This is a genomic window from Nocardioides montaniterrae (assembly GCF_054782655.1).
In genome coordinates this window covers 1-55,879 of record NZ_BAAGSB010000004.1, presented here as the reverse complement: position 1 = coordinate 55,879, position 55,879 = coordinate 1, and the positions used below count along the sequence as shown (strand labels likewise).

Sequence of the window (55,879 nt, the reverse complement as noted above, 5' to 3'; positions counted from 1 at the left end):
CAGGCGCTGCTCCTGATCGTCGCGTGCATCGGGTTGAACCACCTGGGCCTGCGCATCGTCGACTGGCTGTCCCTGCCGATCTACCTCGACATGTTCGGCACCGCGATCGCCGCGATCGCGCTCGGCCCGTGGCGCGGCGCCGCGGTGGGCGTCGCGAGCAATACGCTCGGCGTGCTCAGCAGCGGCTGGGTCGCCCTCCCGTTCGGCCTCGTCAACCTGGTCGGCGGTCTGGTCTGGGGGTACGGCGTACGCCGCTGGGGGTTCGGCCGGTCGCTCCCGCGCTACTTCGTGCTGAACGTCCTGGTCGCGGTCGCGTGCTCGGCGACCGCGGTCCCGATCCTGGTCGCGGTGTACGGCGACCGCCTGCGGGTCGGCCACGACGCGATCACCAACCTGATCCAGGAGCACATCCACCAGTACTGGCTGGCGCTGCCGGTCTCGAACCTGATGACCTCGACCATGGACAAGGTCACCGGCGGGTTCCTGGCCCTCGTGGTGATCACCGCCCTGCCGGCCGCCTTCCGTGCGGCCTTCCCGCTGGCGATGGGCCTGGCGCGGCTGTCGAGCCACGGGGACGGCACGACGCCCTGAAATGCAAGCAGTCCGAGCCTGCAAGGGCTCGGACTGTGCGGAATCTCCGACGAGTTCGTCTTGGATACGGCTGGCTCGGCGCAAGTGAACGTGCGACCTCTGCCGTAGGCCTTATGCAGATGGGCGCGCGCATGTTCAACCCGGTTTCGGCGCTATTCACGAGTATGGATGCAGTGTGGGGAGGAAATAGCACCGCATTTGCCTATCCGCAGGATCCAGTTGGCCACGACGACGTGAGCGGATACGAGGACGAGGAACTTACCGAAAGTTATCCCGCCAGTGGTGGCGGCGGGAGTATGGAATTCGGCGGCGCCGCGGAAGAAGGTGCGGCCGCGGGAGAACTTAGTGAAGACGATGCCCTCGAATACATATATCATGGACCAGCGCCGGAAGGAGCGCCCATACGTGGAGAAGCCGGTGTGCGCGCGGCGCTCAGGACGCTTGAAAAAGGCAACAATAGTTACACCAAGATGGTCGCGAATCGGCGGGCACTGGTGCGTATATTCCAGCGGCTGGGTCATTATGGAATGACGATCGAACGGGGCGGACATTTCGCAGCCTTCGAATTAGACGACGGCACCGTGATCGCGATAAGGCGGCATTCAAAGTGGGGCAACTGGACGGTCGACATCAAATACCCTGACTCTCAACAGAGGTTCTATATTCATATCGATAAATAGCGACATTTTCCGTGGACTTCGCTCGTTTGGAAGGCAATTTTGATGGAGCCTGTGACAGCCCTGTTGGAGCTGTTGATGGATGATTGGACCGAGGCCACCGCGGCATACGGTCTTATCTATGAATATGTGGCTGACGACCCGCGGGGCGTCGATGCCGTCTCGCATGAGCTTATGGCTGCAATGGCGTTCGGAATCGTTGCTCAGGTCCTCCTGAAGGACTGGGCGGTGGCGGGAGAGTGGGGAAAGTCGGGCGCCTTTGTGGCGTGGGACTTGCCGGTAGAACAAGGACTCGCTCGGCTTGGACGTGAATTTCTGCTGCCTGCGACCGTTCGCGCGATGCCCGACGAGTCGGTCCTCGATCTCACAGACGCGGGTGCCCAGGAATACGCACGACGGGTAGCGGAAAGGCCACAGAACTGACGTACGCCCGCCAGATCACTGCGCCCTCGTTGAACCGAATTTGCGACGGTGTGGTTAGCGGCGCGCCATCCGTGCATGGGCCACAGCTCACTCGACGCACCTACTCCGGCGACGTCACCGTACGAAGGCCGGATCTCCTGGTCCCCAACCTTCGACGGCCTCGGCCGCTTCACCAAGGACTGTCTCCCCCGGCGGGGGCGCAGGCAGGTCATTCAGTCCGGAGACTCGCATGAGGTCGCCGTCGAACGCCACGACAGGCGCTGGCGCCTTCGATCAGTCACCGCCACTCTCGCATGGGTGAGATTGCGGTGACAGATCGACTGAGAGTGCGTGGTCGCGGGCCGCGAATCGCTCGGGTCTCCGATACATTGCGCACGGCGCTCGAATGACGAACGGCCCCCGATCAGCGTTTCCGCTGGTCAGGAGCCGGTTCGTGCTGGCGGACCTGGGGGGATTCGAACCCCCGAGGGCTTGCACCCAACACGGATTCCAGCCGTGCGCCATAGGCCACTAGGCGACAGGTCCGTGGTGGACCCTACCGGCGAGGTGACGGGGCGGTGAAATCGCCCCGGAGACGGGTCTCGATACGCCGGTCGCTCCTGCTCGCAAGCTCGCAGGAGCGCGGCTACTCGACCTCCTGCCGTGGTCCACGACTTCGCAAGCTCAGTCGTGGCGGCATGAAAAGGCCCCCCGCGTACCCGACAGAGCTCGCCTACCCTTGCTGCCTTCCGGCCCTGGGGGAGTTCGGTGAGATGCCGCCACGCGGGGGGTTGCCTCGTACTTTAGACGACGCCCGATCGGGAGCAGAATGCGGCCGTGACGTTCGTCGTGCTCGCGGTCATCGCTGCCGCCGCCCTGCTCGGCCCGCTGCTGGCGCTGCCGCGGGCCTGGCACCTGCCGGTCGTGCTCGGTGAGCTGGTCGCGGGCATCGTCCTGGGCCGGACCGGGCTGGGCTACGTCGACGCGGGCAACGAGACGTTCAGCTTCCTGGCCGACATCGGCTTCGCGCTGGTGATGTTCGTGGCGGGCACGCACGTGCCGGTGGGCGATCCCGCGATCCGGCCGGCGCTGCGCTCGGGCCTGCTGCGAGCCCTCGCCGTCGCGGCGGTCGCCGTCGGGCTGGGGGTCGGGATCGCGGCCGTCGCGGGCACCGGCCACGGACCGCTGTACGCCGTCCTGCTCACCTCGTCCTCCGCCGCACTGATCCTGCCGATCGTCGACAGCCTCGGCCTGGGGGGCGAGAAGGTGATCGGCCTGCTGCCGCAGGTCGCGATCGCCGACACCGCCTGCATCGTCGCGCTCCCGCTGGCCATCGACCCGAGCCACGCCGTACGCGCCGCCGGTGGTGCGGCGCTCGTGATCGCTGCCGCGGCGATCGTGTTCGTCGTGCTGCTCAAGCTGGAGCGTGCCGGCGTCCGCGCGCGCGTCCACGACATCAGCGAGGAGCGCAGCTTCGCGCTCGAGCTGCGCATCCAGCTGGCGATCCTGTTCGGGCTGGCGGCGCTCGCCAAGCAGATGCACGTCTCGATCATGCTGGCCGGCTTCGCGTTCGGCCTCGCGGTCGCGGCGGTGGGCGAGCCGCGCCGACTGGCCAAGCAGCTGTTCGCGCTGACCGAGGGCTTCCTCGGCCCGATCTTCTTCGTCTGGCTCGGTGCCGAGCTCAACCTGCGCGAGCTGGGCGCCCATCCCTCGATGATCGCCGTCGGTGCCGCGCTCGGCGTCGGCGCCGCGATCACCCACCTCGTCCCGCTCGTGCTCCGGCAGCCGGTCTCGCTCGACCTGCTCTCGGTCGCCCAGCTCGGCGTACCCGTCGCTGCCGCGACCGTCGGCACCCAGCTGGGCGTGCTCGAGCCCGGGGAGGCGTCGGCCCTGATGCTCGGAGCGCTGATCACCATCGGCCTGGCCGTGCTCGGCGGTGGGCTCGCCGCTCGGGCGGGGCTGGTCTCGGCAGGCCCGACCAGCACCGGCCCGGCCACCGACGCCCAACAGCCCGACACGAGCCCTGAGGTGGCCTGAGATGACGAACGTGAACGACCTGACGGCCGACTACGACCAGTGGCTGGCCGGGCAGATCCCGGTCGTCACCGCCGACGTGGAGCGCAAGCACGCCGAGATGCGGGCCGACCGCTTCCGCTTCCTGCGCGGCAGCTACTACCTCTGGCTCGCGCGGGTGGTCGAGAGGGCACTCGACGTCCTCGGCTCCGCTACGGTGCCGCTCGTCGGCGACCTCCACGTCGAGAACTTCGGTACCTGGCGCGACGCCTCGCAGACCCGCCGCTGGGGCGTCAACGACCTCGACGAGCTGGCCACGGGGCCGTGGCTGCTCGACCTGGTCCGACTCGCGGCCTCGGCGCGGATCGCACCGCACATCGCGCTCGGCGACAAGGCGATCACCGAGACGCTGCTGTCGGCGTACGTCGAGGCGAAGCCCGGCGTCGCCATCGAGCTCGGCGGCAAGCGGGCCGACCACCTCGGGGACCTGGTGCCCGAGTTCGCCGGCGCCAAGAAGTTCTACAAGGAGCTGCAGAAGGGCAAGCCGGTCACCGACGTACCGCCCGAGGTCGTCGCCGCCGCGACCGCCGTCGCCGAGCCGGGCTGGAAACCGGAGTGGTTCGAGCACGACGCCGGCACCGGCTCGCTCGGGCACGTACGCCGGGTCGGGGTCGGTCCCGCTGCCGACGGGACCGTGCATGCCCGGGAGGCCAAGCAGATCGGCCCCGGCACCGCCGCCTGGGCGCACCACCTCGATGCCCGGCTGCCCACACCCGACCCCGCCCTGTTCGCCAAGGTCACCGCATCGCTCAAGGGGCCGGCCGCGGCCGCCCGGGTCGCCGACTGGCACATCCGCGACCTCGCGCCGGACGTGGTCCGCATCGAGCTCTCGGGGCTGCGGAAGTCCGACGCCCGCGCCCTGCTGACCTCGATGGCGCAGGCGGCGGCGGACGTGCACGGGGCCGACGCGTCGGCGTACGACCGCGCCCGGAAGGAGGCCGCCGAGCTCGACCCGAAGGACTTCGAGGGGTACGTCGACACGATGGCCGCCTGCGTCGAGGAGGACTTCGCGGCGTACTCCTGAGCGGCACGCTGGCCTGTCGGCAGCGGAGGCTAGTGTCTGTCCCGATGGATGCCCCGCTCGCGCTCTACCGCCGCTACCGCCCCGAGACCTTCGCCGAGGTCATCGGGCAGGAGCACGTGACCGAGCCGCTGCGTGCCGCGCTGGCGGCCAACCGGGTCAACCACGCCTACCTCTTCTCCGGTCCGCGCGGCTGCGGCAAGACGACGTCCGCGCGGATCCTGGCGCGGGCCCTCAACTGCGAGAAGGCGCCGATCGCCGACCCGTGCGGCGAGTGCGACTCCTGCCGCGACCTGGCGCGGGGCGGCCCCGGCTCGATCGACGTGATCGAGATCGACGCGGCCTCCCACGGCGGTGTCGACGACGCCCGCGACCTGCGGGAGAAGGCGTTCTTCGCGCCGGTCCGCAGCCGCTACAAGATCTACATCATCGACGAGGCCCACATGGTCACGACGCAGGGCTTCAACGCCCTGCTCAAGCTGGTCGAGGAGCCTCCGCCGCACCTGCGCTTCGTCTTCGCGACGACCGAGCCCGAGAAGGTCATCCCGACCATCCGCTCGCGCACCCACCACTACCCGTTCCGGCTGATCCCGCCGCGGCTGCTGTCGGGCCACCTCACCGAGCTGTGCGAGAAGGAGGGCGTGGCGATCGAGCCGGCCGCCCTGCCGCTCGTGGTCCGAGCCGGCGCCGGCTCGGCGCGGGACACGCTCTCCGTGCTCGACCAGCTGCTCGGCGGTGCCGGCCCGGACGGCGTGACCTACCAGCTGGCCAGCGGCCTGCTCGGCTACACGCCCGACACCCTCCTCGACGACGTCGTCGACGCGTTCGCCGCCGGCGACGGGAGCGCCGTCTTCGGCGTGGTCGACCGGGTCATCGAGACCGGCCAGGACCCGCGCCGCTTCACCGAGGACCTGCTGCGTCGCCTGCGCGACCTGGTCATCGTCGCCGCGGTCCCCGACGCTCCTGCCACCGGCCTGATCGACGTCGCCTCCGACCAGGCCGAGCGCCTGGTCGCCCAGGCCGGCCGGTTCGGGCGCGCCGACCTGGTGCGCGCGGCCGACCTCGTCGCGACCGGCCTGACCGACATGCGGGGCGCCACCGCGCCGCGGCTGCTCCTCGAGCTGATCTGCGCGCGAGTGCTGCTGCCCGGCGCCGACCACTCCACCGACGGCGTGATGGCCCGCCTCGACCGCCTGGAGCGACGCGTCTCCATCGGCGGCGGCGCGCCCACCCCGGCGCCGGCGCCCGTCGCCGAGCCGGTGCCCGCCCAGGACCGTCCCGAGCCCGAGCAGCGTTCCGCGCCCGAGCGCGCGCCCGAGCCGGTCGCCGCGGCGCCTGCCGCTCCGGCCGCTGCCGCTCCGGCCGTGAACCCGGAGGTCGTGGAGTCGCCGGCCGTCGCCGAGGAGCGGGTCCGCAAGCGTGACCAGCTCTCCCACGCGATCAGCGGGGTCGCCCACCAGGGCATCGCCGCTGCCCAGACCGGTGTGGCCGCAGCGCGGACCGCGGCGACCACCGTGGCCGCTGCCGCGACCGGTGCCGCCGGCGCCGCCGCGGGTCCTGCGTCCGCGGCCGGGCTCTCCCTGGTCGACGTACGCCGCCTCTGGCCGGAGGTCATCGATCGCGCCAAGTCCGCGCGGCGGCTGACCTGGATCCACCTCAGCCAGAATTCGCAGGTCGTCGGCTTCGACAACGGCACGATCACGCTCGGGTTCACCAACGCCGGAGCCCGCAGCAGCTTCGAGGGCGGCTCGGCCGACATCGTGCGCCAGCTCGTCATCGACGTGATCGGCGCCGAGGTCCGCATCGAGACGGTCGTCGACCCCGGCGCCGACCCGAGCGCGAACAACCCGGCCACCAGCTTCAACGTCACGCAGCCGGCCGTCGGTTTCGATACGCCGCCTCGTTCCTCGGCGGCTACTCAACCAACGAGTCAGGCCCCCCCGGCTCCGGTCGACCAGGCGCCCCCGCCGGCCTCCGAGCCGCCGCCGTGGGCCACCGACGACGAGCCGCCGCCGCCGGCGTTCGACCGGCGTGCGCTCGTGGAGAGCGTCCAGGCCGAGCAGGAGGCTCCGCGGACCGACCCCGACGAGGCGGTCAGCTTCGACGACGCCGAGGTCGACGCCGAGTCCGGCACCGACCTGCTCGCCCGCGAGCTCGGCGCGCAGCTCATCGAAGAGATCCCCCACTCCTGATCCACCACCCCAGACGTTCCCCAGATCCAGAGGTGACCAGATGACCAACAACCCCTTCGATGCGCTCGGCGGTGCCGGCGGCTTCGACATGGGCGCCCTGCTCCAGCAGGCCCAGCAGATGAAGGACGACCTCGCCACCGCGCAGGAGGCGTTGGCCCAGGCCGAGTTCGAGGGCGCGGCCGGCGGCGTGAGCGTCACCGTGACCGGTGTCGGCGAGCTCAAGGCAGTCGTCATCGAGGCCGGCCGGTTCGACGGTTCCGACGCCGACTCGCTCACCGACCTCGGCGACCTGGTCGTCGCCGCGTTCCGCGACGCCAAGGCCAAGGCCGACGCCACCTCGGAGCAGAGCATCGGCATGATCACCGGTGGTCTCTCCCGCGGCATCCCCGGCATGGGTGGCGCGCCGGGCCAGCTCGGCTTCTGAGCCGATGTACGAAGGCGTCGTCCAGGACCTCATCGACGAGCTCGGGCGACTGCCCGGGGTCGGTCCCAAGAGCGCCCAGCGGATCGCGTTCCACCTGCTCCAGGCCGACCCGGTCGACGTACGCCGCCTTGCCGAGGTGCTGATCGAGGTCAAGGACAAGGTCAAGTTCTGCTCGATCTGCTTCAACGTCTCCGAGGACGAGGAGTGCCGGATCTGCCGAGACGCGCGGCGCGACCCGACGCTGCTGTGCGTGGTCGAGGAGTACAAGGACGTCGTCGCCATCGAGCGCACCCGCGAGTTCCGCGGGCGCTACCACGTGCTCGGCGGCGCGATCAGCCCGATCGACGGCATCGGGCCCGAGCAGCTGCACATCCGTGAGCTGCTCACCCGCCTCGGTGCGGGCAACGGCGCGGAGGTCACCGAGATCATCCTGGCGACCGATCCGAACCTCGAGGGCGAGGCCACGGCGACGTACCTCACGCGGATGTTGTCGCCGTTGGGCTTGCGCGTGACGCGATTGGCGAGTGGACTTCCGGTGGGCGGAGATCTCGAGTACGCCGACGAGGTGACCCTCGGACGTGCGTTCGTAGGAAGGCAGGCAGCGCAATGACCACACATAAGGGTGGGGGCCAGCTCCCCGGTCAGGCGGCGCTCGAGGCGCTGCTCGCGGCCGAGACCGAGAACGTGGTGCTCGCGAAGGAGATCGCGGGCAGCGTGGAGAGCTTCCTCGACGGCGTACGCCTCATCTCCGAGCAGGCGCAGGGTGGCCAGGCCATCTCGCTGCTTCTGCTGCAGATCAGCCAGATCTCCCTGGCCGGTGCGCAGCTCGGCGCGATCGCCGACTTCGAGCCGCGCGAGGAGTTCCAGCCCGACGTCGGCCCGGACCCCTCCGCCGAGCTCGACGACCAGCGGATGCGGCTGGCCGAGCTGCTCGGCAACGTCGACACCTACAGCTTCGTGTTCGACCCCTATGCGCCCGAGATCGTGGAGAGCCAGCTCTCCGACGACATCACCAGCGTCGCCGCCGACCTGGAGAACGGACTGCGCCACTTCCGCAACGGTGACATCGCCGAGGCGCTGTGGTGGTGGCAGTACTCCTACGTCAACAACTGGGGCAACCTGGCCGGTGCCGCGCTCAACGCGCTGCTGATGGTGGTCGCCCACGACCGTCTCGACGTCGACGTGATCGACGAGCACGAGCAGCTCGAGGCCGCGGCCGACCTCTGATCGCACTCGCCGGACACGGCCGCCGCCGAGGTCTATCGTCGACGACATGACCAGACGGTTGGCTTCCTGCGCTGCGGCGCTGTTCCTGCTCATCGGTCTCGGGACCTCCGCCGCGTCGGCGCGCTCCAGCGTGCTGATGATCTGGACGAACCCGCACCCGATCGCGAACCTGACGGATGCCAACCACTACCTCGCCGGGACACAGCTCAGCTTCCGGCGGACGATGGCGCACTACGGCCACCGGATCGCGAGCGACACCAGCGTCCCGGGCTCGCACTTCTACGTCGAGCGCTACGACAGCCGTGGCTTCGCCAGCACGCTCGCGTCGTACGGCGACGACTACGGCCCGGTGTGGGCCAAGGTCGCGGGCCGCTGGAAGGCCGTCACCCGCTGGGACCGCGGCCAGAACGTCATGTGCTGGGCGTTGCGCAAGTACGGCGTTCCCGACCAGGTGCTCGACTCGCAGCCGGCGTCCTGCCAGACCACCAGCGGCGACAACGTCGCCTACCACCACGCCTGAGCGCCGTCCCACGTCTCTGCGCGGATTCAAACGCCTCGACGGCCGCCGATAGAATCGACCGCGTTCTTCCCCGGTCGTGAAAGTAGGCCCTCGTGGGCATTGTCGTGCAGAAGTTCGGTGGTTCGTCGGTCGCCGACGCCGCCGGCGTCAAGCGCGTCGCACAGCGCGTCGTGAACACCAAGAAGCAGGGCCACCAGGTGGTCGTGGTGGTGTCCGCCATGGGCGACACGACCGACGAGCTGATCGACCTGGCCAACGAGGTCTCGCCGCTGCCGCCGGCTCGCGAGCTCGACATGCTGCTGACCGCGGGTGAGCGGATCTCGATGGCCGTGCTGGCCATGGCGATCGCCAACCTCGGTCACGAGGCGCGCTCGTTCACCGGCTCCCAGGCCGGCGTGATCACCGACGCCGAGCACGGCAAGGCCAAGATCATCGACGTCTCGCCGAGCCGGATCAGCGCCGCTCTCGCCGAGGGCGCGATCGCGATCGTCGCCGGCTTCCAGGGTGTCTCGCAGACGACCAAGGACATCACCACGCTGGGCCGCGGCGGCTCCGACACGACCGCCGTCGCGCTCGCGGTCGCGCTGGGTGCCGACGTCTGCGAGATCTACTCCGACGTCGACGGCATCTTCACCGCCGACCCGCGCATCGAGCCCCGTGCCCGCAAGGTCCCGCGCATCTCCTACGAGGAGACGCTCGAGATGGCCGCGCAGGGCGCCAAGATCCTGCACCTGCGGTGCGTCGAGTACGCCCGCCGCTACAACATGCCGATCCACGTCCGCTCGTCGTTCTCCGACAAGGAGGGCACGTGGGTGGTTCGCGCCGAAGACGTCTCAGAAGGTTCCGAGGAGAGCACCATGGAAGCTGCCATCATCACCGGCGTCGCGCACGACCGCAGCCAGGCCAAGATCACCGTGGTCGGCGTACCCGACAAGCCGGGCGAGGCCGCCGCGATCTTCCGTGCCGTCGCCGATGCCCAGATCAACCTGGACATGATCGTCCAGAACGTCTCGGCGGCCGCGACCAACCGCACCGACATCACCTTCACGCTGCCGAGCAGCGAGGGCCAGGCCGCGATGACGGCGCTGGACAAGCTCAAGGCGTCGGTGGGCTACGAGAGCCTGCAGTACGACGACAGCGTCGGCAAGGTCTCGATCATCGGCGCCGGCATGAGCTCGGCGCCCGGCATCAGCGCCCGCTTCTTCGAGGCGCTCTCCGAGGCCGGTGTGAACATCGAGCTCATCTCCACCTCGGAGATCCGGGTCTCGGTCGTCGTGTCCGAGACGCAGGTGCAGGACGCCGTCAACGCAGCGCACGCCGCGTTCGACCTGGGCTCCGACGAGATCGAGGCCGTCGTGTACGGCGGAACGGGACGCTGATCCATGGGCATCAAGCTGGGCGTCGTCGGCGCCACCGGTCAGGTCGGCGTCGCCATGCGCCAGATCCTCCTCGAGCGCGGGTTCGCGGTCGACGAGATCCGTTTCTTCGCCTCCGCCCGCTCGGCCGGCAAGACGCTGCCGTTCGGTGACCGCGAGGTCGTCGTCGAGGACCTGGAGACGGCCGACCCGACGGGCCTGGACATCGCGCTGTTCTCCGCCGGTGGCTCGACCTCCAAGGCGCACGCCCCGCGCTTCGCCGCGGCCGGCGTCATCGTCGTCGACAACTCCAGCGCCTTCCGCAAGGACCCCGAGATCCCGCTCGTCGTCTCCGAGGTCAACCCCTCGGCGATGGACGGCGTCATCGCCGCGCGCCGGGGCATCATCGCCAACCCGAACTGCACCACGATGGCCGCGATGCCGGTCCTCAAGGTGCTGCACGACGAGGCCGGTCTCGAGCGACTGATCGTGTCGTCGTACCAGGCCGTCTCCGGTTCGGGCGTCGCCGGCGTCGCCGAGCTCTCCGGTGGCATCGCCGCCGCGGGTGACAAGGCGACCGAGCTGGCGTACGACGGCTCCGCCGTCGACTTCCCCGAGCCTGGCGTCTATGCGAGGACGATCGCCTACAACGTGCTCCCGTTCGCCGGGAACCTCGTCGACGACGGTCTCAACGAGACCGACGAGGAGCAGAAGCTCCGCAACGAGTCGCGCAAGATCCTCGGCATCCCCGAGCTGCGCGTCTCCGGCCTGTGCGTTCGGGTGCCGGTCTTCACCGGTCACTCGCTCGCCGTGAACGCCGAGTTCGCCCGCCCGCTGACGGCGGCGCGCGCTGCCGAGCTGCTCGCCTCGGCCCCGGGGGTCGCGCTCGTCGACATCCCGAACCCGCTCGAGGCGGCCGGCCAGGACCCGTCGTACGTCGGTCGCATCCGCCAGGACCCGGGCGTCGACGGCGACCGCGGCCTCGCGCTGTTCATCAGCAACGACAACCTGCGCAAGGGTGCTGCCCTCAACACGGTGCAGCTCGCGGAGATCATCGCCTCCAAGCTCTGATCGTCCTCCGTAGAGGCGTGAAAAGCGCCTGGATCCGATGGATCCAGGCGCTTTTCACGCCTTTGCCGGCCGTGGGCCGAGCGTGGCGGCTCTACTCGAGGTCGGTCTCGGCGAACGTCTTGGTCACCCACACCGAGGTCAGGAACGCCGCGACCGCCAGCAGCGGGATCACGATGACCATCGGCCAGCTCTGGATCACGTTGATGAGGAACAGCAGCGCGACCACGGCGACCAGGCCGACGGCGAGGAAGCTGGTGCTCCCGGGGTCCGGGACCACGAACGCCTTGAGCAGCGCGGCGCCGAGGTAGACGCAGAGGGCGAAGGTGAGGATCAGCAGGATGAAACCGGGGCCACCGCCGCACGAGGCGGTGCCGCGCACGGCGTTGCAGCCGCGCAGGGAGAGCCAGGTCAGCAGGACCATCGCGCCACCGGTGATCAGACCGGTGATCGCGGCGGCCTTGTACGCCGACATCATCGGCTTGGCGTTCTCGTCGACCTCGACCGGCTTCTTGACCGCCTCGGCGATCCTGCCGAGGACTCCGGCGACCTTCTGACCGCCCGTCGGCTCGGTCTTGGTGGGCACCTTCTCGGCGCCCTTGGCCGGCAGCGGCCGCTTGACCGGCGACGGCGACGGCGTGGTGACCGGCGTGGCGATCTCGCGGGTCGGCTCGGCCTCGACCGGACCGGCCATGCTGGCCTTCATCGCCGGGACGGGCTCGGGCTCAGGCGTCGCGATGGGCTCAGGTGCCGGCTCGGGCTCCGGGATCGGCTCGACGATCGGCTCGGGCTCGGGCTCGGGCTCCGGGTCGGGAGCGGGCTCCGGCTCGGGTACGGCGACCGGGGTGGGCGCGGGCTCCGCGACGACCACCGGCTCAGGTGCTGGCTCCGGCTCCGGCTCCGGGTCGGAGAAGAGGGTGGGCTCCGGCTCGGGCTGCGGGGCCGGCTCCGGCTCGGGCTGCTGCGCGACCTCTTCGACGACCGGCGCGGTGGGCGCCTCGGCAGCGGGCGCAGCCTGCTCGACGACGGGCGCGGGCTCGGGCACCGGGGTCGGCTCCGGCTCCGGGACGGGCGTGGGCTCGGGTGCGGGTGTCGGCGCAGGCGTGGGGATCGGGTCGGGCTCGGGCGTGGGCGGCACGGTGGCCGCCGGCTCCTCGACCCTCTCGGCAGCGTCCTCGACGGGCTCGTCTGCGGGCGCGGCCGGAGCCGGCGCCTCTTCTGCCTCGGCCGACTTCTTCTTGCGGCCGAACAGCTTGGGCGCTTCCAAGCTGACGCGAAGCTTGTCCTGCTCATCCGACATGGGGTGCAGTCTGTCACGCCGACGACGCCGTGCGGGGCAGTAGGCCGATGAACCGCGGCGCGAGATGATGGGCTCGCTCGCCGTGCGCGAACACCCCGGGAGGTCAGGGGTTCGAATCGGCCATCAGCCCGGAGACCGTCAGTGCGCGCCGACGATCCGGAGCGCGATCGCGGCGTACTGCTCGGCGATCTGCTCCGGCGTCCAGCGGAGGTCGTCGCGGTACCACCGCGCGAGGTCGATGCCGAGCGAGAGCAGGGCGGCCGCGGCGATGCGCGGCTCGGGGGAGTCGAAGACCCCGGCCTCGACGCCGCGCGCCACCAGGCGTCGCATCTCGTCCTCGATCTCGTGGCGGATGGCCTGGATCTCGACCAGGTGGTCGGGGGAGAGGGCGGCGAGCTCGTAGTTCACGACGCGCGCGCCGGTGTGGCCACGGGCGTGATGGGCGCTGAAGTCGTGGATGACCCGGCGCAGCTGGCCGACAGGGTCCGCCGTCGTGGCCAGGGCCGTGCGGATGAGCCGCAGCGTGTCCTCGTGGCCCTCCTTGGAGATGAGGTAGAGCAGCTCCTCCTTGGAGCGGTGGTGCACGTAGAGCGCGGCCGGGCTCATGCCTGCGGCGGCGGCGATGTCGCGGGTGGTCGTGCCGTGGAAGCCCTTGTCGGCGAACGCGAGGACGGCGGCCTCCAGCAGGCGTGCGCGGGTCGCGCCCGCGCGGGAGGGATCGGTGATGTCGCTCATCGTGTGTCCATGGTCTCGTGCTCGCTCAGGGGATTGACGGAGCGGGGCTCGAGGAGCAGAGTAGCGCTAAGCAAGCGCTTAGTCACTCACCTGAGGAGCCCGTCATGCCCGAAGCAGTCATCGTCTCGACCGCCCGCTCCCCGATCGGCCGGGCCGTCAAGGGATCGCTCAAGGACATGCGCCCCGACGACCTGTCCGTCCAGATGGTCAAGGCCGCCCTGGCCAAGGTGCCCGAGCTCGACCCGGCCGAGATCACCGACCTGATCCTCGGCGTCGGCCAGCCCGCGGGGGAGTCCGGCAACAACCTCGGCCGCGCGGTCGCCGTGCTGTCCGGCATGGACCGCCTCCCGGGCGTGACCGTCAACCGCTACTGCTCGAGCAGCCTGCAGACCACCCGCATGGCCTTCCACGCGATCAAGGCCGGCGAGGGCGACGCCTACATCTCCGCCGGCGTCGAGACCGTCAGCCGGTTCGCCAACGGCTTCGCCGACAACCCCGAGGGCCAGAACCCGCTCCTCGCCGACGCGCAGGCACTCACCGCCCAGCGCTCCGAGGGCGGCGCCGGCAAGTGGCAGGACCCGCGCGAGCGCGGTGACCTGCCCGACCTCTACATCTCCATGGGCCAGACCGCCGAGAACGTCGCGCAGGTGCTGGGCATGTCCCGCCAGGAGCAGGACGAGTTCGGCGTGCGGTCGCACAACCTCGCCTGCCAGCGGATCGAGGAGGGCTTCTGGGAGCGCGAGATCGTCCCGGTGACCCTGCCCGACGGCACGGTCATCGCCAAGGACGACGGCCCCCGGCCCGGTACGACGTACGAGGCCGTCAGCCAGCTCAAGCCGGTCTTCCGGCCCGACGGTGTCATCACCGCGGGCAACGCCTGCCCGCTCAACGACGGTGCCGCGGCGCTGGTCATCATGAGCGACACCAAGGCCAAGGCGCTCGGCCTCACCCCGCTCGCGCGGATCGTCTCCACCGCGGTCACCGGCCTGTCGCCGGAGATCATGGGCCTCGGCCCGGTCGAGGCCATCCCCGCCGCCCTCAAGCAGGCGGGCCTGGGCATCGACGACATCGACCTCTACGAGATCAACGAGGCGTTCGCCGTCCAGTCGCTCGGCTCGGCGCAGCAGCTCGGCATCCCGCTCGACAAGCTCAACGTCAACGGCGGCGCCATCGCCATCGGTCACCCCTTCGGCATGACGGGCGCCCGGATCACCGCCACGCTGATCAACTCGCTGCAGTGGCACGACAAGCAGTTCGGCGTCGAGTCGATGTGCGTCGGCGGCGGCCAGGGCATGGCCATGGTGATCGAGCGGCTCTCCTGATGGGCCGCTTCGACGGCAGGACCGCGATCGTCACCGGCGCCAGCCGAGGCATCGGCCTGGGCATCGCCGAGCGGCTCGTCGCCGACGGCGCCCGCGTCGTCCTCACGGCTCGCGGCAAGGACGCCCTGGACGAGGCGGTCGCGCACCTCGGCGGTCCCGAGGTCGCCTTCGCGGTCGCCGGCAAGGCCGACGACGTCGACCACCAGGCCGAGGTGATCCGCACCGCGATCGACACCTTCGGCAGCATCGACTTCCTGGTCAACAACACCGGCATCAACCCGGCGTACGGACCGCTCGTCGACCTCGACCTCAACGCCGCCCGCAAGATCGTCGAGGTCAACTGCATCGCGGCGGTGTCGTGGGTGCAGCAGGTCTACCGCGCCTGGATGAAGGAGCACGGCGGCGCCATCGTCAACGTCTCCTCGCTCTCCAGCGTCCGCACCGCGCCGATGATCGGCTTCTACGGCGCCTCCAAGGCGATGCTCAACTCGCTGACCGAGCTGCTCGCCGTCGAGCTCGGCCCGGACATCCGGGTCAACGGCGTCGCGCCGGCCGTGGTCAAGACGAAGTTCGCCGCCGCCCTCTACGAGGGCCGCGAGGAGGAGTCGAGCCGGGCCTACCCGCTCAAGCGCCTCGGCGAGCCCGAGGACATCGGCAGCGTCGTGGCCTTCCTGCTCTCCGACGACGCCGCGTGGATGACCGGCCAGACCGTCCTCGTCGACGGCGGCGTCAGCCTGACCGCCGGCGAGTGACCGTGGCCGAGACCCCCGGCCTCGACCTCGACCGGCTCGGTGCCTGGTTCGCGGCCACCATCCCGGGCGCCGGTGACCGGCTCGAGGCCACCCTCATCGCGGGTGGCAAGTCCAACCTGACGTACGTCGTCACCGACGGCAGCGCCGAGTGGATCGTCCGTCGGCCGCCGCTCGGTCACGTCCTCGCCACCGCCCACGACATGGCTCGCGAGCACACGGTCATGGCGGCGCTGCAGGACACCGCCGTCCCGGTGCCCCGGATGGACGCGATGTGTCGCGACACCTCGGTGCTGGGTGCGGAGTTCTACGTGATGCAGCGCTGCGCCGGCACGCCGTACCGCCTGGCCTCCGAGCTCGTGCCTCTCGGCCCGGAGCGCACCAGGGCCATCTCCGAGCGGCTGGTCGACACACTGGCCGCGTTGCACGCGGTCGATCCCGCCGAGGTGGGCCTGTCCGACTTCGGCCGGCCCGAGGGCTTCCTCGGACGCCAGGTGGGTCGCTGGAAGAAGCAGCTGGACGCGTCGTACTGCCGTGACCTGCCCGCCGCCGACGAGCTGCACCGCCTGCTGGCGGCCAACGTGCCGGCGGAGTCCGCGGCCGGTATCGTGCACGGCGACTACCGGCTCGACAACGTGCTCGTCGATGACGCCGACGAGCTGACGGCCGTCCTCGACTGGGAGATGGCCACGCTCGGCGACCCGCTCACCGACCTGGCCGTGATGCTGACCTACCACCGGTTGGGTGCGACGTCCGGCGACAGCGCACAAGCGGTGAGCAACGTGAGCGCCGCGCCCGGCTTCCTCAGGGAGGGCGAGGTCATCGAGCGCTACTCCCGAGGCAGCGACCGCGATCTCTCGACCTTCGGCTTCTACCTCGGCCTCGCGGCGTTCAAGCTCGCCGCGATCCTCGAGGGCATCCACTACCGCTACCTCAACGGCCAGACCGTCGGCCCCGGCTTCGACCGGATCGGCGAGGCCATCCACCCCCTGCTCGACGCCGGCCTCGCGGCCATGAAGGAGAACCACTGATGGACTTCCAGTTCGACGCCAAGACCGAGGAGCTGCGCGCCAGCATGCTCGACTTCATGGAGAAGCACGTCTATCCGGCGGAGACGGTGTTCCACGAGCAGCTCGAGCAGCTCGACGACCGCTGGGCGTGGGACTCCGTCCCCGTCCTGGCCGAGCTGCGGGCCGAGGCACGCAGTCGTGGGCTGTGGAACCTCTTCCTCCCCGGTGAGGAGGGCGGCGGCCTGACCAACCTGCAGTACGCCACGCTCGCCGAGATCTCCGGCCGGAGCGGCCACCTCGCGCCCGCCGCCATGAACTGCGCCGCGCCCGACACCGGCAACATGGAGGTGCTCGCGGTCGCCGGCAACGACGAGCAGAAGAAGAAGTGGCTCGAGCCGCTGCTCAACGGCGAGATCCGCTCGGCCTTCGCGATGACTGAGCCCGACGTCGCGTCCTCCGACGCCACCAACATCGAGCTCAGCATCGTGCGCGACGGCGACGAGTACGTCCTCAACGGTCGCAAGTGGTGGATCACCGGCGCGATGAACCCCAACGCCAAGATCTTCGTGGTCATGGGCAAGACCGACCCCACCGCCGACCGGCACCGGCAGCAGTCGATGATCCTGGTCGAGCGGGACACCCCGGGCTTCGAGGTCGTCCGGCCGATGCACGTCCTCGGGTACGACGACCACGAGCACGGCGGCCACGCCGAGCTGCGCTTCACCGACGTGCGGGTGCCCGCGAGCAACCTGCTGATGGGCGAGGGCGACGGCTTCGCGATCGCCCAGATGCGTCTCGGTCCCGGCCGGATCCACCACTGCATGCGCTCCCTCGGCATGGCCGAGCGCGCGGTGGAGCTGATGTGCGACCGCGCCGAGAGCCGCGTCGCCTTCGGCAAGTCGCTCTCGGAGCAGGGCGTGATCCGCGACTGGATCGCCGAGTCGCGGGTCAAGATCGAGCAGCTGCGGCTGCTCTGCCTCAAGGCCGCGTGGCTGATGGACACCCAGGGCAACAAGGCCGCCCACACCGAGATCCAGATGATCAAGATCGCCACGCCGATCACGGTCGAGTGGATCCTGGACAAGGCCATCCAGACCCACGGCGCGGGCGGCCTCTCGCAGGACTTCCCGCTGGCCAACATGATCGCCGGCATCCGGACGCTGCGGTTCGCCGACGGCCCGGACGAGGTCCACAAGAACGCGCTGGCCCGAGCCGAGCTCCGGCGCCAGGCCGCGCGGCGGGAGCGCCGGTCGTGACCGAGCTCCAGCAGCGGGTCGCCGACTTCCTCGCGGCCCACGACCCCGCCACCACCGACCGCCTGGAGTTCCTCCGGGCCCGCTTCGACGCGGGTCTGGCCTGGGTGGCGTTCCCCGAGGGCCTCGGCGGGCTGGGGCTGCCCCAGTCGCTGCAGCCCGAGGTCGACGCGGCCTTCGCCGCGGCCGGGGCCCCGACCAACCGGCCCGAGACCAACGGCATCGGCCTCGGCATGGCCGCGCCGACGATCCTCGCCTATGGCACCGACGAGCAGAAGCAGCGCTTCCTGCGGCCCCTCTGGACCGGCGAGGAGATCTGGTGCCAGCTCTTCAGCGAGCCCGGCGCCGGCTCCGACCTCGCCAACGTCGCCACCCGCGCGGTGCGCGACGGCGACGAGTGGGTCGTCAACGGCCAGAAGGTCTGGACCTCCGGCGCCCACAACGCCCACCTCGCGATCCTGGTCGCGCGCACCGACCCGGACGCGGTCAAGCATGCCGGCCTGACCTACTTCCTCTGCCCGATGACCGACCCGGGCGTCGACGTACGACCGCTGCGGCAGATCACCGGCGAGGCCGAGTTCAACGAGGTCTTCCTCAGCGACGTACGCATCCCGGACGCGCAGCGTCTCGGTGGTGTCGGCGAGGGCTGGAAGGTCGCCAACACCACGCTCAACAACGAGCGCGTCTCCATCGGCAAGGGCGCCGGCCGCGAGGGCGGCATGATCGGCGTCGTCGCGCAGACCTGGCGTGAGCGTCCTGAGCTGGGCACACCTGCGCTCCAGGACCGGCTGGTCAAGCTCTGGGTCGACGCCGAGGTCGCCCGGATCACCGGCCGCCAGCTCTCCCAGAAGCTCGCCTCGGGCCAGCCCGGACCGGAGGGATCGGCGATGAAGCTGACCTTCGCCCGGATCGCCCAGGAGCTCGCCGGCCTCGAGGTCGAGCTGCTCGGCGAGGACGGTCTGCGCTACGAGGACGGCAAGGGCTGGGAGATGGTGCGCCCCGACCGCGTCGACTTCAACGGCCGCGACGCGGGCTACCGCTACCTGCGCGCCAAGGGCAACTCGATCGAGGGCGGCACGTCCGAGATCATCCGCAACATCGTCTCCGAGCGCGTCCTGGGTCTCCCCGGGGAGCACCGCACCGACAAGGACCGCCCCTGGAAGGAGCTCCCCAAGTGACCGCCGTACCCCAGGCAGCCGACGTCGACCTGCTCGCCACCGACACCGAGGACGACCTGCGCAGCACCGTCCGCGACCTGCTCGCCGCACGTTGCGCCTCCGGCGACGTCGCCGCGATCTACGACGGCGACCGCTCGCTGGTCGACACGCTGTGGCGCGCGCTCGCCACCGACCTCGGGCTCGCCGGCCTGCTCATCCCCGAGGAGCGTGGCGGGGTCGGCGCGTCCGCACGCGAGGCGGCCGTCGTGCTCGAGGAGCTCGGCCGAGCCTGCGCGCCCGTGCCGTTCCTGACCAGCTCGGTCATCGCCACGACGGTGCTGCTCGGTGCTGGTGACGGTGCCGACGAGGTGCTGGCCGGGCTGGCGGCGGGGGAGCGCACCGCCGCTCTCGTCGTGCCCTTCTCGACCTCTCCGGGCGGCGCCCTGCCGTCGATCTCCCTCGTCGACCGCGGGCTGACCGGGTCCGTGCGCAGCGTGGCGGGTGCCCTCGAGGCCGACCTGCTCGTCGTACCCGTGCAGACCGACGACGGTGTCTCCGTGCACCTGGTCGAGGTCGCCGACGCCGAGGTGACGGCGGTGAGCTCGCTGGACATGTCCCGCCAGCTCGCCGACGTGTCCTTCGCCGGGGCTGCGTCTCGCGAGCTCCTCGCGGACGGCGAGGCTGTCGTGCGGGACGCCCTGCTGGTCGGTGCCGGGCTGCTGGCCTCCGAGCAGGCCGGCGTCGCCGCCTGGTGCCTGGACGAGACCGTCGCCTACCTCAAGGTGCGCAAGCAGTTCGGCCGCGTGGTGGGTGGCTTCCAGGCCCTCAAGCACCGGCTCGCCGACCTGTACGCCGAGGTCTCCTCGGCCTCAGCTGCGTCCCGCTACGCGGCTGCCGCGCTGGCGGCCGGCCAGGACGAGCCGGTCGCCTGCCGGGTCGCTGCGGCGTACGTCGGCGAGGTGGCGGTGCACGCCGCCGAGGAGGCCGTGCAGCTGCACGGCGGCATCGGCATGACGTGGGAGCACCCCACCCACCTCTACCTGAAGAAGGCCAAGGCCGACCAGATCGGTCTCGGGACAGCAGGGGCGCATCGCTCGGCCCTGGCCGGGTTGATCGACCTGTCGTGTGGCCAGGGGTGATCGTTCGCCTCGAGCGCCGGCGTCAGCGCCACGCCTTCGCGTAGTCGACCTCGTACGTCGCCGGCAGGATGGTCGCCGGCGTGACCACGTTCGTGGTGCTGTTCGTGTCGACGGCCATGTTGAGGATCATGTTGAACGGCTGGTCGAACGGCTGCGGCGCGACGAGGGGAGCGTCGGGCGTCCAGCTGCGCGTGAAGCACGGCGTGCCGTCGATGCTGAACTGCATGACGGTCGGTGCCCACACGACGGCGTACGTGTGCCAGAGCGTCGGGGTCGACACGGTGCACAGCCAGCCGGAGTCGGCGAGGAACTGGCTGGTGTTGTAGTGCAGCGTCGGCAGGACGACCGTCGCCGCGGCGGACCACCACTCGGCGACGTCGATCTCGCCCGACGCGGGCCATGCGCCGTACGTCTGCTTGACCGGGTACATCCAGAAGCCGCCGTGCAGGCCGGGGCCGCTGAGCGGGTAGCGGGCGCGCACCTCGAAACGGCCGTAGGTCTGCGCGAACCTGCCGTTGGTACCGATGTGACCGCCGGTGTAGCGCGTGGTGAACGAGCCGGCGGGGGAGGTGCAGGTGAAGGGCTGGCCGGTGTCACGGGCCGTCAGCTTGAGGAGTCCGCCGCCCACGGCGACGTTGTCGGGTTCGAAGCAGGTGTTGCCGACCGTGAAGCCGGTGGTCGACGTCTGACCGACGAGCCACTTCGACGTGTCCAGGCTGGTGCCGCTGAAGTTGTCGGCGAACGTGCAGGTCCACGGCGTGCCGTCGGACTTGTAGATCTGGAGGCCGCAGCTGGGAGCGGTCGTGGCCGCACCGGCGGCCGGGGTGCTGCCCGGCGCGACCAGCAGCGCGGCGACGCTGGTCGTCACGACAGCGGCCGTCGCGAGGAGCGTGCGGACGCGACGTCGTCGTGTCGGGGTAGGGGAATGCGTGGCCATCGATGGACTCCTAGGGAACGCCGGAAAGGGTTCCCGAGTCCCCCAATGACTGCGACACGCAGTCTTTACTCGTGGTCCCTGCGCCGTCAAGGGCCGTGACGGGCGCGTGGTACGGCCCGGGGTGGAGCAAGCAACCCTCTCCCCGTCATCGAGGACATCGGCTATGGCCGCGTTCCATGCACGGTCGAAGGATGGCCGATGTTGGGCGTCCGTGCGCGCTGGGCGCGATGTTTGGCACCGACGACGGGCTAGACCACTGACGTTGTGCTGCGAAGCTGTGCAAGGCCCGACAAACTACGTCTTGGCTCGCGATGGCGAGCCGCGGACGACCTGGGGATCGTGGTACCGCTCGCGACCTCGCACCTCGACTCATCAGCAGATGAGCGCAGACTGTAGACATCGAATGGGCGACTCCGATGAAACAATTCCTGGCACGCTGCTGTGCCGTCCTTGCGCTGGCCCTCGGATCCGCAGCCGGCTTGGTCGCAGCTGCGCCTACAGCCGGCGCCTCGACCGGATCGAATGCTTCCAACCTGGCGCTCGGACAGTTGGGCGCCAACCACTCCGCCGGACACTTCGAGACTCCGGACGGCTCGGGGTGCAACGTCTATTCCTACAGCCTTGGCCTTGGGCAGAACGGCTGCCCGTCTGGCTACGGGCGCGGCGGCGCGCAATGGAAATGGTGCGCAGACTTCGCCAAATGGGTCTGGCGACAAGCTGGAGCGAATGTTTCGGGACTGAACTCCTCATCACAGTCGTTCTACAACTACGGAATGAACCACGGAACGTGGCACGCCGCTGGCACGTACGTCCCCGTCCCCGGCGACGCAGTTGTCTATACGTCGGGCGGAACGTACAGGCACGTTGGCATCGTGGTGTCGTCCGGCAAGCACATCCCCGACGTTGTGCAGGGCAACTGGAGCCTCAACGGTTCGACAGGGTGGGCCGTTCGCTATGACGCCAACAGCTCGGGGGCACTGAACTACTCTCACTTCACCATCAAGGGCTACGCCTCGCCGTCCGGCGGGTCGACCACGCCACCTGCCTACCACATGGGGAAGCAGGTCAAGGTCGACTCCCACGCCACCGGTGGCCTGTCCGGCCACACCGGTCCAAGCAACTCCTACTCGGCTGGACCGACGCGGACGGTGAACTCCCCGTTGCACATCACCTGCTACGTCTCAGGGCAGTCGATCAAGGGCCCCTACGGCACCGAGAGCATCTGGGACTTGGCCGACGACGGATACTTCTACTCCGACGCGTGGGTGTACACCGGCACCAACGGTGCCGCTATTCCCAAATGCGCACCCAAGGCCGTCAAGGTGGACAGCCACGCCACCGGGGGCCTGTCCGGTCATCGCGGGCCAAGTAACTCGTACGCGCACGGTTCGGCTAGAGCCGCCAACTCAGGTATGACGATCTGGTGCTACGTCACCGGCGACTCGATCAAGGGCCCCTACGGCACCGAGAACATCTGGGACTTCACCACCGATGGTTACTACTACTCCGACGCGTGGGTGTACACGGGCACGAACGGTGCCGCTGTTCCCCACTGCTGAGTTGGCTGAACGGTCGCAGTACCGCCCGCTGAGGCGCCCCGCTGGACACAGATCCAGGCGGGGCGCCTCGGGGGTGCTGGCCCATGGGCCGGTCTTGGCAGCCGACTGACACTGTCCACCTACTGTCCATCTATTGCGGGCCAGACCGGGTTTAGGTGGGTTGTGGCGGGCCGTCGGTTCTCGGGCTGAAGGCCAGCGGCCGTCGCCGAGGCGGCCCGTCGAAGTGGTCCGGCAGGGCGGCCGAACAGCCCCTCCTGAGCGCGAGATGCGGCCGATTCACCGCCCGGCCTGGGGTTTCGTTATGCTTGCACGCGCGTCGGTTCGCCGGCGTGGTGCCGCCTTAGCTCAGTTGGTAGAGCAGCTCACTCGTAATGAGCAGGTCGTCAGTTCGAATCTGACAGGTGGCTCAGAAACGAAGGGCCCCGGTCGACGACCGGGGCCCTTCGGCGTCGAGGACGTACGCCGGCTCAGGCGATCTCGCCGTACAGCATCCGCAGGACGACCTCGGTGAGCTCGGCGATCGCGCGGTCGAAGGCCTTGCCGCGGAGGCGGGCGATCGTGCGGAAGCGGGCGTCGCGGAGGTCGGAGACAAGCTCGGCCAGGGCGCCGGGAGGTACGCCGACCGGCGCGTGGCCGGCGTCCTGGTCGCGGGAGATCTTGGCGGAGAGGCCGTCGACGAAGCGGGAGTGGGCGCGGTCGACCCAGTCCTGGAGCGGCTCGTAGTCGACGGTGCCGGCGGTGCAGGTCAGGATCGAGCGGTGCTCGCGCCACACGGCGCCGACCAGGCGGTGGTGCTCGAGCAGGTCGTCACGCGACGGCCCGGTGGTGGAGAACCAGCCGTGGGTCTGGCCGAACTCCTCCCACAGCTCGTCGAGCAGCGCGGCGACGACCGCCTGCTTGGTGGGGAAGTAGAAGTAGAACGCCGTGCGCGAGACGCCGGCCGCCTTGGCGATCGCGTCGATGGTGAGCTCGTTGACGCTGCGGTCGGCGAGCAGGTCGCGGGTCGCCTCGAGGATCCGCCGTTCGCGCTGGTCGCCCTTGGTCGGGCCGCCGCGGCGGCGTACGCCGGTGTCGGTAGCCATGTGCCCACCCTACCTGTTCTCGACGGGATGTCGTCGGTGTTCGACGTCACGTCATCAAGAATCGACACTGTGTCGAAAACCTGTCACGCTCAAACCCATGACCACCACCCTCGACACCACCGCTGCCGTCGAGGCGCCCTCGGCCCGCCACTCGGCCCGCCCCGCGACGTACTCCCGGCTCGTCCTGCCCGCCATGGCGGCGAACGTCTTCCTGCTCTCGCTCATCCAGACGCTCGTCGTCCCGGCCCTGCCGTTGATCGGCCAGCAGCTGCACACCTCCGCGACCACCGTGGGCTGGGTCGCGACCGCGACGATGCTCACCGCCTCCGCGGTCACCCCGCTCTTCGGCCGGCTCGGCGACGTCTTCGGCAACCGCCGCGTCATCCTGGCCGCGCTCACGCTGACCCTCATCGGCAGCGTGGTCGCCGCGACCGCCCACTCCATCGAGTGGCTGATCGCCGGCCGTGTCCTGCAGGGCGCGAGCTTCGGCCTCTTCCCGCTGGCCATCAGCGTGCTCCGCCAGGAGCTGCCGCTCGAGCGCATGCACCACGGCATGGCCGTCGCTGCCTCCGCCCTCGGCTTCGGCAGCGGCTTCGCGCTGGTCGCGACCGGTGTCCTGACCCAGCACGACGGCGACTACCGCCGCATCTTCTGGCTGACCGTCGTCGCCTCCCTCGTCATGCTCGCCACCAGCGCCCGGGTCCTCCCGCGCCGCGCCGGCCAGGGCGGCTCGGTGGACTACCTCGGCGCCGGTGTGCTCGGCACCGGGCTGGTCCTGCTGCTGCTCCCGATCTCGCAGGGCCACGAGTGGGGCTGGACCGCTCCGATCACCCTGGTGCTCCCGGTCGCCGCGATCGCGGTGCTCGCCCTGTTCGGCGTCCTGCAGCACCGCAGCGCCAGCCCGCTGATCAAGCTCGACCTGCTCGCCCACCGACCGGTCCTGGCGACCAACCTGGCCAGCCTGTTCGTCGGGTTCGCGATGTTCAGCGTCTTCCTCGGGGCGACGTACTTCGTCCAGGCGCCCGACGCCCTGACCGGCTACGGCTTCGGCGCGAGCGTGCTGCGCACCAGCGTCGTCTACATGCTCCCGGGCACGCTGCTCTCGATCCCGCTCGGCCCGATCAGCGGCCGGTACGTCGCCCGCTTCGGCGCCCGCATCGTCCTGCTCGTGGCCAGCCTGCTCGGTGTGGTCTCGATGGTCTCGCTGGCGCTCCTCCACGCCCACAGCGCCGAGTTCATCGTCGCCCTGGTCGTCGGCAACGCCGCGATCGCCGTCGCGTACGCCGCGATGCCGGCGCTCCTGATGTCCCACGTCGCTCCCGAGGACACGGGCGTGGCAAACTCGGTCAACTCGATCATGCGGACCGTCGGCGGTGCCATCGGCTCGGCGATCGTGATCACGGTGCTGAGCAGCTCCACCTCGACGTACGCCACCCCGGCCGGGCCGATCGCCCTGCCCACGGAGAGCGCCTACGTCACCGCCTTCGTCCTCGGCGGCATCAGCTTCGCGCTCGCCGCGGCGCTGGCGGCGTTCGGGTTCCGGCGTACGACGGCCTGAGCCGCTCCGTCCAGGGCGCCGGATCCGCAGTCAGGTTGGCTGCAGGTTCGGCGCCCTACCTTTCGGAGCATGACCACCACTGCGCGCACCGCACGGGCGTTCGCGGCACCCAAGGTGCCCGACGTCTTCGTGATGTTCTGGATCGTCAAGCTGCTCACGACCGCCATCGGCGAGACGGGCGCCGACTTCATGGGGACCACCAACCTGGTGATGGCGGGGGTGATCGGTGTCGGCGGATTCTTCGCCGCCCTGTGGTGGCAGCTGCGCGCGGACACGTACCACCCGATCCGTTACTGGACCACGGTCCTGATGGTCGCGGTGTTCGGCACGATGGTGGCCGACGGCCCCCACGTGGCACTGGGTACGCCGTACTACGTCGACTCGTGTGTCTACTTCGTGCTGCTGGTCGGCCTGCTGACCTGGTGGCGGCGCAGCGAGGGCACCCTCTCGGTGCACTCGATCATCACCGCCCGCCGTGAGCGGTTCTACTGGGGCACCGTGCTGCTGACCTTCGGGCTCGGCACCGCCCTCGGTGACACCACGGCGATCAACCTGAACATGGGCTTCCTGGGCTCGATCGTGCTGTTCGGCATCGCGATCCTGCTCCCGCTGGCCGCGTGGAAGCTCGGTGCGAACGCGGTGATCTGCTTCTGGGCGGCGTACTCACTGACTCGCCCGCTCGGCGCGAGCTTCGCCGACTGGACCGCGCACGCCGCGAACCAGGGCGGCCTCGGCTACGGCACCGGCCCGGTGACCGGGGTCGGCCTCCTGGCGTTCGCCGCGCTGGTGATCTACCTGTGGCGCAGCCACGCCGACGAGGAGGGCCACCGCGAGCTCCAGCACGCGCAGCCGGAGGACTTCACGCAGGGGTCGGCCCCAGTCGCAGGCCTGCACCGCGCCAGCGACCTTCACTGACCAGCTCGAGCCGTCCGCCCGACGCCACCGCGACGGAACGGGCGATGTCGAGCCCCAGGCCGCTGGAGCCGCGGTCGGACCGACCACGCTCCAGCGCCTCCGGCGGGATGCCCGGGCCCCGGTCGAGCACCTCGACCAGCCAGCCCGGGCGTCCGTCGTCCTCGGGGTCGACTGGCACCAGTCGTACGGCGATCGGCACGCTCTCGTCGGTGTGGGCGATCGCGTTCTCGAGCAGGGCGTCCAGGGCTCCGGCGAGGTCGTCCGCGACCAGCCGGACGTACGCCGGTCCGCCCGGGAGCGTGACCTCCAGCGAGCGTCCCTGGTCCTCGGCGAGCGGGCGCCAGAACGCCGTACGGTCGCGGACGACCTCGGTCGCGTCGCAGGCCGGGTGCAGGCCCTCGCGGTCGCCGCGTCGGGCGGCCCGGATGATCTGGGTCAGGCTTCGCTCCACGGCGGCGACGTGGTCCTCGAGGTCGCTGCGATCCGGACCGGCCGGCAGTGCCTCCACGCCGAGACGGACCGCGGTCAGCGGGGTGCGCAGCCGGTGGGAGAGGTCAGCCGCGTTCTCGCGTTCCATGGTGAGCAGCTCGTCGATCCGGCTGGCGAGCGCGTTGAGCTCGTCGGCGACCCGGGCGACCTCGGTCGGACCGCTGACCGGTGCCCGCGCCGAGAGGTCGCCGCGACCCAGCGCGTTCGCGGTCTCGGCAGTGAGCCGCAGCGGACGCACGATGCGTCGCCCGACCAGGTCGGCGGCCAGCCAGGCGAGCGCGAGCAGGAGCGCAGCGGCCGCGCCGATCGCGAGGTCCTGCTTGAGGATGGTCGACCGGACGGAGTCGCTGTCGACCACGGCGATTACTCTCGCCTCCCCGTCGCGCGCACGACAGAACACCTGCACCAGCCGGCCGTCGTCGAGTCGGGTCTTCCGGGGCGAGGAGACCGCGCCCAGGTTGTCCTCGTCGCCGTCGCCGAGCCGGGGCTCGGGCGTGTGGAGCGCCGCGTCGAGCATCCTGTCGTCGATCTGCGCGCCCGCGGGTTGGTCGGTGCCCTCGACGACACTCACCGGCGTGCGGGTGCGCGCGTTGAGACGGTCGAGGTAGGACATCAGGTCGGCGCCGTCGTACGTGCCGGCGGTCATGAAGTCGGCGGTGCTCTGGGCGGCGTACGTCGCGCGCTGCTCGGCGCCGTCGTACGCGTTGTTGTGCAGCAGCAGCGCCAGCGGCACGGCGGCGAGCCCGATGACCAGGCCGGCCGTGCCGACGCCCAGGACGGTGACCTGGCTGCGCAGGTTCATGACACCACCGTCGGGTCGACGAGCTTGACGCCGACGCCGCGAACGCTGACGAGGTAGCGCGGCTCGGCAGCGGTCTCGCCGAGCTTGCGACGCAGCCAGGACAGGTGCACGTCGACGGTACGGTCCGCGCCGCCCCACGGCTGGCGCCACACCTCGGCGAGCAGGGTCGGCTTGGAGACGACCTGACCGACGCGCTGCATCAGCAGCTGGAGCAGGTCGAACTCCAGGCGGGACAGCTCGAGAGGTACGCCGGCGAGGGTGGCCTCCCGGGCACGCGTGTCCAGGCGCAGGTCGGCGACGGTCAGCACCGAGGACGTCTCGGGGGACTGTCCGCTGCGGCGCAGCACCGCGCGGATCCGCGCGTCCATCTGGGCGACCGAGAACGGCTTGATGAGGTAGTCGTCGGCGCCGGCGTCGAGCAGCCGCACCACCTCGCGATCGTCGTCGCGCGCCGTCGCGACGATCACCGGGACCTCACCGAGCGCGCGAACGACGCCAAGGACCGCCTCGCCCTCCATGTCCGGCAGGCCGAGGTCGAGGACGACGACCTCGACGGGGTGCGCGGCGAACGCGGCGACGGCGTCCGAGCCCCGGGCGACGGAGGTGACGACGTGGCCGACCGCGGTCAGCCCGCGCGTCAGCGCCTGCCGGATCGCCGCGTCGTCCTCGACGACCATCACCGTTGCCACGCCCTCACGCTAGCGATCTCAGAGGGGTCCCAGGGGTTCTTGACGTGACCTTGACGTTCGGTTGGCGTCACCCTGAGGTCCGTACGGCGAAGATGGGGCCATGTTCGATGTCATCAACGGAGTCCCCGTGCACCCGCTCGTCGTCCACGCCGTCGTCGTGCTGATGCCGCTGGCCATCCTGGGCACGATCGCGCTCGTGGTCCGTCCGGCCTGGCGTCGTACGTTCGGTCCCCTGCTGGTCGGGATCTCGGTCATCGCGACCGTGCTGATCCCGGTCGCCACCTCGAGCGGCGAGTCACTCGAGAAGCACGTGGGCGACCCCGGCCAGCACGCGCACCTCGGTGACCAGCTGATCTGGTTCATGATCCCGCTGCTGCTGCTCGACGTCGTGCTCGTCGTCCTCGACCGGCGTACGACCCTCGGCCGCAACCCGATGCGGGTCGTCGGCGTCCTGGCGATCGTCGCCGCGGTCGCCGCCGGGGTGCAGGTCTACCGCGTCGGCGACTCGGGCGCGAAGGCCGTCTGGCACGACCAGGTCACCTCCTCGGCGACGGTGGGCAAGTGATGAGCGACCCCGTCAGCCGTCGCAAGGTCGTCGCTCTCGCCGGTGCGGGTGCCGCGCTCCCGCTCGTGGCCGCGTGTGGCAGCTCGCCGTCGGCCTCTTCTCAGGCTCCGAAGGCTCCTGCGTCCTCTCCGTCGTCGACGGCGCCCAAGCCCCAGTCGGAGCACGTCGTACGCGGTGCGCAGCCGGCGCTCGCCTCGACCTCGGACGTCCCCGTCGGCGGAGCGCTCGTCCTCTCCGACCAGCAGCTCGTCGTCACCCAGCCGAAGGCGGGCGAGTTCCGCTGCTTCAGCTCGGTCTGCACCCACGCGGGCTGTGCGGTCCGCGCCGGCTCGGTGCTGGAGTGCCCCTGCCACGGCAGCGAGTTCTCCATCACCGACGGGTCCGTGGTCCGGGGTCCCGCCGACCAGCCCCTTCCCGCCCGCAAGATCTCGGTGGGCTCAGGACAGATCCGACTCGCCTGAGCCCACCGGCCCCACTGTTCTGCCGCTGTCAGCTGCGGCTGAGGCCGATACCGTCGATCTCGACGGGCTTCCCGTTGGTGAGGACGCGGAGGGTGACCGTTCCGGTCTGGAGGGTCACGACGGGCACGGTGACGATCTGTGCCTTCCTCGTCGTGGTGGCGTAGAGGTCGGCGGTGCCGATCTGGGTGCCGTTGAGGAAGACGCCGACCTTGCCGCAGGTCGGGCAGGTGGTGGCCACGACGGCGATGCGGCGGACTTGTGCGCCGGTTCGGCTGAGCTGCCGGCCCTGGACGCTGGTGGTCTTGAAGGTGCCGGCGAAGTAGCCGGTGCCGGTCTTCGCGGTCCAGCCGGTTCCGGTCAGCGCTCGGTCGTCAAGAGCGGTGGTGGTGCAGGGTCCGGACTTCCAGCCCGAGGTGTTGCCGGCATTGTCGCGGGCGCGGACCGAGAAGCAGTACGTCGTTCCTGCCGTCAGACCGGTCTTGGTGGCGGCGGCCGTGGTGAGGCCTTGCCAGGCGGCGGGGTACTGGTAGGCACCGAAGGACCCCGAGTAGGGCGCGGTGCGGTACCTCACGTCGTACGCCGCGACGCCGGAACCGGTGTCTGAACCCGACCAGTCGAGCTTCACGGTCGTGGACGTCCGGAAGTGCGGCAGCGAACCGATGGTGTTCACGTTCGGCGCCGTGAGGTCGGTCGCGCCGGGCGCGCAGCCGCCTCCGAGCGCGGCTGTGATGCAGGGTGAGGTCTGGCGCATCATGCCGAGCTGCCAATTCTTGTCGCCTCCCGAACCGACGGTCCAGAGGTCGCCGGTGTTGGCCTGGAACGCCGCTTGGAACCCTCCGCTGCCGAGGCCGGCGATGGCAGGGCTGGTTCGGGTCTTCATGCCGAGCTGCCAGTCCTTGTTGCCGGCCGCGCCGACCGTCCAGAGGCTGCCGGTGTTGGCTTGGAACGCCGCCTCGAATCCGCCGCCGGTGACGGCGGTGATCGACGGGGAGGTCGCCGGCGCCATGCCGAGCTGCCAGTCCTTGTTGCCGGCCGCGCCGACCGTCCAGAGGCTGCCGGTGTTGGCCTGGAACGCCACCTGGAATCCGCCGCCGGTGAGGGCGGCAACCGACGGGCTGGTGCCCCGCATCATCCCCAACCCCCAGTTCGTGGTGCCGGGAGTGCCCGTGGTGTAGAGGTTGCCGGTGTTGGCCTGGAACGCGACGACGTAGCCACCACCGGGAAGAGCGGCGATGCTGGGACTCGTACCCTGCATCATCCCGAGGTGCCAGTCGCCGTGGCTGTCGGATCCGACCGTCCACAGGTTGCCGGTGTTGGCCTGGAACGCGGCTTCGTAGCTTCCATTCGTCAGGCCGGCGATCGCTGGGCTCGTGTCCCGCATCATGCCGAGCTGCGCGTCCTTCGTGCCCGCGGCGCCGGCGACCCAGAGGCTGCCGGTGTTGGCCTGGAACGCCGACTCGTAGCCGCCTCCGCTGAGCCGGGCGACCGCCGGGCTGGTGCCGTCCTGCATGCCGAGGTGCCAGTCGCCGTGAGTCTCGGCCCCGACGGTCCAGAGGCTGCCGGTGTTGGCTTGGAACGCGGTCTCCCAGCTTCCGTCGGTCGGTGCTCCTCCGTCCTTGATGTGGATGAAGTGGTTGGGCCACCAGGTTCCGCCGGTGGTGATGCGGGTGGTCTTGGTGGTGCCGCCCCAGCCGTCCTGGCTGATGTCGATGTAGGAGGAGGTGACGGCGTCGACGATGGCGACGTGGCCTTCGGGTACGCCGGCGGCGGGGCCGGTGTTGCCTTCCCATTGGGCGACGGATCCGACGGCGGGGTTGTGGTCGACGGTGAAGCCCTTGGCAGCGGCGTTGTTGTCCCAGTCGGTGGCGTTGCCGAGGTTTCCGGGGTTCGCGGCGCCGGCTTGGGCGAGGCGGTATGCGGCGTAGTTGGTGCAGTTGTGGCCGCGGCTGTCGACGGGGTATCCCCAGGTGGATTGGCCGTGGTAGCCGGTCCAGGCGACGCAGTCGTAGCCGTAGTTGGGGCTGACGCAGGTGTTGGTCCAGCCGGTGTCGGCGTGCGCGGCCGGCGGCGTGACGAACGTCAGACCGACCGCCGCCAGCAGAGTGATGAGGAGCGTCCGGATCGAGAGAGACTTCATGATGTGGCTCCTGCCGTGGTGGGCGGTCACGGGATCTTGATCGACCGGGTGGCCGTGGAGGGCGCGATGCCGGCGCGGTAGCCGATCGCGTGGATGGTCAGGGTCGTGCCGCGGTCGGCGGCGACCACGGTGTGCTTGGCGGAGGTGGCACCGGTGATGGCCTTGCCGTTGCGGTACCAGCGGTAGCCGACCGACACGTCGCCGGGCAGCCAGCCTGCGCGGCTGGCGGAGAGGACCTTGCCGACCGCGGTGCTCCCGGTGATCGTCGGCTGCGCCGTGTTGAGCACGCGCTGCACCTGGGCGTTGAGCAGGATGCCGACGTCGTCGATCTCGGTCGTGCCGCCGCCCACGGCCGGGTAGAACTGCACTCGGACGGCGGTGTGTGCCTGCGTCGCGGTGACGCACGTCGACACGGGCGTCCAGTTGTTGAAGGTGCGGAGCTGGCGGTACGGCGTACTGCTGCCCTCGGCGTTGTTGGCGCCGATCACCCAGATCGCGAAGGATCCGGCGGCGCTGCCGCCGTACTGCGAGCGGACGTACGCCGACGCGCAGTAGGTGTCGCCGGGGTCGATGGTGCCCGCGACGTCCTGGTAGATGCCGCCGCCGGCCTGGCTGGTGTTGGTCGCGCCGTACCGGCTGCCGGAGCGTGGCTTCTCGGCCGCGTTGACCTGGCCGGCGCTGTAGGAGACGAAGTTGGTGCCGGGCTCGGTCGACCAGCCGCCGCTCTCGAAGCCGCCGCTCTGCACGGTCGACCGGGACACGTTCACGTCGTCGATCTCCGTCGTACCGCCGCCCACGGTTGGGTAGAACTGGATCCGTACGGCGCTGTGGGCCTGCGTCGCGGTCACGCAGGTCGAGATCGGGCGCCAGTTGTTGAGGGCGTGGACGCCGTTGTACGTCGCGGTGCCGCTCTCGGCGCTGTTCGTGCCGATGACCCAGAGGGCCAGGGTGCCGGAGGCCGTGCCGCCGTACTGCGAGCGGACGAACGCCGAGGCGCAGTAGGTGTCGCCCGGACCGATGCTCGCCGGCACGTCCTGGAAGATGCCGCCGCCGGCCTGGCTGGCGTTCGTGGCGCCGTACCGGCTGCCGGAGCGCGGCTTCTCGGCGGCGTTGACCTGGCCGGCGCTGTAGGAGACGAAGTTGGTGCCGGGCTCCGTCGACCAGCCGCCGCTCTCGAAGCCGCCGCCCCGCGCCATCGACCGGTTGACGCTCACGTCGTCGATCTCGGTCGTGCCGCCGTTGACCGCGGGATAGAGCTGCACGCGGACGTTGTCGTGGTCGCTCGTCGCGGTGACGCAGGTCGACACCGGCGTCCACCGGTCCAGGGTGGGCACCTTGGTGTAGCGGACCGAGCCGTTCTCGGCCGCGTTCGTGCCGGTCACCCAGAGCGCGAGCGCGCCGGAGGCGGTGTTGCCGTACTGCGAGCGCACGAAGGCGGACGCGCAGAACGTGTCGCCGGCGTGGATCGTCTGGGCGATGTCCTGGAAGATGCCGCCGCCGGACTGGCTGGTGTTGGTGGCGCCGTACCTGCTGCCGTCGCGGGCCTTCTCGTCCGACCTGAGCTGGCCCGAGGAGTAGGAGACGAAGTTGGTGCCCGGCTCGGTCGACCAGCCACCGCTCTCGAAGCCGCCGCCCTTGACCAGGTTGGTGCCCGGCGGGGCCGGGGGCGGGGGCGGCGGGGAGGTGGTGAGGTTCTTGGGGTGCAGGTACCCGGTGAGGTACGCCGTGGAGTGGTTGCCGATGCTGACCGGGTTGTTGTTGACGTCGGAGGACGTGTCCGGCGGGCCGTCATTGGTCGGCAGGCCTGCGTTGGCCTGGAGGACCTGGATGGTCGTGCTGTTCACGACGGACAGCACGATCGCGACGTGGCCGTTGCCGCCGGAGTTCGGGGAGCTGCTGTTCCAGATGGCGACATCGCCCTTGATCGGGCTGTAGCCGGAGCCGGCGGTGTGCTTGTCGTAGTAGGTCGACGAGGCCGCGTCGTAGATCGTGTAGGCGTTGCCGAAGCCTTGTGCGGGTGCTCCGGCGACGTCGCGATTGTAGTAGTCGAAGAGGTCGACGCACTGGGAGCCGTAGACGCCGTCGTAGTTGGGGAACTGGCCGTTCCACTGGTCGACGAAGGCGTCGACGGACTCGAGCGCGCTGGCCGACGGGGCGGTCGCTGTCAGTCCGGTCAGCAGCAGGGCGGCAGCGAGGAACCCACGGATGAGATGACGGAGCACGGTTCCCCCAGGAAGTCGGTTGTCCGGCGTCCCGAGTGGCCACGGCAGGTGAAGTCTTGCGGTGAGGACTGCCCGCCGACAGGTTGTTCACCGATCCGACAAGGAGACCCGGACAAACACGGGCCCTCTGCGGTGCTCGTGACCGAACACCACCGTGTGCGGCCGGCGCGCGGTGCCTACGTGCGGCTGATGCACCGGGCCGTCGACCACGCGCCCACGTTGCCAGACCGGTCGGTCGAACGGACCGAGAAGCAGTAGCGGTGATCGGCCACCAGGCCGAACGAGTGGCTGCGGGTGGCGGCGGCGATGGCGGTGGATCCGGACGGGACGTACCAGGGGCCGAGGGGCGACCCGATCTTCGCGGACTGCACACGGATCGTGGAGGAGCGCAGGCCCGTCCCCCAGTCGACGGCCGTCCACCTGACCGTGACGTTGCTCAGCGTGGTGGAGGTGGCCGTCGGTGCGACGAGCTGGGCGGTCGGCGACGTGGAGTCGACCTGGCCGCTCCACATGCGCGAGTCGTCGTATCCCCAGTCGAGGGCGGGTGAGGTGACCGTGGCGCCGAATCCAGTGGCCGTCGCCAGCGTGCACTGAGTGTGGCCGTCGCCGGTGTTGCCGACGACGCGGCAGTAGTCGGCGCGGTGGTCGCCGTTCACGTCCGCCCAGGTGCGGCCCGCGTCGTAGCCCCAGTCGACGACGCCGCTGGTCCAGGTGGCCCCGAAGCCGGTCGCGGTCGACAGGATGCAGGCCACGTGGGAGTCCTGGTTGTTGGTGTTCCCCACGCGGCGGCAGTAGTCGGCGCGGTGGTCGCCGTTGACGTCGGTCCACGTGCGACCCATGGCGTAGCCCCAGTCGAGCGCGGGGCTGGTGCGGGTGGCGCCGAAGCCGGTGGACGTCGTCAGGGTGCAGGACACGTAGGACTGCGGGTACGGCCCACCAACGACCCGGCAGTAGTCCGCCCGGTGATCGCCGTTGACGTCCGCCCAGGCTCGACCGGTGTCGTACCCCCAATCCAGGACGCCGCTGGTCCAGGTGGCGCCGAAGCCGGTCGCGGTCGACAGGGTGCAGGCCACGTGGGAGTCCTGGTTGTTGGTGTTCCCCACGCGGCGGCAGTAGTCGGCGCGGTGGTCGCCGTTGACGTCGACCCAGAACCGGCCGAGGGCGTAGCCCCAGTCGAGCACGGGGCTGGTGCGGGTGGCCCCGAAGCCGGTCGACGTCGCCAGTGTGCACTGGACGTGGCCGTCTCCGGTGTTGCCGACGACGCGGCAGAAGTCGGCGCGGTGGTCGCCGTTGACGTCGACCCACGCGCGCCCGAAGTCGTAGCCCCAGTCGACGACGCCGCTGGTCCAGGTGGCTCCGAAGCCGGTCGCGGTCGACAGGGTGCAGGCCACGTGGGAGTCCTGGTTGTTGTTGTTCCCCACCCGGCGGCAGAAGTCGGCGCGGCGGTCGCCGTTGACATCGACCCACGCGCGCCCGGTCCGGTACCCCCAGTCGAGCACGTCAGAGGTCCTGGTCACCCCGAAGCCGTTGCCCGCACCGAGGGTGCACTGCACGTGCGAGTCCTGGCCGTTGCCGTTCCCGACGAGGCGGCAGTAGTCGGCCGAGCCGTCGCCGCTGGAGGTCGTGGTGTCGGTCTGCGCCTGGGCGGCGATCTCCTCCGGGCAGCCTGCGAACTCGGACCATCCCGGGAGGTCCGGGCAGAGGTCGTTGCTGTCGGCCACCGCGTCCTGGTCACGGTCCGGCGGCGGGGGAGGGGTGTTGCCCGGGAGGTTCTTGGGGTGGAGGTAGCCGGTCAGGTTCGCTGTTCCGTGGTTGCCGATCGAGGCGGGTGAGTTGTTGACGCCGGCGTCGTTGGTGCCGCTGGAGTTGGCCTGGAAGACCTGCAGGGTCGTGGAGTTGACGACGCCGAGCACGATGGCGACGTGGCCGTTGCCGCCTGATCCAGCGGAATTGGTGTTCCAGACGGCGACGTCGCCCTTGACCGGCGTGTAGCCGGAGCCGGCCGGGTACTTGTCGTAGTAGTCCGCCGATGCGGCGCCGTACAGCTGGTAGGCGTTTCCCCAGGCGACCGGTGCGCCGACGACGTCGCGGTTGTAGTACTCGAACAGGTCGACGCACTGGGAGCCGTACTGGCCGTCGTAGTCGGGGAACTGGCCGTTCCGCCGGCTGACGAAGGCGTCGACGGATTCCAGTGCACTGGCCGCCGGGACCGTTGTCGTCAGGCCTGCGAGAAGCAGGGTGGCCGCGAGGAGCGCGCGGATGAGGTGACGGAGCACTGTTCCCCCAGGAAGGTCGGTTGTTGCGGCGTCCGGAGCGGACGGCCGAGTACTCAGCAGTTGGGTACGGCGGTGTCGACCCACGGGGTTCCCGACAGCGACCCGGAGGTGGCCCCGTTGTTGTAGAACGCGTCGGCGCTGGCGTAGTAGCTGCCGTTCCACGGCGAAGCCGCTATGCGGTACCACCAGGTGTTGCCGTCGGCGACCTGGAACCCCTGCAGCTTGCAGGCGATCGCGACGGTCTGCTGGCTGGCGATCTGCGGGCCTTCGGTACCGCCCGCATTCGAGTAGTTGGTCCAGGTGTGGGTGACGCTGCCGGTGGTCTCGTTGTACGTCGTACCGCCTCCGCCGCCACCCCCACCACTGGAGCACGCCGGCACGGCGCCGTCGACGAACGGCGTGCCTCGCAGCGATCCGGAGGTGGCGCCGTTGTTGTAGAACGCGTCGGCGCTGACGTAGTAGCTGCTGGACCAGGGGGACGACGCGATGCGGTACCAGGACGTGTTGCCGTCGGACACCCCGAACCCCGTGACGACACAGGCGATCTGGACGGACTGCCCCGCTGCGATCTCGGGACCCTCCGTGCCACCCGCGTTCGAGTAGTTGGTCCAGGTGTGGGCGACACTGCCGGCGGTCTCCGTCCACGTGCTGCCGTCGGTGGGCGTCGGGTTGGAGGGAGGCGTGGTCGGCGTACCGGCGGAACCGGCGGACGTTCCGCAGTCCGGCACTGCCGTGTCGACGTACGGCGTCCCGTGCAGCGATCCGGACGTCTGCCCGTTGTTGTAGAAGCCGTCGGCGCTCCCGTAGTACGCGCCGTTCCATGGCGACGATGCGACGAGGTACCACCAGTTGTTGCCGTCGCTGACCTGGAGACCGTGGGTCTTGCAGACGACCCCTACGGTCCGGTAGCTCGGAATGTCGGCGCCCTGGCTGCCGCCGCCGCTGGCGTAGTCGGTCCAGGTCTGCACCGCACTACCGGTCGTCTCGGGGGTCGAGGGTCCGACGTACGGCGGAGCCGATGGAGTCGATCCGCCTCCGGTGGAGGTCGGCGTGGGGTAGCCGCCGCCGACCGCGGAGCCGGATCCGCCCCCCGAGGTGGTGGTCGCGGTCGACCAGCACGTGTCGAAGAACGTCGTCGGGTAGAAGTCGCCGCTGTAGATCGTCTTCGACCCGGACAGGAAGATGGCGTCGTAGTAGATCGACGCGTCGACCTGGATCTTGCCGGTGGCACGCAGGCACGACGTGCCGGGCTGCTCGGTGCTGGTGAGGTCGATGACCGGGCCGACGCTCGCCTTGATGCCGGCGGCGTGGGCCACGGAGAGGTCGACGGTGATGCCGGCCTTCACCGTCAGCTCGGCCTGGCCCTTGAGGTCGGCTGAGACGGCGCTCTTGAACGCGGCGGTCGTCGAGCTGCCGGCAGGGCTGCGGACGAAGCCGAAGAAGACGCGCGGCGACCACGTGGCCGAGGCGGTGACCGAGGCGTTCGCGTCGATGTCGAGGTACGGCGAGATGGTCACGATGACCGCTCCGGCCGAGACGACCGGGATCTCGAATCCGCCGGACAGGCTGCAGTGCACCGCGCCCGACAGGGTCAGGGTCCCCGTGATCACCGGCCGGAAGGCGATGTTCGCGGAGATGACGCGGGAGTTGAGGTCGATCTCCGGCTCGACGTGGGTCTGGCTGGCGTCGACCGTGATGCTGGTCGTCGCGCTCGCTCCGCCCGAGCAGGTGAAGGGCAGCGCGGAGGTGCGCATGGCCCGCTTGGTCACCGAGCCGTCAGGCGCCGTGCGGGTCGCGACGACGCGAGCGGGCAGCGAGACGCCGTGGCTGCTGCGGAAGGTGCTGTAGATCTCGCGAAGCGAGGCGTCGTGACCGGTGACGATCCGGCGCCCGGTGCTGGGCGCGACCGTTGCCGACTCGACGACGAGCCCCAGCCCGCGCGGGTCGAGCGTGCCCCGGCCGATCAGGAGGACCTGGCCGGCCTGGGGCAGCGGGGTCCCCGAGGTGAGGGCGACGCGCTCACGCTTGATGCTCAGCGGGGTCACGGAGAGCACCGAGCTGTAGGCGACGCGGCGGGTGTGGCTCGCGAGCCGGCTGGTGGTCGGCCGGTTCACGACCGCGAAGGCGTGGGCGCGCGAGACCGTTCCGCGTGTGTCGGTGAGGGTCGCGACCACGCGGTACACGCCCGGCTTCGCATAAGCGTGGGCCACCGGCTTCAGGCTCGTACGCCGGACCGCGTGCCCGTCGCCGAAGCTGACCTTGACCTGACGGACGTGGGCGTTCCGTGCGATCCGGGTGCCGATGAACCCGACCGTGGTGGCCTTCCCGACCAGACCGTTGTGCAGGATCTCGGTCGCGGCGCGCGAGGGCAGCACGGTCGATCGCGCGGCCGCAGGTGCCGCCCCGGCGGTCGAGATGCCGGCCATCCCGGCGGTCGCCATGGCGACAGAGACGAGGACCGCGAGCCGGGAGATGGTTCGACGAGGGGACATGACTGCTCCAGGTGGTGACCCCGAGCGCGTCGTTGGTGGTGGCCGCGAGTGATCGCGTGGGCAGAGTGTGGCGGGTGGAGGAGCTCGTCGGCAGCCGGATCAGGGAACCGAGCCGTCGCGCCCCGACAAACACGGGACCTTGCCGGTGGGCGTGGCCGAACACGACCGCCCGCAGCTCAGGCCCAGTCCCACCCGAGGGCGTAGTCCTTGTCGAGCTCCGGGCGGAGGAAGCGGGCGCTGCAGCCGTGGCTGGCCACGCGGACGCGCTGGCACGCGGGGTCGCTCGCCGGCAGGTCGACGTACTCCTCGAGCGGGCCGAAGCGCCACGCGGTGGCGGCGCGGTGCGGTCCGTGGAAGGCCAGGTTGATCCGGACCTCCTTGGTCGGGATCGTCACGCGGAAGGTGACGTACGTGCCGGGCTCGGGGTCGCGCTCGACCCACGAGCGGATCGCGAACTCGTGGCGTTGGCCGATGCGCAGCGGACGGTCGAACTCGAACCGTCGCCAGTACAGGGTGTGGCCGGCCTCCTCGAGCTTGCTGGTCGTCAGCCGCCCGCCCCAGAGCGCCTCCTGGTCGACGCGGAAGCCCTCGGAGCTGGTGTGTCCGGTCTGGAGGCCGAAGTACGACGCCCCGCCCTCGAGCGCCTTCACCTTGCGGACCTCGATGATCTCGACCGGGCTGCGTGACTCCTCGAAGACGTAGGTGTAGGCCACCGACTCGATCTCGAACGGGCCGCCCGAATGCGGCGTCGCCCACTCACCGTCGGCCGCGGTCTCCGCGTTGCGGGCGGCCAGGTCCGCGCGCGCCTGCTCGTACGCCGACCGCAGGTGCTCGATCCACGCCGGGTGCGCCAGCAGCAGGGCGTCCCACAGACGCTCGCTCGGCGTCTCGTGCCCGCGCTCGACGTTCGCAAGGGTCGACCGGCCGATCCCGAGTGCTTCGGCGAGGTCGACCTGTCGTAGGCCGGCTTCTCCGCGTAGTTCGCGAAGCCGGCTCCCAAAGGCCAACTTCCCCACGCATCGGATCATGGCGCACCGGTGTGCGGACCGTATCGATGTCCATGCGGATGTTTGCCCGCAGGCATCGGATGCGCCGGATGTTTGCCGGACGAGGCCCCGATCGGGTCAGCCGGGCAGCCCGCTGACGACGTCCTCGACGTCCGCCCGCTCGGTGCGGAAGGCGTTGACGGGCGCCTCGGGGTCGGCGTACCCGAAGGAGACGGCGCAGACCACGTCACGGTCCTCGGGCACGTCGAGGTGGGCGCGGACCGCGTCGGCGTACATCGCGACGGCGGCCTGGGCGATCGTGCTGATGCCCAGGCTCGTCGCGGCGGTGAGCAGCGTGGAGACGTAGCCACCGCAGTCGACGGCGCCGTACGTCCCGAGCGCCCGTGGGGTCGTGATCACGGCGACGTGCGGGGCGTCGAAGAACCGGAAGTTGCGCAGCATCTGGAACAGCCGGCCCTCCTTGTCCTCGCGGGCGACGCCGACGGCGTCGTACAGCTGGAAGCCGCAGGTACGGCGGCGCTCGTCGTAGATGCCTTCGTACGCCGCGGGCCCGGCGATGTCCGGAGCCTGGGCACCGCTCACGACGCGGTCGGTGAGCACCTTGGCGAAGGCCGCTGCGTCGTCGCCGGAGAGCAGGTGCACCTGCCAGGCCTGGGAGTTGCACCACGAGGCGGTGCGCTGCGCCATCGCGAACATCCGGCGGATCTCGGCGTCCGGAACCGGGTTGGGCAGGAACGCCCGGCAGCTGTGGCGGTCGTCCAGGATGCCCTGGAGGACCTCGGCGCGGTCGGTCGATCCGGTCATGGGCAGCATCCTGGCACCGCGATGCCGCCACAGGTGTCTCGGGTCACCCGCGGCGGCGGGACTGATGCCGGTCCTGCACCGGGGTGCAGGACCTGGGGGTCAGTCGATCGCGGTGCCGGACTCGGCCTCGTCGACCTCGGGGTCGGCGAGGAGGTAGCGGGCCATGCGGCCGTCCCGGCTGTGGGTGGCGGTGTGGACCGGCTCGGGAAGCATCCGCCCCTCGGCGGTGTCCCAGAACCGATCCACTCCTCGTGCGACCCGTCGCGCGACGCGGCCGGCGAGGCCACGGTGCGGCAGGTAGGGGTGTGGACGGCTCGGCGCGTGCGTCTCACCGGTGTAGAGGCGTTGCGCGAGGTTGCGGCGTACGTCGGGGTCGGCGGCGAGACGCGCGACCATCGACTCCTCCAGGCCGAACCAGGCCTCCAGCTCGTCGTGGACCTCTCCCCACACCGAGGTCCACGGCCGCCGGATGCTGTACGTCGATCCGTACAGCTTGCCCTTCGCCTGCGCCATCGCTGCCTCCAGTCGGCGGCTCTGGCGGGCGAACTCACGTGCCAGCTGTCGACCCTCGGGCATCTGCCGTGCGACCGCGGGAAGCAGCACGGCGTTGGCCGCCGCCACGTGCCGACTGGTGCTGGCCAGGAACCGATCCGTCGCAGGGAAGCGGTCACGAGGCCGGTTCGGCGTCGGGTGGCAGGTGCGGGCGTGCGCGAGTCGCGCAGAGAGCACCTCGTGGGTCAGTTCGACGTTGGAAGTGAGTTCGTCACGCATGGTCCGAGTCCGTTCACTACCCCCACTTGCCACTATGCGCCTTCGGTGGTGACGCCGCAAGGGCTGGCGGAGCGGCGTACGACGAAGGCCCGGCCGCTCACGAGGAGCGACCGGGCCTTCGCGGCGTACGGGGTGGGTCAGAGCTTCGGGAACGTCTCGTACTCCACGCCGGAGATGTACTGGACGACCCGCAGGACCTGGCAGGAGTAGCCGAACTCGTTGTCGTACCAGACGTAGAGGATCGCGCTGTCGCCGTCGACGATCGCGGCGTTGCCGTCGATGATCGACGCGGCCCGGGCGCCGACGAAGTCGGTGGAGACCGCGTCGTTGGCCTGGGTGTAGTCGAGCGAGCGGGCGAGGGGGCCGACGAGCGCGGCCTTGCGGAGGTGGTCGAGGACCTCCTCACGGCTGGTCTCGCGCTTGAGCTGCAGGCTCAGGATCGCGATGGAGACGTTCGGGGTGGGGACACGGATCGAGTTGCCGGTGATCTTGGCGTCGAGGTCCGGGAGGACCTTCGCGACGGCCGAGGCGGCACCGGTCTCGGTGATGACCAGGTTGAGCGGCGCGGAGCGGCCGCGACGGTCGGCCTTGTGGTAGTTGTCCAGCAGGTTCTGGTCGTTGGTGAACGAGTGCACCGTCTCCACGTGACCGCGGATGATGCCGAACTCGTCCTCCATCGCCTTGAGCGGCGGGACGATCGCGTTGGTGGTGCAGGAGGCGCAGGACAGGATCGTCTCGGCCTGGTCGGTGTCGAGGTGGTTGACGCCGTGGACGATGTTCGGGACGTCGCCCTTGCCCGGCGCGGTCAGCAGGACCTTCTTGATGCCAGGTCGCAGGTGCAGCGAGAGGCCTTCGCGGTCGCGCCACTTGCCGGTGTTGTCGATCAGGATGGCGTCGTTGATGCCGTACGTCGTGTAGTCGATCTCGCTGGGGTCGTTGCTGTAGATGACCTGGATCTCGACGCCGTTGGCGACGATGACGTTGCGCTCCTCGTCGACCGTGATCGAGCCCTTGAACTGGCCGTGGATCGAGTCGCGGCGCAGCAGCGAGGCGCGCTTGGCGAGATCGCCCTCGCCGCCCTTGCGGACCACGACGGCGCGCAGGCGCAGGCCGTTGCCGGAGCCGGTCTTCTCGATGAGCAGGCGCGCGACGAGGCGGCCGATGCGGCCGAAGCCGTAGAGGACGACGTCCTGCGGGCCGGGGGCGCGGCGGTCCGGGCCGATGGCGCCGGCGAGAGCCTGCGCGGTGAAGGCGGGGATGTCGGCGGGCTCGCCGGCTTCCTTGTAGGCCTTCAGCAGCAGCGCGAGGTCGATCTTCGCGGCGCGGGCGTCGAGGCCGGCGATGGCCTGGAGGAACGGCATCGTGGTGACGACCGACAGCTCCTCGCCCTCGATCTGACGGGCGAAGCGGTGGATCTTCATGATGTCGACCGCGGACTTGTTCATCAGCGAGCGGCTGTGGAGCAGGATGGTCAGATCCTTCTCCCGCTGCAGCTTGCCGATGACCGGGATCATGGCTTCCGCGGTCTCCTCGCGGCTCTTCCAACGGTCGAAGATGTCCTCGTTGACAGTCACTGCTTCTCCATCGCTCGGCGAACTCCGCTCGCGATGCTAGGGCAGGTGTCGGGGGCGGCGGGAACTCGTGCCGTCTTTCAGACGGGTGAGATCCCCGACATCGTGCCGCTGAGGACCGTCGCTCCCCGGTCGTCGTCGGTGTGCGTCCGGGGCGTCAGGCCGTTGCTCTCGAAGGCGTACGTCGCTGCCGCGACCTGGTCCTCGCCGACCTCGACCCACACGCTTCCGGTGCTGGTGAGCCAACGCGGTGCCTGCTCGGCGACGCGGCGGATCAGGTCGAGCCCGTCGGTGCCGCCGTCGGTGGTGTGGGCCGGCTCGTGGTCCCGTGACTCGGCCGGCATGAGGTCGCGCGCCCGCGTCGGGACGTAGGGCATGTTCGCCAGGATCAGGTCGACCTTGCCCCGGAGGTGGTGGGAGAGCGGAGCGGTGAGGTCGCCCTGGTGGACGGTGCCGGCGATGCCTGCTGCTGCCAGGTTGCGGCGGGCGCACGCCACCGCCGCGGCGTCGACGTCGACGGCATGGACCTCCACCTCGACCGCCACCCCGACCTCTGTCGTGGCCGCGCGGCGGACGGCGTGGGCGACCGCGAGCCCGAGGGCTCCTGTTCCGCAGCCGAGATCGACCACGACTGTCCTTGCTTGCATGCATGCAAGGACGGCCGCGTCTCCACTTGCTTGCATGCATGCAAGGACGGCCGCGTGCCCCCTTGCATGCATGCAAGCAAGGACGCGCTCCACCATCAGCGCCGTCCGCTGGCGCGGGATGAAGACCCCCGGATCGATGCCGACCCGCACCCCGGCGAAGTCGACCCAGCCGACGACGTGCTCCAAGGGCGCGCCGGCGACCCGGCGTACGACCATCGCCTCCAGCTCCTCGTCAGAGCCGGCGGAGGCGAGCAACACCGCCGCCTCGTCCTCGGCGAAGACGCAGCCGGCGGCGCGCAGACGGGAGACGAGTTCAGGCACAGGTCAAGTGTCGGTCATCAGCCCACGGGGCGCGTGCATAAGAATGCAGACCATGCGACCGCAGGTCGTCGCCCATCGAGGCGCGAGTCATGAGCTGGCCGAGCACACCCTGGGTGCCTACATCGAGGCACTCGACGTGGGGGCCGGCGGCCTGGAGTGCGACGTGCGCCTGACCGCCGACGGCCACCTGGTCTGCGTCCACGACCGCGACCTCAAGCGTGTCGGCGGCAACAAGAGCCTGGTCAGCCAGATGGAGCTCGCCGACCTCTCCGAGCTCGACTTCGCCGCGTGGAAGAACCCCTGGGCCGACCTCGACGACGAGGCGCCCGACCGCGACGAGGTCCACGACGGCGTCCTGACGCTGAGGAAGCTGCTGGAGACCGTCGCCGACTACGACCGCCCGGTCGAGGTCGCCATCGAGACCAAGCACCCCACGCGCTTCGGCGGGCTGGTCGAGAAGCGCCTGGCCGAGATGCTGCGCGACTTCGGCTGGGACAAGGAGGGCGCCCCGGTCCGGGTGATGAGCTTCTCCCACTCGGCTCTGCAGCGGATGGCGCGACTGGCCCCCGAGGTCCGCCTGGTGCAGCTGATCGACCGCCCGGCGTACTGGCCCGTCGTCAAACGCACCATGCCCGACAGCTGGATCATCGGGCCCGGCATCAAGATGCTCGAGGCGAACCCGCGCACCCTCGACTCGATGGTCCGCTCCCAGCGCGAGATGCACGTGTGGACGGTCAACAAGATCGCCCACCTCGAGCTCTGCCTGAGGTCAGGGGTGAGGGCCGTGATCACCGATCGCCCGGCGTACATGCTCAACCAGCTCGCCGAGCGCGACCTCTGAGCACACCCGTGCCGAGCCACGGGTAGGTTCACCGCCATGGCCAAGCGCGACCGCAACCAGCCCAAGCCTCTGGCGCCCGGAGAGGTCGGCCCTCGCCAGCCCTGCCCGTGCGGCTCGGGCAAGCGCTACAAGGCCTGCCACGGCGCGCCCGGCGGCGCGCAGCTCTTCGTCAAGCGTCCCTTCGAGGGCCTGGCCTCCGAGTGCGACGTCGTCGCGATGCGCGAGCTCGTCCCCGCGGCCACCGCCCCGATCACCGTCAAGGGTCACGAGGACCGCGAGGTCCGCCTCTGCACGCTGCTGCCCATGGCCGCGCCCGCGATGGTCCGCGACAGCGGCGCGATCTGGCTCGGCCTCCAGGTGCAGCACGCGTACGGCGACCCGGCCCGTGACCTGGGCGCCGTGCTCGAGCAGGCGCTGACGGCCGAGCCCGGTGTCGTCAGCCTGGCCGGTGCGCCGGGCGAGGGCGCGAGGATCCAGGACCTCATTGCCGACACCAGCCTCGACATCACCGTCCATGAGGGCTTCGGCTTCTGGGTCGAGGACATGGAGTCCTCCGCCGAGGTCGCCGCGGCGATCGAGGCCGCCGACGGCGCCGCCTCGCCGACGGTGCGGCTGACCGGCGTGACCGCGGCGTACTGGACCGCGATGGGCTCCAAGGAGCACCTGCGCTGGGTCATGCCCGAGCCCGAGGACACGCTGCTCAGCGCGCTGGCCCGGTTGCACGGGCGGGGCGACGACGTGATCGTCGAGGGCGCCCGATTCGTCGGCATGTTCCGCGCCCACGGCCTGCTCGCCCCCGTGTGGGACCTCCCGGTCGGCACCGGCGCCGAGGCGCTCGAAGCACCCGCGGCCGAGTTCAAGGCCAAGCTGGATGCTGCCCTCGCCGAGCTCGAGGCCGGCGAGCTCACCACGGAGGAGCGCTCGGCACGCAACGGCCTGGCGAACCGCCAGGTCACCATCCGCTGAGGTTGTGAAGGGGAGCGAGGCCTCTGGACCTCGCTCCGGTTCACAACCTGCGGCTACTTCCGGACGAGCGCCCAGACCTGGAGCCGGGAGTAACCCTTGACCGAGACCCGGCGCAGGCGCCGGAAGCGGTACGCGTCGGTGGTCGAGCCGTGGTCATCGGTGGTCGAGCCTGCCGAGGCTGCGTCCTCGTCCTCGAGCTCCCCGCCCAGGGCGGCGTGCAGGCCCCGGTCGATGAGGACGGACCCGGGCCGGGCGACCGAGGTGAGCCGGGCGGCGATGTTGACCACGGGTCCGTAGACGTCGCCCAGACGACTGACCACCTCGCCGTACGCCACTCCGGCGCGGACCGCGGGGAAGTCGGCGTCGTGGTCGGCGCCGAGCCCGACGAGCTCGAGCGCGATCTCGGAGATCGCCGTGGGGCTGTCGGCCACGATCAACAGCTCGTCGCCGATGTTCTTGATGATCCGCCCGCCGCGCTCGACGACGACGGCGAGGGCCACCGTCTCGAAGTGCTCGAGCCAGTCGACCAGCTCGGACTCGGACAGCGTGCGCGAGCGAGAGGTGTAGCCGACGATGTCGACGAAGCAGATGCCGGCGAGGTGGCCCGCGCCCGTCGCGGTGAGGGTGCGGCCGCTCGCGCTGAGGAGGTGGCGGCGCCAGGTGAAGGCCTGCAGCTTCTCGACCCTGGGCAGGATCTGGTCGCCGAGCAGCAGCACGGCTTCGGCGGGGTCCATGCCGGTCTCGACCGCGACCTCGGCGAGGAGGGCCGACTGCCACTCCGCCAGGCGCGCGAACGCGCGACCCCAGGTGCGGACCAGGCCCTCTTGCCGGTCGGCGTTGAGCACGCCGAGGTCGATCAGGTCCTGGGTGAGGCGCATGGCCTCGACGTCGGCGTCGGCGAAGGCGACCTCGTCGTCGGCGGTGTGCGCGAAGCCGAGCTGGTGCCACAGGTCGCGAGCGAGCTCGATGGGTATGCCGGCCTGCTCGGCCGCCTGCAGCTGGTTGAGGTGCGGACGCTGACCGAGCAGCTGCTCCTCGAGGAGCCCGAGAAGAGACTGCTCGGTCACGTCAGCGGTGGTGCGGCGTCAGGAGATGCGCGACTGCGCGACGTCGGAGAGCGCCTGGTGGAACGCGGGCCACTCGGCGTCGAGCTCGCGGAGCGTCTCGTCGGTGAGGTGGATCGTGTCCAGCGGCGTCATCGCGACGACGGAGGCGGTGCGCAGCTTGCCGCCCATGATCGCGGCCTCGCCGACGATGTCGCCGGGGCCGAGCGTCGCGATCTCCGCGCCGTCACGGCGGATGGAGACGGTGCCCTCGAGGATGATGTACGCCTTGTCGGCGGGGGTGTCCTCCCAGATCGGGGACCAACCCTCGGGGAGACGGACGCGACGACCGACGCTGCTGATCTTTGCGATCTCCTGCGGCGTGAAGTGCTCGAAGAACGTAGCCATGTGCAGACCATAGTGCTCAGATCCCCCCAAGGGGAGGAGGAACTTCAGTTCGTATGACGCGGCGTCGCGATCAACTGGCCCGGAACGGGTCCGCGGGGTACACCCCGAGCACCTTGATGTCGGTCGTGAAGAACGTGAGCTCCTCGAGCGCGCGCTTGAGCCCGGGCTCCTCGGGATGCCCGTCGACCTCGGCCAGGAACTGGGTGGCGGTGAACTCCCCGCCGATCATGTAGCTCTCCAGCTTGGTCATGTTGATCCCGTTGGTCGCGAAGCCGCCGAGTGCCTTGTAGAGAGCGCTCGGGAGGTTGCGCACGTTGAAGACGAAGCTGGTCACCACCGGACCGTTGCCGGCCGGCGCCTCGACGTACTCCGGCGAGAGCACGACGAAGCGGGTCGTGTTGTGGTCCTCGTCCTCGACGTCCTCACGGAGGATGTCGAGGCCGTAGATCTCGGCGGCCAGCGGGGGCGCGATGGCGGCCATCTTCGGGTCGCCGGCCTCGACGACCTCGCGCGCGGCGCCGGCGGTGTCGCCGGAGATGACCGGGGTCAGGCCGAGCTCGCGGATCACCTTGCGGCACTGACCGAGCGCGTGGACGTGGCTGTGCACGGTCTCGATCTCGTCCGTGGAGACCCCCGGCAGCGTCATCAGCGCGAACTGGATGCGCAGGAAGTGCTCGGCCACGATGTGCAGCCCCGAGTCGGGCAGGAAGTGGTGGATGTCGGCCACGCGGCCGGCCAGCGAGTTCTCGATGGGGATCATCGCCAGCTCGGCGTCACCGCCCTTGACCGCGGCGAAGACGTCCTCGAACGACGCGCACGGCACGGCCTCCCAGTCGGGGTAGTGCTGCTTGCACACGATGTGGGAGTTGGCGCCGGGTTCCCCCTGGTAGGCGATGCGGGGCATGGCGCCAAGGGTAGGGGAGTCCGCGCCTCTAGCCTTGGCGGCATGGTCCTCGGCATCCTCGCCCTGCTCGTCGCGCTCGTCGCTCTCGGTCTCGCGGGGGTGACCTTCCGCGACGTACGCCGGGCTGCCGGCCGCCCCGACCCGACCGCCGACCTGCCGGCCGACGTACCGGGCCTGCGGGCCGAGGTCGCCGCGCTGCGCGAGGAGGCCAAGGGGGCGCTCCGGCACCTCGCGGTCGTCCGGTACGACGCCTTCGACGAGATGGGCGGCCGGCTCTCGTGGTCGCTCGCGCTCCTCGACGACGCCGGCGACGGCGTCATGGTGACCTCGATCCGCGGCCGCGACGAGGCGCGGACCTACGCCAAGCCGATCGCGGCCTGGAAGTCCGACTCCGAGCTCTCGCCCGAGGAGTCCGAGGCCGTGGCCCACGCCCGCATGGCTCGCCTCTAGCGGGGGACCCGCACCAGCACCCGGCCGTGGATGCACTCCATGGACAGCTCGCGGCCCAGGCCGATGGTGTCGCCGTCGAGCTGACGCGGGACGTCCGTGGACGCGCGTACGGCGATCCGCCGGCCGGTCATCCGAGCCACGGAGTCACCGGCTCCCTCCTCGCGCTTGGCCACGACCCGCAGGATCAGCGGGATCCAGCTGAGGAAGCGGCGGGGGTAGAGCAGGACCACGTCGAGCAGACCGTCGTCGATGGCGGCGTCGGGGATCAGGTTCATGCCGCCCTGCAGGGAGCCGACGTTGCCGATCACGCACGTGCGGGCACGGTGCTTGGTCCAGGGGCCGTCGTCGACGGAGATCTCGAGCCGCATCGTCGGGAACATCAGCGCCTTGAGGCCGGAGAGGACGTAGGCCAGCCAGCCGACCTTCTTCTTGATGTCCTCGTTGACGCCCTCCATGATCGCGGCATCGAAGCCGAGGCCGGCCATCACCATGAAGTGGGTGTCGTCGATCCCGTCGCCGGAGACGGCGACCATGTCGACCGCGCGGTCCTGCCCGGTCAGGGCGACGTCGATCGCGGCCCGCAGGAACAGCGGCAGGGAGAGGTTGCGGGCCAGGAGGTTGCCGGTGCCGGCCGGGATGATCCCGACCGGGATGCCGGTGCCGGCGAGCTCGGCGCACACCTCGCGCACGGTGCCGTCGCCGCCGCAGACCAGCACCAGCTCGGCACCGGAGACGGCCGCCTGGTGGGCCTGTCCGGTGCCTGAGTCCTCGACGGTGGTGAGGAGCCAGTGCGGCTCGTTCCAACCCGACGCGACGGCCATCTGGGTGACCAGCGACTTGAACTGCGCGACCGACTCGACCTTGATCGGGTTCAGGATCACCACGATGTCGCGGTTGCCCGGGTAGGTCTCCGGCAGCGGGATCGCGCCGAGCGCGTGGCTCTTGGGCAGCGGGCTGTAGAGCGCGATGCCGAGCAGCACCAGGCCGACCGAGAGCAGCAGGGAGCCGACGACGTCGGTGAGGTGGTGGCGCCCGAGCAGGATCCGGTCGGCGGCCACGAGCACGATCAGCGCGATCGCGACGGTGTGGGCGAGGCGGCGTACGGCGGAGCGCCGGATCAGCATCGCCGCGAGCATGATCAGCAGGCTGGCGAAGGTGGCGGTCAGGGTCACGTGCCCCGAGGGGTAGGAGTGCCCCTGCAGCACGTGCTCGTGCCACTGCCAGGCGGGTCGGTCGCGGCCGACGAGGACCTTGACCCAGTGACCGGTCTGCCAGGCCACCAGCATCACGACGACGACCAGGATCGCCGCGCGGTGCAGCCGCTGGGCGATCAGGAGCCAGCCGGCCAGCAGCAGGGTGGCGGTGGCCATGGGCCAGAAGTCGAAGCCGACCTCGATCCCGCGCAGGACGTGGACCAGCCAGGCGTGCGACGTCGCGGACTCCGACAACGCCCGGGTCGTGCGGTCGAGCGATTCCAGCGGGGACCACTTCTCGTGGACGAGCACGGCGATCGCCGCGAACCACGCGAAGCAGATGAGGGACCACAGGAGCGGGGTCCGGCGCGGGCGGTCGAGCACGGGGGGAGGATATCGGCGCGGCTTCGCGGCGCTACTAACGTCGACCCCATGGACGCCCCCGCCGTACCCCTCCGCCGCCTCGGTCGCTCCGGCCTCGTCGTCTCGGCCGTCGGCCTCGGCTGCAACAACCTCGGGCGCGCCGGCACCGCCAGCGAGAGCCAGAAGGGCACCAACGCGCTCATCGGCGCCGCGCTCGACGCGGGCATCACCTTCTTCGACGTCGCCGACACCTACGGCGCCACCCCCGGTCTGTCCGAGGAACGGCTCGGCTCGGCGCTCGGCAAGCGCCGTGACGACGTCGTGGTGGCCACGAAGTTCGGCATGGACGCCCGCGGCGCGAACGGCGTCGACGGCGGCGCCCGCGGCTCGCGGCGCTACATCCGCCAGGCGGTCGAGGCGTCCCTGCGTCGGCTCGGCACCGACCGGATCGACCTCTACCAGCTCCACACGCCCGACCCGCTGACGCCGATCGACGAGACGCTGCGCGGCCTCGACGACCTGGTCCGCGCCGGCAAGGTGCGCTACGTCGGGCACTCGAACTTCTCCGGCTGGCAGATCGCGCAGGCGGAGTACGTCGCCCGCGAGCTCGGCAGCGAGCGGTTCATCTCCAGCCAGAACCACTACAACCTCCTCGACCGTCGCGCCGAGCTCGAGGTGCTCCCCGCGGCGGCCGAGCTCGGCCTGGGCGTCCTGCCGTACTTCCCGCTCGCCAACGGCCTGCTGACCGGCAAGTACGCCGGTGGCGTGGCCCCCGCCGGCTCACGGCTGACCACCACCCGCACCCACCTCGTCCAGGAGGGTGGCTCGCCGCAGATGGCGAACTTCTCCCAGCTCGCCCAGGACCGCGGCGTACCCGAGGTCGCCGTCGCCATCGGCTGGCTGCTGGCCCAGCGGCCCGTCGCCTCCGTCATCGCCGGCGCGACCCGCCCCGAGCAGATCCGCGCCAACGCCGCCGCCGGCTCCTGGGTCCCCACGGCCGACGACCTCGCCGAGCTCGACGAGATCTTCCCGGCGCCGGAGCGGATCGCGCTGTTCTGAGGCTTGCCGGCGTGCAGGTTTCCCAAGGGATGCAGCGAAACCTGCACTCCCCGATGGTTGCAACGCTTGGGAGGTGCAGGTTCGCCTGCATCCCTTGGGAAACCTGCACCACGCACCGCCCGATAGCCTGAGCGCATGATCGACCCGCGCATCCTCCGCGACGAGCCCGACCGAGTCCGCGCCAGCCAGGAGAAGCGCGGACTCTCCACGAGCGTCGTCGACGAGGCGCTCGAGGCCGACCGGACCCGGCGTACGGCGATCAACGCCTTCGAGGAGAGGCGCGCCGCCCAGAAGGCGATCGGGGCCAAGATCCCCAAGGCGAGCCCCGAGGAGAAGCAGGAGCTGCTCGCGCAGACCAAGTCGCTCGCGGCCGAGGTCAAGGCCGCCGAGGAGTCGTTGCGCGAGGCCGAGGCCGCCTGGACCAAGGCGCTCAAGAGCATCCACAACATCACCGCCGACGAGACGCCGGCGGGCGGCGAGGAGGACTTCGTCCTCCTCGAGATGATCGGCACCCCGCGCGACTTCGCCGCCGAGGGGTTCGAGCCCAAGGACCACGTCGAGCTCGGCAAGATCCTCGGCGCGATCGACCTCGAGCGGGGCGCCAAGGTGTCCGGCTCGCGGTTCTACTACCTGACCGGTCCCGGCGCCGAGCTCGAGTTCGCGCTCATCAACCTGGCCATGGAGCAGGCCCGCGAGGCCGGCTTCACCCAGGTCATCGCGCCCGCGCTGGTCCGCCCCGAGGCGATGGACGGCACCGGCTTCCTTGAGCAGGCCGAGGAGAACGTCTACCGGATCGAGGGCGAGGACCTCTACCTCGTCGGCACGTCCGAGGTCCCGATGGCGGCGTACCACTCCGGCGAGATCCTCGACGCCGCGAAGCTTCCGCTGCGCTACGCGGCGTACTCCTCCTGCTTCCGCAAGGAGGCCGGCAGCGCCGGCAAGGACACCAAGGGCATCATCCGGGTCCACCAGTTCGAGAAGGTGGAGATGTTCGTCTACACCACGCTCGAGGAGTCGTACGCCGAGCACCAGCGACTGCTCGCGTGGGAGAAGGCGTTCCTCGACAAGCTCGAGCTGGCCTACCAGGTCATCGACGTGGCGGCCGGCGACCTCGGCAACAGCGCGAGCCGCAAGTTCGACTGCGAGGCGTGGATCCCGACCCAGGGCAAGTACCGCGAGCTCACCTCGACCTCCAACTGCCTCGACTTCCAGGCCCGCCGCCTCGACACCCGCATGCGGGGGGAGGGCGGTACGACGCCCGTCGCCACGCTCAACGGCACGCTCACCGCGATCACCCGCTGCATCGTGGCCGTGCTCGAGACGCACCAGCAGGCCGACGGGTCGGTCAGGCTGCCCCAGGCCCTGCACAAGTGGATGGGCCGCGAGGTCCTCGAGCCGATCGCCCGCTGATCGCATGACCGCCTGGCGCCCGCGGCTCGTCGCGCTCGACATCGACGGGACGCTGCTGCGCTGGATCGAGGGCCAGGGCGCGAGCCAGGAAGAGGTCACCCCGGCGGTCCATGCCGCGGTTCAGCGCGCGCTGGACGCCGGCGCGCACATCGTCCTCGCGAGCGGCCGGGCACCACACAACATGACCGAGGTCGCGGACATGCTCGACCTGCACGACCCGGCGCACCCGGAGCGCAAGGAGCGGCTCTGGATCGTCGCGGCCAACGGCGCGGTGGTCTTCCGCTACCCGCCGATGGAGGTCGTCTACGAGGAGATGTTCGACGCCGGGCCCGCCGTACGTGCCGTCCTCGCCGCCCACCCCACGGCGCTCGTCGCCGTCGAGGAGCGCGGTCTCGGCTACCGCGTGACGGCGCCGTTCCCCGCGGGCGAGCTCGGGGGAGTGACGACGGTCGTCGACAGCGTCGACGAGCTCGTCGCCGACCCGGTCAGCCGCGTGATCATCCGCGACCCGGAGGCCGCGGTCGAGGACTTCGAGGAGCTCGTACGCCGCCTCGGCCTGACCGGCACCGACTACGCCATCGGCTGGACGGCGTGGCTCGACCTCGCCCCCGTGGGCGTCTCCAAGGCCTCCGGCCTGGCGTACGTCGCCGAGCAGCTCGGTGTCCGCGCCGACGAGGTGCTCGCGATCGGGGACGGTCGCAATGACCTCGAGATGCTGGCCTGGGCCGGCCGCGGCGTGGCGATGGGCCAGGCCGTCGACGAGGTGAAGGACACCGCCGACGACGTCACCGCGAGCGTCGACGACGACGGTGCCGCGCAGGAGATCGCCGCCTGGTTCGGTGCGGGCTCCGCCGACGATGTGGCCGCATCTGGTGGGATGGGGGCGTGACTTCGGTGCGTGCTGCTCTCGCCTGCCTGCTGGCCGTGCTGGGCCTGGCCCTCGTCGCGCCCACCGCCCACGCGGCGCCGGCGCCCAACCGGTGCACCGTCCTGCTCGGTCACCCCGACCAGGTCGCCAAGGCCGCGACCGGCGCCAGCGCGGTCTTCGCCGCGAAGGTCACCAAGGCGGCGCCGGGCGCCGCCAACCACAAGCTCACCAACCTCCAGGTGCAGGTGCTCGCCGGCTTCAAGGGACCCGTCCGCAAGGGCGGCACGGCCGCCGTGCAGGTCTCCGGGACGGGCAAGCGTCCCGCGGCAGGAGCGACGTACCTCTTCTTCGCGAAGCGGCACGGCAAGGGGCTGTCCGCGGACCTGTGCGGCCACGTGGTCAAGCTGGCCAAGGGCCTGACCCAGCAGCTGAGCGCCAAGCTCAAGGCCGACCTCAGCGGGGGCGCGCAGGCCGCGACGGTGCGGCTCAGCCCGCCGAACCCCGACGTCCGCGACCTGCCGGCGCTGAGCCGCCTGGTCGCGCCGGGTCTGGGCGTCGCGCTCTTCGGCCTGCTGGGCCTGCTGCTGTTCCGCCGGCTCGGTCGCGAGAAGAGCTGACCTAGAGGTACATCCCGCTCGTGTTGTCGGGCGCGCCCTGCTGCGGCGCCTCCCCGGCCTCGGGCGGTACGCCGTGCGGGCCGGTCATGCCGGGCGGCAGCGCGCGCCGCATCTGCTCGAACTGCGCCTTGGCGGCCATCTGCTGCGCGTAGATCGCCGTCTGGATGCCGTGGAAGAGACCCTCCAGCCAGCCGACCAGCTGGGCCTGCGCGATCCGCAGCTCGCCCTCGGACGGCGTCACGTTGTCGGCGAAGGGCAGCGAGAGACGCTCGAGCTCCTCGACCAGCTCGGGGGCGAGGCCCTGCTCGAGCTCCTTGATGGAGGAGCGGTGGATCTCGGCCAGGCGGTGACGGCTCGCCTCGTCCAGAGGCGCCGCCTTCACCTCCTCGAGGAGCTGACGGATCATGCTGCCGATCCGCATCACCTTGGCCGGCTGCTCGACGAGGTCGGTCAACGACCGCTCCCCCTCGTCGCCCTCCTGATCCTGGTCCGGCGCGATGACGACGTACTGCTCCTCGCTCATGGGTCCGAGCCTACAAAGTGCCTCATCGCCGACCCATGGTCGGTCGAGGACGTCGCCACGCTCTCGTTGGTTGAGTAGTCCGAGGCGCTAGCCGAGGACGTATCGATACCAATGTCTTGGCTGGTCGGCGCGGCCTTCGGGTGGGTGTGGCGGCCGCGCGTAGCGCGCCGCTCCCCGCTGTCAAGGATCCTCGCTGCGCTCGGCCCGCTGCGCGGCGCCTTCGGCGTCCTTGACTGCGGGTCCCTGGCGGCGCGCTGGTGGCGCGGGTGTCGGCGGCTCGCTTCGCTCGCGCCGACGCGATGCGGCCGCCTTCGGCGGCCCCATCGGTGTGACGGTGGGGTCTGGCTCTCGACATTGTGGAGTTGTGGGGTCACCAGGTGGCTCTGGGACTCCACGGTCTCGGTCTAGGGCCGGCGGTGGAACCGCCAGGCGCCGGTCGGCATGACTTCATGGGTCATCCGGGGGTCGTGGGCGATGTGGTGGTGATGGCTGCAGAGCAGGACACCGTCGGCGAGGTCGGTCTTCCCGCCGGCTGACCATGGATGTGAATGATGTGCTTCGCACCAGGTGGCGGGGACCGTGCAGCCTTCGGCCCGGCACTGCATGTCGCGCAGTCGGAGGGCCTTGCGCTGGGAGGCGTTGAAGAGCCGCTGGGCCCTGCCCAGGTCGAGGATCTCACCCTTGCCGCCGAGGACGACGGGGATGATCTTCGCGGTGCAGGCCAGGCGCCGGGCTTCGTCAGCGGTGATCTGGAGATCGCCCTCCAAGGAGCCGATGATCCCGGCGGTGGCGAGGTCGCGACGCAGGTCGTCGAGGCTGATGGTGACCATGACCGTGGTGGCGTCGCCGCCGTGGTCGGGCAGCTTCTTGGGGTCGAGGTGCTCCAACAACGCACAGAACGCTTGGCCAAGACGACGACTCCGCGGGAGGCGCTCACCAGTCGAGACCCGCGGTGAGGAGAACGCATCCAGGTAGGTCTCGAGGCGCGCTGCCACCGCGTCAGGGACCTGGCCGACGATCCGGGTGATCCCGTCGCCGAGGCGCTTGAACCGGATCGAGGTCTTGATCCGCGCGGAGCGTTCCTCGCGCTCCAACGCGCGGGCGTCGGCCTCGTCCGCGATCTCGGGCGCGACCACCGAAAGGATTCGGTCGCCCAGGGTCCGCAGCTCACGCGGACCGAACTGGCCGGCCAGCTCCACGAGGTGCTTCTCGGCCCGACGCGTCGTCACCTGGTCGATCTCGGGCGGGAGCTTCTCGAGGCCGGCGACGATGACCTGCGCCTGGGCACGGTTCACGGAACCGTTGCGCATGCCTGCGCCGACCTGGCGCCACCGTTCGTCGATCGCCTCTGCCAGCCTCAGCTCGGCGCGCACGCTCTGGGGATCCAGGTGCGCCTCGTGGGCCAGCCACATCCCGGCGTCGCGGGCACCGGTGTCCTGAGCGAGGTCGCCGGAGGCGGCGAGGACCCGCATCTCGGCCTCTTCGACCTGCGCCTTGAGCGCTGCCAGCCCACGCAACACCGTGGCCTTGTCGGCGGGTGTCATGTAGACGGGCTCGACTGAAGCGACGCCGGCGAAGGCTCGGCGGGAGGTGTTCACGGCACGCAGCATCGGGTGTTCTGACACCGATGCTGTCGCCATGGTGACTCCCGAGAGATGAGGCTTGATTCGTACCTTCATCATACATGTGTTCGAACGGTTTCTCAATGCAAGAT

The 55,879-nt window shown here is 70.5% G+C and carries 50 protein-coding genes, 2 tRNA genes, 1 other RNA gene and 1 pseudogene (1 of these 54 cut by a window edge); 31 read left to right on the top strand and 23 right to left on the bottom strand.

Annotation, left to right across the window (positions count from 1 at the left end):
- The 3 genes from ACYVJ3_RS08220 to ACYVJ3_RS08210 all read left to right on the top strand — a co-directional run.
- A protein-coding gene (locus ACYVJ3_RS08220; protein WP_460852342.1) for a hypothetical protein crosses the window boundary here: on the top strand, positions 1-591 show its 3' portion. The gene continues 375 nt to the left of window position 1, outside the view; 591 of the gene's 966 nt are visible here — the last part of the coding sequence; its start codon lies beyond the left edge, outside the window; the stop codon is at positions 589-591.
- A gap of 119 nt (positions 592-710) precedes the next feature.
- Positions 711-1,271: a hypothetical protein gene (locus ACYVJ3_RS08215; protein WP_460852340.1), complete on the top strand. Its 561-nt coding sequence runs from the start codon at positions 711-713 to the stop codon at positions 1,269-1,271.
- Between the two features lie 51 nt (positions 1,272-1,322).
- A complete protein-coding gene (locus ACYVJ3_RS08210) occupies positions 1,323-1,691 on the top strand; it encodes a hypothetical protein (protein ID WP_460852338.1) in 369 nt (122 codons plus the stop codon).
- Positions 1,692-2,128: 437 nt separating this feature from the next.
- On the opposite strand, the gene ACYVJ3_RS08205 is transcribed toward ACYVJ3_RS08210, so the two are convergent.
- Positions 2,129-2,216, bottom strand: a tRNA-Ser gene (locus ACYVJ3_RS08205).
- 156 nt (positions 2,217-2,372) lie between these two features.
- An RNA gene (ffs, locus tag ACYVJ3_RS08200) (signal recognition particle sRNA small type) lies at positions 2,373-2,463 on the bottom strand.
- A 44-nt stretch (positions 2,464-2,507) separates the two neighbouring features.
- Between ffs and ACYVJ3_RS08195 the strand changes: the two genes are divergently transcribed.
- From ACYVJ3_RS08195 to ACYVJ3_RS08155, 9 genes and pseudogenes are all read left to right on the top strand, one after another.
- Entirely contained in the window at positions 2,508-3,707 is a 1,200-nt protein-coding gene (locus ACYVJ3_RS08195) for a cation:proton antiporter (protein ID WP_460852336.1), read from the top strand.
- 1 nt (position 3,708) lies between these two features.
- Entirely contained in the window at positions 3,709-4,767 is a 1,059-nt protein-coding gene (locus tag ACYVJ3_RS08190) for a DUF2252 family protein (RefSeq protein ID WP_460852335.1), read from the top strand.
- Positions 4,768-4,814: 47 nt separating this feature from the next.
- Positions 4,815-6,470, top strand: a pseudogene (locus ACYVJ3_RS08185) (DNA polymerase III subunit gamma and tau); the annotation flags it as partial.
- A gap of 526 nt (positions 6,471-6,996) precedes the next feature.
- Complete coding sequence (locus ACYVJ3_RS08180) at positions 6,997-7,380, top strand: YbaB/EbfC family nucleoid-associated protein (protein WP_460852333.1); 384 nt, start codon at positions 6,997-6,999, stop codon at positions 7,378-7,380.
- Positions 7,381-7,384: 4 nt separating this feature from the next.
- Entirely contained in the window at positions 7,385-7,990 is a 606-nt protein-coding gene (gene recR / locus ACYVJ3_RS08175; RefSeq protein ID WP_460852332.1) for a recombination mediator RecR, read from the top strand.
- Complete coding sequence (locus ACYVJ3_RS08170; protein ID WP_460852329.1) at positions 7,987-8,607, top strand: DUF5063 domain-containing protein; 621 nt, start codon at positions 7,987-7,989, stop codon at positions 8,605-8,607. The genes recR and ACYVJ3_RS08170 overlap by 4 nt, the downstream gene beginning before the upstream one ends.
- A 46-nt stretch (positions 8,608-8,653) precedes the next feature.
- Positions 8,654-9,127, top strand: a complete 474-nt coding sequence (locus ACYVJ3_RS08165; RefSeq protein ID WP_460852328.1) for a hypothetical protein — start codon at positions 8,654-8,656, stop codon at positions 9,125-9,127.
- A 92-nt stretch (positions 9,128-9,219) separates the two neighbouring features.
- Positions 9,220-10,506: an aspartate kinase gene (locus ACYVJ3_RS08160; protein ID WP_460852326.1), complete on the top strand. Its 1,287-nt coding sequence runs from the start codon at positions 9,220-9,222 to the stop codon at positions 10,504-10,506.
- A 3-nt stretch (positions 10,507-10,509) separates the two neighbouring features.
- Positions 10,510-11,553: an aspartate-semialdehyde dehydrogenase gene (locus ACYVJ3_RS08155; protein ID WP_460852324.1), complete on the top strand. Its 1,044-nt coding sequence runs from the start codon at positions 10,510-10,512 to the stop codon at positions 11,551-11,553.
- Between the two features lie 91 nt (positions 11,554-11,644).
- On the opposite strand, the gene ACYVJ3_RS08150 is transcribed toward ACYVJ3_RS08155, so the two are convergent.
- Positions 11,645-12,850 carry a hypothetical protein gene (locus ACYVJ3_RS08150; protein ID WP_460852321.1) on the bottom strand — a complete coding sequence of 402 codons (1,206 nt, stop codon included), beginning with the start codon at positions 12,848-12,850 and terminating at the stop codon, positions 11,645-11,647.
- Positions 12,851-12,988: 138 nt separating this feature from the next.
- Positions 12,989-13,585 carry a TetR/AcrR family transcriptional regulator gene (locus ACYVJ3_RS08145; protein ID WP_460852318.1) on the bottom strand — a complete coding sequence of 199 codons (597 nt, stop codon included), beginning with the start codon at positions 13,583-13,585 and terminating at the stop codon, positions 12,989-12,991.
- Positions 13,586-13,689: 104 nt separating this feature from the next.
- Here ACYVJ3_RS08145 and ACYVJ3_RS08140 point away from each other — a divergent pair, with 104 nt between their 5' ends.
- The 6 genes from ACYVJ3_RS08140 to ACYVJ3_RS08115 are packed head-to-tail and all read left to right on the top strand — an operon-like array spanning position 13,690 to position 20,215.
- On the top strand, positions 13,690-14,907 hold the full coding sequence (locus ACYVJ3_RS08140; protein WP_460852316.1) for an acetyl-CoA C-acetyltransferase: 1,218 nt from the start codon (positions 13,690-13,692) through the stop codon (positions 14,905-14,907).
- Positions 14,907-15,659: an SDR family oxidoreductase gene (locus ACYVJ3_RS08135; RefSeq protein ID WP_460852314.1), complete on the top strand. Its 753-nt coding sequence runs from the start codon at positions 14,907-14,909 to the stop codon at positions 15,657-15,659. The genes ACYVJ3_RS08140 and ACYVJ3_RS08135 overlap by 1 nt, the downstream gene beginning before the upstream one ends.
- Before the next feature lie 2 nt (positions 15,660-15,661).
- Complete coding sequence (locus tag ACYVJ3_RS08130; protein ID WP_460852312.1) at positions 15,662-16,687, top strand: phosphotransferase family protein; 1,026 nt, start codon at positions 15,662-15,664, stop codon at positions 16,685-16,687.
- On the top strand, positions 16,687-17,922 hold the full coding sequence (locus tag ACYVJ3_RS08125; protein ID WP_460852311.1) for an acyl-CoA dehydrogenase family protein: 1,236 nt from the start codon (positions 16,687-16,689) through the stop codon (positions 17,920-17,922). The genes ACYVJ3_RS08130 and ACYVJ3_RS08125 overlap by 1 nt, the downstream gene beginning before the upstream one ends.
- Complete coding sequence (locus ACYVJ3_RS08120) at positions 17,919-19,097, top strand: acyl-CoA dehydrogenase family protein (RefSeq protein WP_460852309.1); 1,179 nt, start codon at positions 17,919-17,921, stop codon at positions 19,095-19,097. The genes ACYVJ3_RS08125 and ACYVJ3_RS08120 overlap by 4 nt, the downstream gene beginning before the upstream one ends.
- Positions 19,094-20,215: an acyl-CoA dehydrogenase family protein gene (locus tag ACYVJ3_RS08115; RefSeq protein ID WP_460852308.1), complete on the top strand. Its 1,122-nt coding sequence runs from the start codon at positions 19,094-19,096 to the stop codon at positions 20,213-20,215. The genes ACYVJ3_RS08120 and ACYVJ3_RS08115 overlap by 4 nt, the downstream gene beginning before the upstream one ends.
- 22 nt (positions 20,216-20,237) lie before the next feature.
- On the opposite strand, the gene ACYVJ3_RS08110 is transcribed toward ACYVJ3_RS08115, so the two are convergent.
- The gene (locus tag ACYVJ3_RS08110; RefSeq protein WP_460852306.1) at positions 20,238-21,152 is read right to left on the bottom strand and encodes a glycoside hydrolase family 16 protein; all 915 of its coding nucleotides are present in this window, start codon (positions 21,150-21,152) and stop codon (positions 20,238-20,240) included.
- A gap of 416 nt (positions 21,153-21,568) precedes the next feature.
- Here ACYVJ3_RS08110 and ACYVJ3_RS08105 point away from each other — a divergent pair, with 416 nt between their 5' ends.
- Together ACYVJ3_RS08105 and ACYVJ3_RS08100 are read left to right on the top strand one after the other, a co-directional pair.
- On the top strand, positions 21,569-22,711 hold the full coding sequence (locus ACYVJ3_RS08105; RefSeq protein WP_460852305.1) for a CHAP domain-containing protein: 1,143 nt from the start codon (positions 21,569-21,571) through the stop codon (positions 22,709-22,711).
- A gap of 334 nt (positions 22,712-23,045) precedes the next feature.
- A tRNA-Thr gene (locus ACYVJ3_RS08100) sits at positions 23,046-23,118 on the top strand.
- A gap of 60 nt (positions 23,119-23,178) precedes the next feature.
- Here the strand turns inward: ACYVJ3_RS08100 and ACYVJ3_RS08095 are convergent.
- The gene (locus ACYVJ3_RS08095; RefSeq protein WP_460852303.1) at positions 23,179-23,793 is read right to left on the bottom strand and encodes a TetR/AcrR family transcriptional regulator; all 615 of its coding nucleotides are present in this window, start codon (positions 23,791-23,793) and stop codon (positions 23,179-23,181) included.
- A 97-nt stretch (positions 23,794-23,890) separates the two neighbouring features.
- Here ACYVJ3_RS08095 and ACYVJ3_RS08090 point away from each other — a divergent pair, with 97 nt between their 5' ends.
- On the top strand, positions 23,891-25,351 hold the full coding sequence (locus ACYVJ3_RS08090; RefSeq protein WP_460852302.1) for an MFS transporter: 1,461 nt from the start codon (positions 23,891-23,893) through the stop codon (positions 25,349-25,351).
- 69 nt (positions 25,352-25,420) lie between these two features.
- Positions 25,421-26,266 carry a COG4705 family protein gene (locus ACYVJ3_RS08085; protein WP_460852300.1) on the top strand — a complete coding sequence of 282 codons (846 nt, stop codon included), beginning with the start codon at positions 25,421-25,423 and terminating at the stop codon, positions 26,264-26,266.
- Here the strand turns inward: ACYVJ3_RS08085 and ACYVJ3_RS08080 are convergent.
- Complete coding sequence (locus ACYVJ3_RS08080; RefSeq protein ID WP_460852299.1) at positions 26,211-27,557, bottom strand: sensor histidine kinase; 1,347 nt, start codon at positions 27,555-27,557, stop codon at positions 26,211-26,213. The genes ACYVJ3_RS08085 and ACYVJ3_RS08080 overlap by 56 nt on opposite strands.
- Positions 27,554-28,246: a response regulator transcription factor gene (locus tag ACYVJ3_RS08075; RefSeq protein ID WP_460852298.1), complete on the bottom strand. Its 693-nt coding sequence runs from the start codon at positions 28,244-28,246 to the stop codon at positions 27,554-27,556. The genes ACYVJ3_RS08080 and ACYVJ3_RS08075 overlap by 4 nt, the downstream gene beginning before the upstream one ends.
- Positions 28,247-28,346: 100 nt before the next feature.
- Here ACYVJ3_RS08075 and ACYVJ3_RS08070 point away from each other — a divergent pair, with 100 nt between their 5' ends.
- Both ACYVJ3_RS08070 and ACYVJ3_RS08065 read left to right on the top strand, forming a co-directional pair.
- Positions 28,347-28,811 (top strand): DUF2231 domain-containing protein, encoded by a 465-nt coding sequence (locus tag ACYVJ3_RS08070; protein WP_460852296.1) that lies wholly within the window; start codon positions 28,347-28,349, stop codon positions 28,809-28,811.
- Entirely contained in the window at positions 28,811-29,272 is a 462-nt protein-coding gene (locus tag ACYVJ3_RS08065) for a Rieske (2Fe-2S) protein (RefSeq protein ID WP_460852294.1), read from the top strand. Before ACYVJ3_RS08070 ends, ACYVJ3_RS08065 begins: the two co-directional genes overlap by 1 nt.
- 28 nt (positions 29,273-29,300) lie before the next feature.
- Here the strand turns inward: ACYVJ3_RS08065 and ACYVJ3_RS08060 are convergent, their stop codons facing one another.
- From ACYVJ3_RS08060 to ACYVJ3_RS08020, 9 genes are all read right to left on the bottom strand, one after another.
- Positions 29,301-31,409 (bottom strand): CHAP domain-containing protein, encoded by a 2,109-nt coding sequence (locus tag ACYVJ3_RS08060; protein ID WP_460852293.1) that lies wholly within the window; start codon positions 31,407-31,409, stop codon positions 29,301-29,303.
- Positions 31,410-31,435: 26 nt separating this feature from the next.
- On the bottom strand, positions 31,436-33,631 hold the full coding sequence (locus ACYVJ3_RS08055) for a CHAP domain-containing protein (protein WP_460852291.1): 2,196 nt from the start codon (positions 33,629-33,631) through the stop codon (positions 31,436-31,438).
- 176 nt (positions 33,632-33,807) lie between these two features.
- The gene (locus ACYVJ3_RS08050; RefSeq protein WP_460852289.1) at positions 33,808-35,907 is read right to left on the bottom strand and encodes a CHAP domain-containing protein; all 2,100 of its coding nucleotides are present in this window, start codon (positions 35,905-35,907) and stop codon (positions 33,808-33,810) included.
- A 53-nt stretch (positions 35,908-35,960) separates the two neighbouring features.
- On the bottom strand, positions 35,961-38,399 hold the full coding sequence (locus ACYVJ3_RS08045) for a PKD domain-containing protein (protein ID WP_460852288.1): 2,439 nt from the start codon (positions 38,397-38,399) through the stop codon (positions 35,961-35,963).
- A 176-nt stretch (positions 38,400-38,575) separates the two neighbouring features.
- Positions 38,576-39,415 (bottom strand): helix-turn-helix transcriptional regulator, encoded by an 840-nt coding sequence (locus tag ACYVJ3_RS08040; RefSeq protein WP_460852287.1) that lies wholly within the window; start codon positions 39,413-39,415, stop codon positions 38,576-38,578.
- A gap of 108 nt (positions 39,416-39,523) precedes the next feature.
- Positions 39,524-40,210: a nitroreductase gene (locus ACYVJ3_RS08035; protein ID WP_460852285.1), complete on the bottom strand. Its 687-nt coding sequence runs from the start codon at positions 40,208-40,210 to the stop codon at positions 39,524-39,526.
- Between the two features lie 99 nt (positions 40,211-40,309).
- Complete coding sequence (locus tag ACYVJ3_RS08030; RefSeq protein ID WP_460852284.1) at positions 40,310-40,981, bottom strand: hypothetical protein; 672 nt, start codon at positions 40,979-40,981, stop codon at positions 40,310-40,312.
- Between the two features lie 137 nt (positions 40,982-41,118).
- On the bottom strand, positions 41,119-42,555 hold the full coding sequence (locus ACYVJ3_RS08025) for a glyceraldehyde-3-phosphate dehydrogenase (protein WP_460852282.1): 1,437 nt from the start codon (positions 42,553-42,555) through the stop codon (positions 41,119-41,121).
- Between the two features lie 77 nt (positions 42,556-42,632).
- The gene (locus ACYVJ3_RS08020; protein WP_460852280.1) at positions 42,633-43,520 is read right to left on the bottom strand and encodes a HemK family protein methyltransferase; all 888 of its coding nucleotides are present in this window, start codon (positions 43,518-43,520) and stop codon (positions 42,633-42,635) included.
- Positions 43,521-43,572: 52 nt separating this feature from the next.
- On the opposite strand from ACYVJ3_RS08020, the gene ACYVJ3_RS08015 reads away from it, so the two are divergent.
- Together ACYVJ3_RS08015 and ACYVJ3_RS08010 are read left to right on the top strand one after the other, a co-directional pair.
- Entirely contained in the window at positions 43,573-44,361 is a 789-nt protein-coding gene (locus tag ACYVJ3_RS08015) for a glycerophosphodiester phosphodiesterase (RefSeq protein ID WP_460852279.1), read from the top strand.
- Between the two features lie 36 nt (positions 44,362-44,397).
- The gene (locus ACYVJ3_RS08010; protein WP_460852277.1) at positions 44,398-45,327 is read left to right on the top strand and encodes a DUF5926 family protein; all 930 of its coding nucleotides are present in this window, start codon (positions 44,398-44,400) and stop codon (positions 45,325-45,327) included.
- Between the two features lie 53 nt (positions 45,328-45,380).
- Here ACYVJ3_RS08010 and ACYVJ3_RS08005 read toward each other — a convergent pair whose 3' ends face one another.
- The 3 genes from ACYVJ3_RS08005 to ACYVJ3_RS07995 all read right to left on the bottom strand — a co-directional run bounded on the left by ACYVJ3_RS08005 (position 45,381) and on the right by ACYVJ3_RS07995 (position 47,682).
- Positions 45,381-46,394, bottom strand: coding sequence for an adenylate/guanylate cyclase domain-containing protein (locus ACYVJ3_RS08005; RefSeq protein ID WP_460852276.1), 1,014 nt, complete (start codon positions 46,392-46,394; stop codon positions 45,381-45,383).
- A gap of 18 nt (positions 46,395-46,412) precedes the next feature.
- Positions 46,413-46,778 carry a Crp/Fnr family transcriptional regulator gene (locus ACYVJ3_RS08000; protein WP_460852275.1) on the bottom strand — a complete coding sequence of 122 codons (366 nt, stop codon included), beginning with the start codon at positions 46,776-46,778 and terminating at the stop codon, positions 46,413-46,415.
- 70 nt (positions 46,779-46,848) lie between these two features.
- Entirely contained in the window at positions 46,849-47,682 is an 834-nt protein-coding gene (locus tag ACYVJ3_RS07995) for a prephenate dehydratase (protein ID WP_460852274.1), read from the bottom strand.
- 42 nt (positions 47,683-47,724) lie between these two features.
- On the opposite strand from ACYVJ3_RS07995, the gene ACYVJ3_RS07990 reads away from it, so the two are divergent.
- Complete coding sequence (locus ACYVJ3_RS07990) at positions 47,725-48,132, top strand: DUF4446 family protein (RefSeq protein WP_460852272.1); 408 nt, start codon at positions 47,725-47,727, stop codon at positions 48,130-48,132.
- Here the strand turns inward: ACYVJ3_RS07990 and ACYVJ3_RS07985 are convergent.
- Complete coding sequence (locus tag ACYVJ3_RS07985; RefSeq protein WP_460852271.1) at positions 48,129-49,709, bottom strand: bifunctional phosphatase PAP2/diacylglycerol kinase family protein; 1,581 nt, start codon at positions 49,707-49,709, stop codon at positions 48,129-48,131. The two genes, ACYVJ3_RS07990 and ACYVJ3_RS07985, sit on opposite strands and share 4 nt — an antisense overlap.
- Before the next feature lie 48 nt (positions 49,710-49,757).
- On the opposite strand from ACYVJ3_RS07985, the gene ACYVJ3_RS07980 reads away from it, so the two are divergent.
- The 4 genes from ACYVJ3_RS07980 to ACYVJ3_RS07965 all read left to right on the top strand — a co-directional run bounded on the left by ACYVJ3_RS07980 (position 49,758) and on the right by ACYVJ3_RS07965 (position 53,642).
- Positions 49,758-50,747 carry an aldo/keto reductase gene (locus ACYVJ3_RS07980; RefSeq protein ID WP_460852269.1) on the top strand — a complete coding sequence of 330 codons (990 nt, stop codon included), beginning with the start codon at positions 49,758-49,760 and terminating at the stop codon, positions 50,745-50,747.
- 135 nt (positions 50,748-50,882) lie between these two features.
- Complete coding sequence (gene serS / locus ACYVJ3_RS07975) at positions 50,883-52,157, top strand: serine--tRNA ligase (protein ID WP_460852268.1); 1,275 nt, start codon at positions 50,883-50,885, stop codon at positions 52,155-52,157.
- Positions 52,158-52,161: 4 nt separating this feature from the next.
- Complete coding sequence (locus ACYVJ3_RS07970) at positions 52,162-53,046, top strand: HAD family hydrolase (RefSeq protein ID WP_460852265.1); 885 nt, start codon at positions 52,162-52,164, stop codon at positions 53,044-53,046.
- Complete coding sequence (locus ACYVJ3_RS07965) at positions 53,043-53,642, top strand: hypothetical protein (protein ID WP_460852263.1); 600 nt, start codon at positions 53,043-53,045, stop codon at positions 53,640-53,642. Before ACYVJ3_RS07970 ends, ACYVJ3_RS07965 begins: the two co-directional genes overlap by 4 nt.
- A gap of 1 nt (position 53,643) precedes the next feature.
- Here the strand turns inward: ACYVJ3_RS07965 and ACYVJ3_RS07960 are convergent, their stop codons facing one another.
- On the bottom strand, positions 53,644-54,165 hold the full coding sequence (locus ACYVJ3_RS07960; RefSeq protein WP_460852262.1) for a bacterial proteasome activator family protein: 522 nt from the start codon (positions 54,163-54,165) through the stop codon (positions 53,644-53,646).
- A 404-nt stretch (positions 54,166-54,569) separates the two neighbouring features.
- Positions 54,570-55,805: an HNH endonuclease signature motif containing protein gene (locus ACYVJ3_RS07955; protein WP_460852261.1), complete on the bottom strand. Its 1,236-nt coding sequence runs from the start codon at positions 55,803-55,805 to the stop codon at positions 54,570-54,572.
- Positions 55,806-55,879 lie beyond the last annotated feature (74 nt).

Excerpts from the sequence above, each read along its gene's own strand:
- serS (WP_460852268.1), top strand. The coding sequence starts at position 50,883 with ATGATCGACCCGCGCATCCTCCGCGACGAGCCCGACCGAGTCCGCGCC.
- ACYVJ3_RS08070 (WP_460852296.1), top strand. The coding sequence starts at position 28,347 with ATGTTCGATGTCATCAACGGAGTCCCCGTGCACCCGCTCGTCGTCCAC.
- ACYVJ3_RS08035 (WP_460852285.1), bottom strand. The coding sequence starts at position 40,210 with ATGACCGGATCGACCGACCGCGCCGAGGTCCTCCAGGGCATCCTGGAC.
- ACYVJ3_RS08145 (WP_460852318.1), bottom strand. The coding sequence starts at position 13,585 with ATGAGCGACATCACCGATCCCTCCCGCGCGGGCGCGACCCGCGCACGC.
- ACYVJ3_RS08010 (WP_460852277.1), top strand. The coding sequence starts at position 44,398 with ATGGCCAAGCGCGACCGCAACCAGCCCAAGCCTCTGGCGCCCGGAGAG.
- ACYVJ3_RS08125 (WP_460852311.1), top strand. The coding sequence starts at position 16,687 with ATGGACTTCCAGTTCGACGCCAAGACCGAGGAGCTGCGCGCCAGCATG.
- ACYVJ3_RS08090 (WP_460852302.1), top strand. The coding sequence starts at position 23,891 with ATGACCACCACCCTCGACACCACCGCTGCCGTCGAGGCGCCCTCGGCC.
- ACYVJ3_RS08045 (WP_460852288.1), bottom strand. The coding sequence starts at position 38,399 with ATGTCCCCTCGTCGAACCATCTCCCGGCTCGCGGTCCTCGTCTCTGTC.
- ACYVJ3_RS08150 (WP_460852321.1), bottom strand. The coding sequence starts at position 12,850 with ATGTCGGATGAGCAGGACAAGCTTCGCGTCAGCTTGGAAGCGCCCAAG.
- ACYVJ3_RS08110 (WP_460852306.1), bottom strand. The coding sequence starts at position 21,152 with ATGGCCACGCATTCCCCTACCCCGACACGACGACGTCGCGTCCGCACG.
- ACYVJ3_RS08170 (WP_460852329.1), top strand. The coding sequence starts at position 7,987 with ATGACCACACATAAGGGTGGGGGCCAGCTCCCCGGTCAGGCGGCGCTC.
- ACYVJ3_RS08000 (WP_460852275.1), bottom strand. The coding sequence starts at position 46,778 with ATGGCTACGTTCTTCGAGCACTTCACGCCGCAGGAGATCGCAAAGATC.
- ACYVJ3_RS07980 (WP_460852269.1), top strand. The coding sequence starts at position 49,758 with ATGGACGCCCCCGCCGTACCCCTCCGCCGCCTCGGTCGCTCCGGCCTC.
- ACYVJ3_RS08155 (WP_460852324.1), top strand. The coding sequence starts at position 10,510 with ATGGGCATCAAGCTGGGCGTCGTCGGCGCCACCGGTCAGGTCGGCGTC.
- ACYVJ3_RS08095 (WP_460852303.1), bottom strand. The coding sequence starts at position 23,793 with ATGGCTACCGACACCGGCGTACGCCGCCGCGGCGGCCCGACCAAGGGC.
- ACYVJ3_RS08015 (WP_460852279.1), top strand. The coding sequence starts at position 43,573 with ATGCGACCGCAGGTCGTCGCCCATCGAGGCGCGAGTCATGAGCTGGCC.
- ACYVJ3_RS08135 (WP_460852314.1), top strand. The coding sequence starts at position 14,907 with ATGGGCCGCTTCGACGGCAGGACCGCGATCGTCACCGGCGCCAGCCGA.
- recR (WP_460852332.1), top strand. The coding sequence starts at position 7,385 with ATGTACGAAGGCGTCGTCCAGGACCTCATCGACGAGCTCGGGCGACTG.
- ACYVJ3_RS07960 (WP_460852262.1), bottom strand. The coding sequence starts at position 54,165 with ATGAGCGAGGAGCAGTACGTCGTCATCGCGCCGGACCAGGATCAGGAG.
- ACYVJ3_RS07955 (WP_460852261.1), bottom strand. The coding sequence starts at position 55,805 with ATGGCGACAGCATCGGTGTCAGAACACCCGATGCTGCGTGCCGTGAAC.
- ACYVJ3_RS07995 (WP_460852274.1), bottom strand. The coding sequence starts at position 47,682 with ATGCCCCGCATCGCCTACCAGGGGGAACCCGGCGCCAACTCCCACATC.
- ACYVJ3_RS07970 (WP_460852265.1), top strand. The coding sequence starts at position 52,162 with ATGACCGCCTGGCGCCCGCGGCTCGTCGCGCTCGACATCGACGGGACG.
- ACYVJ3_RS08190 (WP_460852335.1), top strand. The coding sequence starts at position 3,709 with ATGACGAACGTGAACGACCTGACGGCCGACTACGACCAGTGGCTGGCC.
- ACYVJ3_RS08165 (WP_460852328.1), top strand. The coding sequence starts at position 8,654 with ATGACCAGACGGTTGGCTTCCTGCGCTGCGGCGCTGTTCCTGCTCATC.
- ACYVJ3_RS08105 (WP_460852305.1), top strand. The coding sequence starts at position 21,569 with ATGAAACAATTCCTGGCACGCTGCTGTGCCGTCCTTGCGCTGGCCCTC.
- ACYVJ3_RS08215 (WP_460852340.1), top strand. The coding sequence starts at position 711 with ATGGGCGCGCGCATGTTCAACCCGGTTTCGGCGCTATTCACGAGTATG.
- ACYVJ3_RS08180 (WP_460852333.1), top strand. The coding sequence starts at position 6,997 with ATGACCAACAACCCCTTCGATGCGCTCGGCGGTGCCGGCGGCTTCGAC.
- ACYVJ3_RS08080 (WP_460852299.1), bottom strand. The coding sequence starts at position 27,557 with ATGAACCTGCGCAGCCAGGTCACCGTCCTGGGCGTCGGCACGGCCGGC.
- ACYVJ3_RS08060 (WP_460852293.1), bottom strand. The coding sequence starts at position 31,409 with ATGAAGTCTCTCTCGATCCGGACGCTCCTCATCACTCTGCTGGCGGCG.
- ACYVJ3_RS08065 (WP_460852294.1), top strand. The coding sequence starts at position 28,811 with ATGAGCGACCCCGTCAGCCGTCGCAAGGTCGTCGCTCTCGCCGGTGCG.
- ACYVJ3_RS08085 (WP_460852300.1), top strand. The coding sequence starts at position 25,421 with ATGACCACCACTGCGCGCACCGCACGGGCGTTCGCGGCACCCAAGGTG.
- ACYVJ3_RS07990 (WP_460852272.1), top strand. The coding sequence starts at position 47,725 with ATGGTCCTCGGCATCCTCGCCCTGCTCGTCGCGCTCGTCGCTCTCGGT.
- ACYVJ3_RS08030 (WP_460852284.1), bottom strand. The coding sequence starts at position 40,981 with ATGCGTGACGAACTCACTTCCAACGTCGAACTGACCCACGAGGTGCTC.
- ACYVJ3_RS08140 (WP_460852316.1), top strand. The coding sequence starts at position 13,690 with ATGCCCGAAGCAGTCATCGTCTCGACCGCCCGCTCCCCGATCGGCCGG.